At 40.3% G+C, this 57,671-nt stretch carries 58 protein-coding genes and 1 tRNA gene (1 of these 59 running past the window's edge); 45 read left to right on the top strand and 14 right to left on the bottom strand.

All coding sequences use genetic code 11. The features are described 5' to 3' along the window. From H0U71_02700 to H0U71_02680, 5 genes are all read left to right on the top strand, one after another. Positions 1 to 493, top strand: the 3' portion of a protein-coding gene (locus tag H0U71_02700; protein MBA2653960.1) for a D-alanine--D-alanine ligase. It extends 461 nt beyond the left edge of the window; 493 of the gene's 954 nt are visible here — the last part of the coding sequence; its start codon lies beyond the left edge, outside the window; it ends in the stop codon at positions 491 to 493. 23 nt (positions 494 to 516) lie between these two features. Next, a complete protein-coding gene (locus H0U71_02695) occupies positions 517 to 1,269 on the top strand; it encodes an FtsQ-type POTRA domain-containing protein (protein ID MBA2653959.1) in 753 nt (250 codons plus the stop codon). Between the two features lie 218 nt (positions 1,270 to 1,487). Further along, a complete protein-coding gene (ftsA, locus tag H0U71_02690; GenBank protein MBA2653958.1) occupies positions 1,488 to 2,723 on the top strand; it encodes a cell division protein FtsA in 1,236 nt (411 codons plus the stop codon). A gap of 52 nt (positions 2,724 to 2,775) precedes the next feature. Next, on the top strand, positions 2,776 to 3,939 hold the full coding sequence (gene ftsZ / locus H0U71_02685; protein MBA2653957.1) for a cell division protein FtsZ: 1,164 nt from the start codon (positions 2,776 to 2,778) through the stop codon (positions 3,937 to 3,939). Between the two features lie 105 nt (positions 3,940 to 4,044). Continuing rightward, complete coding sequence (locus tag H0U71_02680; protein ID MBA2653956.1) at positions 4,045 to 4,968, top strand: UDP-3-O-acyl-N-acetylglucosamine deacetylase; 924 nt, start codon at positions 4,045 to 4,047, stop codon at positions 4,966 to 4,968. A gap of 2 nt (positions 4,969 to 4,970) precedes the next feature. Here the strand turns inward: H0U71_02680 and H0U71_02675 are convergent, their stop codons facing one another. Further along, positions 4,971 to 5,276 (bottom strand): DUF721 domain-containing protein, encoded by a 306-nt coding sequence (locus tag H0U71_02675; protein MBA2653955.1) that lies wholly within the window; start codon positions 5,274 to 5,276, stop codon positions 4,971 to 4,973. Positions 5,277 to 5,470: 194 nt separating this feature from the next. On the opposite strand from H0U71_02675, the gene secA reads away from it, so the two are divergent. Both secA and H0U71_02665 read left to right on the top strand, forming a co-directional pair. Further along, complete coding sequence (gene secA / locus H0U71_02670) at positions 5,471 to 8,188, top strand: preprotein translocase subunit SecA (protein MBA2653954.1); 2,718 nt, start codon at positions 5,471 to 5,473, stop codon at positions 8,186 to 8,188. Beyond that, complete coding sequence (locus H0U71_02665; protein MBA2653953.1) at positions 8,172 to 9,089, top strand: NUDIX domain-containing protein; 918 nt, start codon at positions 8,172 to 8,174, stop codon at positions 9,087 to 9,089. Before secA ends, H0U71_02665 begins: the two co-directional genes overlap by 17 nt. On the opposite strand, the gene yacG is transcribed toward H0U71_02665, so the two are convergent. The 6 genes from yacG to H0U71_02635 all read right to left on the bottom strand — a co-directional run bounded on the left by yacG (position 9,090) and on the right by H0U71_02635 (position 12,952). Next, positions 9,090 to 9,287 (bottom strand): DNA gyrase inhibitor YacG, encoded by a 198-nt coding sequence (gene yacG / locus H0U71_02660; GenBank protein MBA2653952.1) that lies wholly within the window; start codon positions 9,285 to 9,287, stop codon positions 9,090 to 9,092. Between the two features lies 1 nt (position 9,288). Beyond that, positions 9,289 to 10,065, bottom strand: a complete 777-nt coding sequence (zapD, locus tag H0U71_02655; protein ID MBA2653951.1) for a cell division protein ZapD — start codon at positions 10,063 to 10,065, stop codon at positions 9,289 to 9,291. A gap of 212 nt (positions 10,066 to 10,277) precedes the next feature. Then, complete coding sequence (locus tag H0U71_02650; GenBank protein ID MBA2653950.1) at positions 10,278 to 11,174, bottom strand: DMT family transporter; 897 nt, start codon at positions 11,172 to 11,174, stop codon at positions 10,278 to 10,280. Between the two features lie 111 nt (positions 11,175 to 11,285). Then, positions 11,286 to 11,498 (bottom strand): osmotically inducible lipoprotein OsmB, encoded by a 213-nt coding sequence (locus H0U71_02645; GenBank protein ID MBA2653949.1) that lies wholly within the window; start codon positions 11,496 to 11,498, stop codon positions 11,286 to 11,288. A 91-nt stretch (positions 11,499 to 11,589) separates the two neighbouring features. Beyond that, positions 11,590 to 12,186, bottom strand: a complete 597-nt coding sequence (locus tag H0U71_02640; protein MBA2653948.1) for a dephospho-CoA kinase — start codon at positions 12,184 to 12,186, stop codon at positions 11,590 to 11,592. Positions 12,187 to 12,202: 16 nt separating this feature from the next. Next, the gene (locus H0U71_02635; GenBank protein ID MBA2653947.1) at positions 12,203 to 12,952 is read right to left on the bottom strand and encodes a prepilin peptidase; all 750 of its coding nucleotides are present in this window, start codon (positions 12,950 to 12,952) and stop codon (positions 12,203 to 12,205) included. 127 nt (positions 12,953 to 13,079) lie between these two features. Here H0U71_02635 and H0U71_02630 point away from each other — a divergent pair. Further along, positions 13,080 to 13,152: transfer RNA gene (locus H0U71_02630), tRNA-Thr, on the top strand. Positions 13,153 to 13,437: 285 nt separating this feature from the next. On the opposite strand, the gene H0U71_02625 is transcribed toward H0U71_02630, so the two are convergent. The 3 genes from H0U71_02625 to H0U71_02615 form a co-directional block, all read right to left on the bottom strand. Continuing rightward, the gene (locus H0U71_02625; GenBank protein ID MBA2653946.1) at positions 13,438 to 13,869 is read right to left on the bottom strand and encodes a type II toxin-antitoxin system HicB family antitoxin; all 432 of its coding nucleotides are present in this window, start codon (positions 13,867 to 13,869) and stop codon (positions 13,438 to 13,440) included. 5 nt (positions 13,870 to 13,874) lie between these two features. Continuing rightward, positions 13,875 to 14,090: a type II toxin-antitoxin system HicA family toxin gene (locus H0U71_02620; GenBank protein ID MBA2653945.1), complete on the bottom strand. Its 216-nt coding sequence runs from the start codon at positions 14,088 to 14,090 to the stop codon at positions 13,875 to 13,877. Positions 14,091 to 14,245: 155 nt separating this feature from the next. Further along, a complete protein-coding gene (locus H0U71_02615) occupies positions 14,246 to 14,965 on the bottom strand; it encodes a site-specific integrase (GenBank protein ID MBA2653944.1) in 720 nt (239 codons plus the stop codon). 467 nt (positions 14,966 to 15,432) lie between these two features. On the opposite strand from H0U71_02615, the gene H0U71_02610 reads away from it, so the two are divergent. From H0U71_02610 to H0U71_02565, 10 genes are all read left to right on the top strand, one after another. After that, positions 15,433 to 15,765 carry an STAS domain-containing protein gene (locus H0U71_02610; GenBank protein ID MBA2653943.1) on the top strand — a complete coding sequence of 111 codons (333 nt, stop codon included), beginning with the start codon at positions 15,433 to 15,435 and terminating at the stop codon, positions 15,763 to 15,765. Between the two features lie 12 nt (positions 15,766 to 15,777). Further along, positions 15,778 to 16,140, top strand: coding sequence for a response regulator (locus tag H0U71_02605; GenBank protein MBA2653942.1), 363 nt, complete (start codon positions 15,778 to 15,780; stop codon positions 16,138 to 16,140). Continuing rightward, positions 16,140 to 16,481, top strand: coding sequence for an Hpt domain-containing protein (locus H0U71_02600; GenBank protein ID MBA2653941.1), 342 nt, complete (start codon positions 16,140 to 16,142; stop codon positions 16,479 to 16,481). The genes H0U71_02605 and H0U71_02600 overlap by 1 nt, the downstream gene beginning before the upstream one ends. Positions 16,482 to 16,495: 14 nt before the next feature. Beyond that, positions 16,496 to 16,909 (top strand): hypothetical protein, encoded by a 414-nt coding sequence (locus H0U71_02595; GenBank protein ID MBA2653940.1) that lies wholly within the window; start codon positions 16,496 to 16,498, stop codon positions 16,907 to 16,909. A 25-nt stretch (positions 16,910 to 16,934) separates the two neighbouring features. Beyond that, on the top strand, positions 16,935 to 17,423 hold the full coding sequence (locus H0U71_02590) for an AraC family transcriptional regulator (GenBank protein ID MBA2653939.1): 489 nt from the start codon (positions 16,935 to 16,937) through the stop codon (positions 17,421 to 17,423). 161 nt (positions 17,424 to 17,584) lie between these two features. Further along, positions 17,585 to 18,541: a hypothetical protein gene (locus H0U71_02585; GenBank protein MBA2653938.1), complete on the top strand. Its 957-nt coding sequence runs from the start codon at positions 17,585 to 17,587 to the stop codon at positions 18,539 to 18,541. A gap of 428 nt (positions 18,542 to 18,969) precedes the next feature. Continuing rightward, a complete protein-coding gene (locus tag H0U71_02580; GenBank protein ID MBA2653937.1) occupies positions 18,970 to 20,010 on the top strand; it encodes a GNAT family N-acetyltransferase in 1,041 nt (346 codons plus the stop codon). Continuing rightward, positions 20,007 to 21,065, top strand: a complete 1,059-nt coding sequence (locus tag H0U71_02575) for a GNAT family N-acetyltransferase (protein MBA2653936.1) — start codon at positions 20,007 to 20,009, stop codon at positions 21,063 to 21,065. Before H0U71_02580 ends, H0U71_02575 begins: the two co-directional genes overlap by 4 nt. 23 nt (positions 21,066 to 21,088) lie before the next feature. Continuing rightward, complete coding sequence (locus tag H0U71_02570; GenBank protein MBA2653935.1) at positions 21,089 to 21,538, top strand: hypothetical protein; 450 nt, start codon at positions 21,089 to 21,091, stop codon at positions 21,536 to 21,538. A gap of 42 nt (positions 21,539 to 21,580) precedes the next feature. After that, entirely contained in the window at positions 21,581 to 22,375 is a 795-nt protein-coding gene (locus tag H0U71_02565; protein MBA2653934.1) for a class I SAM-dependent methyltransferase, read from the top strand. A 126-nt stretch (positions 22,376 to 22,501) separates the two neighbouring features. Here H0U71_02565 and H0U71_02560 read toward each other — a convergent pair whose 3' ends face one another. Continuing rightward, on the bottom strand, positions 22,502 to 28,984 hold the full coding sequence (locus tag H0U71_02560; GenBank protein MBA2653933.1) for a DEAD/DEAH box helicase family protein: 6,483 nt from the start codon (positions 28,982 to 28,984) through the stop codon (positions 22,502 to 22,504). Positions 28,985 to 29,376: 392 nt separating this feature from the next. On the opposite strand from H0U71_02560, the gene H0U71_02555 reads away from it, so the two are divergent. Then, the gene (locus tag H0U71_02555; protein ID MBA2653932.1) at positions 29,377 to 30,447 is read left to right on the top strand and encodes a hypothetical protein; all 1,071 of its coding nucleotides are present in this window, start codon (positions 29,377 to 29,379) and stop codon (positions 30,445 to 30,447) included. 187 nt (positions 30,448 to 30,634) lie between these two features. Next, the gene (locus H0U71_02550; protein ID MBA2653931.1) at positions 30,635 to 32,125 is read left to right on the top strand and encodes a GTP-binding protein; all 1,491 of its coding nucleotides are present in this window, start codon (positions 30,635 to 30,637) and stop codon (positions 32,123 to 32,125) included. A gap of 139 nt (positions 32,126 to 32,264) precedes the next feature. On the opposite strand, the gene H0U71_02545 is transcribed toward H0U71_02550, so the two are convergent. Further along, positions 32,265 to 34,427 carry an ankyrin repeat domain-containing protein gene (locus tag H0U71_02545; GenBank protein ID MBA2653930.1) on the bottom strand — a complete coding sequence of 721 codons (2,163 nt, stop codon included), beginning with the start codon at positions 34,425 to 34,427 and terminating at the stop codon, positions 32,265 to 32,267. A 324-nt stretch (positions 34,428 to 34,751) separates the two neighbouring features. Here H0U71_02545 and H0U71_02540 point away from each other — a divergent pair, with 324 nt between their 5' ends. Together H0U71_02540 and H0U71_02535 are read left to right on the top strand one after the other, a co-directional pair. Then, the gene (locus H0U71_02540) at positions 34,752 to 35,885 is read left to right on the top strand and encodes a hypothetical protein (protein MBA2653929.1); all 1,134 of its coding nucleotides are present in this window, start codon (positions 34,752 to 34,754) and stop codon (positions 35,883 to 35,885) included. Between the two features lie 42 nt (positions 35,886 to 35,927). Continuing rightward, a complete protein-coding gene (locus H0U71_02535) occupies positions 35,928 to 36,182 on the top strand; it encodes a hypothetical protein (GenBank protein ID MBA2653928.1) in 255 nt (84 codons plus the stop codon). Between the two features lie 199 nt (positions 36,183 to 36,381). Here the strand turns inward: H0U71_02535 and wrbA are convergent, their stop codons facing one another. Next, positions 36,382 to 36,972: an NAD(P)H:quinone oxidoreductase gene (wrbA, locus tag H0U71_02530; protein ID MBA2653927.1), complete on the bottom strand. Its 591-nt coding sequence runs from the start codon at positions 36,970 to 36,972 to the stop codon at positions 36,382 to 36,384. 156 nt (positions 36,973 to 37,128) lie between these two features. On the opposite strand from wrbA, the gene H0U71_02525 reads away from it, so the two are divergent. Both H0U71_02525 and H0U71_02520 read left to right on the top strand, forming a co-directional pair. After that, entirely contained in the window at positions 37,129 to 38,013 is an 885-nt protein-coding gene (locus H0U71_02525; protein MBA2653926.1) for a YihY family inner membrane protein, read from the top strand. 38 nt (positions 38,014 to 38,051) lie between these two features. After that, the gene (locus tag H0U71_02520; GenBank protein ID MBA2653925.1) at positions 38,052 to 38,990 is read left to right on the top strand and encodes a L,D-transpeptidase family protein; all 939 of its coding nucleotides are present in this window, start codon (positions 38,052 to 38,054) and stop codon (positions 38,988 to 38,990) included. Positions 38,991 to 38,993: 3 nt separating this feature from the next. On the opposite strand, the gene H0U71_02515 is transcribed toward H0U71_02520, so the two are convergent. Further along, positions 38,994 to 40,712, bottom strand: coding sequence for a proline--tRNA ligase (locus tag H0U71_02515; protein MBA2653924.1), 1,719 nt, complete (start codon positions 40,710 to 40,712; stop codon positions 38,994 to 38,996). Between the two features lie 128 nt (positions 40,713 to 40,840). On the opposite strand from H0U71_02515, the gene H0U71_02510 reads away from it, so the two are divergent. From H0U71_02510 to H0U71_02410, 21 genes are all read left to right on the top strand, one after another. Then, the gene (locus H0U71_02510; protein ID MBA2653923.1) at positions 40,841 to 41,122 is read left to right on the top strand and encodes a zinc ribbon domain-containing protein; all 282 of its coding nucleotides are present in this window, start codon (positions 40,841 to 40,843) and stop codon (positions 41,120 to 41,122) included. A gap of 8 nt (positions 41,123 to 41,130) precedes the next feature. Beyond that, entirely contained in the window at positions 41,131 to 41,763 is a 633-nt protein-coding gene (locus H0U71_02505) for a DUF502 domain-containing protein (GenBank protein ID MBA2653922.1), read from the top strand. 12 nt (positions 41,764 to 41,775) lie between these two features. Continuing rightward, on the top strand, positions 41,776 to 43,557 hold the full coding sequence (gene aspS, locus H0U71_02500) for an aspartate--tRNA ligase (GenBank protein MBA2653921.1): 1,782 nt from the start codon (positions 41,776 to 41,778) through the stop codon (positions 43,555 to 43,557). 20 nt (positions 43,558 to 43,577) lie between these two features. After that, on the top strand, positions 43,578 to 44,324 hold the full coding sequence (locus H0U71_02495; GenBank protein MBA2653920.1) for a YebC/PmpR family DNA-binding transcriptional regulator: 747 nt from the start codon (positions 43,578 to 43,580) through the stop codon (positions 44,322 to 44,324). A gap of 17 nt (positions 44,325 to 44,341) precedes the next feature. Next, entirely contained in the window at positions 44,342 to 44,821 is a 480-nt protein-coding gene (gene ruvC, locus H0U71_02490) for a crossover junction endodeoxyribonuclease RuvC (GenBank protein ID MBA2653919.1), read from the top strand. After that, complete coding sequence (gene ruvA / locus H0U71_02485; protein ID MBA2653918.1) at positions 44,814 to 45,464, top strand: Holliday junction branch migration protein RuvA; 651 nt, start codon at positions 44,814 to 44,816, stop codon at positions 45,462 to 45,464. The genes ruvC and ruvA overlap by 8 nt, the downstream gene beginning before the upstream one ends. Beyond that, positions 45,421 to 46,467 carry a Holliday junction branch migration DNA helicase RuvB gene (gene ruvB / locus H0U71_02480; protein MBA2653917.1) on the top strand — a complete coding sequence of 349 codons (1,047 nt, stop codon included), beginning with the start codon at positions 45,421 to 45,423 and terminating at the stop codon, positions 46,465 to 46,467. Before ruvA ends, ruvB begins: the two co-directional genes overlap by 44 nt. Then, positions 46,454 to 46,897, top strand: coding sequence for a YbgC/FadM family acyl-CoA thioesterase (locus tag H0U71_02475; protein ID MBA2653916.1), 444 nt, complete (start codon positions 46,454 to 46,456; stop codon positions 46,895 to 46,897). The genes ruvB and H0U71_02475 overlap by 14 nt, the downstream gene beginning before the upstream one ends. Then, positions 46,894 to 47,589 (top strand): protein TolQ, encoded by a 696-nt coding sequence (gene tolQ, locus H0U71_02470; GenBank protein MBA2653915.1) that lies wholly within the window; start codon positions 46,894 to 46,896, stop codon positions 47,587 to 47,589. Before H0U71_02475 ends, tolQ begins: the two co-directional genes overlap by 4 nt. Beyond that, positions 47,579 to 48,019 (top strand): protein TolR, encoded by a 441-nt coding sequence (gene tolR / locus H0U71_02465; GenBank protein ID MBA2653914.1) that lies wholly within the window; start codon positions 47,579 to 47,581, stop codon positions 48,017 to 48,019. The genes tolQ and tolR overlap by 11 nt, the downstream gene beginning before the upstream one ends. A gap of 70 nt (positions 48,020 to 48,089) precedes the next feature. Continuing rightward, positions 48,090 to 49,028, top strand: a complete 939-nt coding sequence (tolA, locus tag H0U71_02460; GenBank protein ID MBA2653913.1) for a cell envelope integrity protein TolA — start codon at positions 48,090 to 48,092, stop codon at positions 49,026 to 49,028. 46 nt (positions 49,029 to 49,074) lie between these two features. Continuing rightward, on the top strand, positions 49,075 to 50,364 hold the full coding sequence (tolB, locus tag H0U71_02455) for a Tol-Pal system beta propeller repeat protein TolB (GenBank protein ID MBA2653912.1): 1,290 nt from the start codon (positions 49,075 to 49,077) through the stop codon (positions 50,362 to 50,364). 34 nt (positions 50,365 to 50,398) lie between these two features. Then, positions 50,399 to 50,953 (top strand): OmpA family protein, encoded by a 555-nt coding sequence (locus tag H0U71_02450; protein MBA2653911.1) that lies wholly within the window; start codon positions 50,399 to 50,401, stop codon positions 50,951 to 50,953. A gap of 8 nt (positions 50,954 to 50,961) precedes the next feature. Further along, positions 50,962 to 51,828 (top strand): tol-pal system protein YbgF, encoded by an 867-nt coding sequence (gene ybgF / locus H0U71_02445; GenBank protein MBA2653910.1) that lies wholly within the window; start codon positions 50,962 to 50,964, stop codon positions 51,826 to 51,828. Between the two features lie 281 nt (positions 51,829 to 52,109). Further along, positions 52,110 to 52,754: a 7-carboxy-7-deazaguanine synthase QueE gene (gene queE / locus H0U71_02440; GenBank protein ID MBA2653909.1), complete on the top strand. Its 645-nt coding sequence runs from the start codon at positions 52,110 to 52,112 to the stop codon at positions 52,752 to 52,754. Between the two features lie 135 nt (positions 52,755 to 52,889). Next, complete coding sequence (locus tag H0U71_02435) at positions 52,890 to 53,864, top strand: MoxR family ATPase (protein ID MBA2653908.1); 975 nt, start codon at positions 52,890 to 52,892, stop codon at positions 53,862 to 53,864. Positions 53,865 to 53,874: 10 nt separating this feature from the next. Continuing rightward, a complete protein-coding gene (locus H0U71_02430) occupies positions 53,875 to 54,774 on the top strand; it encodes a DUF58 domain-containing protein (protein MBA2653907.1) in 900 nt (299 codons plus the stop codon). 1 nt (position 54,775) lies between these two features. After that, positions 54,776 to 55,237 (top strand): DUF4381 domain-containing protein, encoded by a 462-nt coding sequence (locus H0U71_02425; protein MBA2653906.1) that lies wholly within the window; start codon positions 54,776 to 54,778, stop codon positions 55,235 to 55,237. Next, entirely contained in the window at positions 55,234 to 56,220 is a 987-nt protein-coding gene (locus tag H0U71_02420; protein MBA2653905.1) for a VWA domain-containing protein, read from the top strand. Before H0U71_02425 ends, H0U71_02420 begins: the two co-directional genes overlap by 4 nt. A gap of 2 nt (positions 56,221 to 56,222) precedes the next feature. Next, entirely contained in the window at positions 56,223 to 57,137 is a 915-nt protein-coding gene (locus H0U71_02415; protein ID MBA2653904.1) for a VWA domain-containing protein, read from the top strand. A gap of 3 nt (positions 57,138 to 57,140) precedes the next feature. Then, positions 57,141 to 57,671: tetratricopeptide repeat protein (locus H0U71_02410; GenBank protein ID MBA2653903.1), on the top strand; the 531-nt coding region annotated here is incomplete at its 3' end.

Below are 57,671 nucleotides of genomic sequence, written 5' to 3'. Positions count from 1 at the left end.
CAGCAAGGTAACTACGCCTGAGCAATTACCTGAAGCGTTTAACAAAGCAGCTGTCTACGATGACAGGGTGATGATTGAACCCTGGGTTGAAGGCGCTGAATTTACTGTTGGCATACTGGGGGACAGTCCTCTTCCAGTCATTGAAATTCAAACCCCACGTTCGTTTTATGATTTTGATGCAAAGTACAATGAAGAGACTACCCGCTATATCGTTCCCTGTGGCATGGCACCCGAGAGAGAACAGGCGTTACAAGATCTTGCATTTCGTGCATTCCAAGTGACCGGTTGTAGGGGGTGGGGACGAGTCGATTTGATTCAGGATCACGTTGGAAATTTTTGGTTCTTAGAAATTAACACGGTTCCTGGTATGACTAAGCACAGTTTAGTGCCTAAAGCGGCAGAGGTACTTGGAATAAATTTTGATGAATTGGTGGTGGAGATTTTATCGTACACTGTCCAAATTAAAGATATTACCCAATCCGCTGCCGCATAATGAGCATAAAAAAAACTAAGACTATGAATTTTAAGAAACGTATTGCTATCGATAAGAAAGATAAATCCCATCGATTTAAAATAATTGCCTGGGGAGGCTGTCTTTTTTCTCTGGTCATTATCTATCTCTCTTTTTTTCATTTTGCTGAACCCAAACTTTTCCCTATGCGCCACATTAAGGTTCAGGCTACCTGTGAACATATTAATTTGAGTACCTTGAGATATAAAATTACACCTCATATAAAAGGGTTTTTTTCGACAAATATGACCGCACTGAAAAAAAACATCTTAACTGAACCTTTTGTAGATGAAGTTATTATAAGACGAGTTTGGCCCGATACTTTGTTAGTAACACTGTCAGAGTCACACCTTGTGGCAAGTTGGGGTGATGATGCGGCTGTAAATTCTCGAGGAGAAATCATGCCAATCAAAATAGACTCTTCTAAAAATTTGCCGGCTTTTGTGGGGCCTGAAAGCCAGGCCGCCAATATTCTTGAGCAATATACGGCCCTAACAAAATATTTATCTCCTTTAAATTTAGGTATAAATGAAATTACGCTGAGTCAAAGAAGGTCTTGGCAAATAACCTTGAATAATGGCATAAAAATTTTGTTAGGACGTAAAGATATCGAAGATCATTTATCTGCTTTTATTACAATCTACCCCAAGCTCAAGAAAATCCACGGTGATAATTTGCAATCTATTGATTTGCGGCACTCGAATGGATTTTCAGTGCATTTAATTCAACCTCCAATTTCACCGACATTAAGCCCTTAGACAGCCATTCCCTGCGAAATTGTCCACCCTCTTGTTGCGATTAGTTCTAATTGTGTATTTTTTGTATTTTTTAATAGAGCTTTTTGTTTGCCTAGCATATACTTTGCACCACTTGTCTAAGAACAATTTCGTATATAATTCAGAATTTTTAGTCGTAAATTGAAAGGTAATCGTCAGGCCATTAATCCATGTCCTGGCTGCCTGGAGCAAAGTCATATATGTCAAAGAAAATGGATAAAAATTTAATAGTAGGACTTGATATCGGAACTACAAAAGTGGCCGCCCTCGTTGGGGAGATTGCCGCAGATGGGAAATTAGAAATAATCGGAGTCGGAAGTCATCCTTCGCGTGGTTTAAAGCGTGGGGTAGTCGTCAATATTGAAGCTACAGTACAGTCAATTCAGCGTGCAATAGAAGAAGCCGAATTGATGGCAGATTGTGAAATTCTTTCAGCATACACAGGCATTGCGGGTAGTCATATTCGCAGTATGAATTCTCATGGAATTGTTGCGATTCGCGATAGCGAAGTTGGCGAGCCTGACATTGACCGAGTTATTGACGCAGCGAGAGCCGTTGCGATTCCTGCCGATCAAAAAATATTACACATACTTCCTCAAGAATTTATCATAGATAACCAAGAAGGCATTAGAGAGCCCGTTGGAATGTCTGGCGTTCGTTTAGAGGCGAAAGTACATATTGTTACCGGTGCTGTGAGTGCCGCTCAAAATATTGTGAAGTGTGTCCAACGCTGCGGACTTGAAGTGGGGGATATTATTCTCGAACAATTGGCCTCTAGCCATTCTGTTCTAACAGATGATGAAAAAGAGCTCGGTGTTTGTATGATCGATATTGGGGGGGGCACGACAGATGTTGCTATTTTCACTGAAGGTGCAATTAGGCATACGGCAGTAATTCCCATTGCAGGCGACCAAGTGACTAACGATATAGCCGTTGCACTTAGAACGCCGACAAATAATGCAGAAGAAATAAAGATCAAGCACGCGAGTGCATTGATGAGTCGCACTAGTCCCGATGATGCTATCGAAGTTCCTGGTGTTGCTAGAAAGCCGATGCGGTTGCTTTCTAAAAAAGCCTTATCCGCCGTTGTCGGTGCAAGGTACGAAGAATTATTTGCCTTAGTGCAATCCGAGTTAAAAAGAAGCGGTTTTGAAGACCTTATTGCTTCCGGTATTGTAATCACCGGAGGTGCCTCGTTAGTTGAGGGGGTATTAGAACTTGCAGAGTCAGTTTTCCAAATGCCCGTACGATTGGGTTTGCCGCAGCATGTGCGAGGCCTCAAGGATGTTCTCCTCAATCCAATTTATTCTACGGGGGTAGGCCTACTTCTTTATGGGTTACAACAACGTAATGAAGGAAAGCCAGAAATGGTGATCGGAGAGGGTGTCAAAGGAGCGTGGTCTCGTATGAAAAGCTGGTTTCAGGGAAATTTTTAATGGGATGTATTTTACGAGGATATAATTCGAATATATTTAGGAGTTTAGGGTGATGTTTGAACTAACTGATAGTTCTCCACATAATGCAGTAATAAAAGTAATTGGTGTTGGCGGTGGCGGTGGTAATGCAGTCGAACATATGATGCAGGAGAACATCGAAGGGGTTGAATTTATCTGTGCAAATACAGATGCGCAAGCCCTGCGAAAATCTAATGCACGTGTATTGCTTCAGTTAGGCGATGATTTGACTAAGGGGCTGGGCGCAGGTGCCGATCCTGAAGTTGGAAAAAAAGCCGCTGAAGAAAATCGTGAGCGCATCAAGGATGTAATTGAAGGCTCGGACATGATCTTCATTACTGCAGGTATGGGAGGCGGAACCGGCACAGGTGCTGCTCCAGTATTTGCTCAGATCGCCAGAGAGCTGGGGATATTGACCGTTGCAGTGGTTACCAAACCTTTTATCTTTGAAGGTAAGAAAAGAATGCAGGTCGCAGACCATGGTATTCGTGATTTAGCTAAAAATGTGGATTCTCTCATCACTATTCCCAATAACAAGCTACTCAGCGTGCTGGGAAAAAACATTACACTGCTCAATGCATTTCGTGCAGCGAACAACGTATTGCTGGGTGCGGTACAAGGCATAGCAGATCTAATCACTCGTCCAGGGTTAATTAACGTAGATTTTGCCGACGTTCGTACCGTCATGTCGGAAATGGGCATGGCTATGATGGGCACCGGAGTGAGCATTGGTGAAAATCGTGCTACCGAAGCCGCTCAAGCAGCAATTTCTAGCCCCTTGTTAGAAGATATTGATTTAACGGGCGCCAGAGGTGTGCTGGTCAATATAACTGCGGGTATGGGCATGTCAATTGGTGAATTTGAAGCGGTCGGAGAGGTCGTGAAATCGTTCACTTCAGAAAATGCCACAGTGGTAGTGGGTACCGTCATTGATCCTGATATGTCGGATGAATTGCGAGTTACCGTCGTTGCTACAGGTTTAGGCCGCAGAGAGGAAGAGACAAGTGCGGGCGTAGTTGGCGTTCATCACTTAAAAATTCTGGAATCCAAGCAAGATGGAGTGGTTGATTACCATCAGCTAGAAAGGCCCACTGTCATGCGCAATCACGGCGTATCAAGAGCGACAGCTGATATAGGCGATGTGAAAGAGTTGGATTATTTGGATATCCCCGCTTTCCTGCGAAGACAAGAAGACTAACACTGTTTGACGAGAAATTTGGAGATTTCTCGTCTTCCGGTTGTACCTACCAGCGAGTATGCTACAATGCCCCACAATTTTTTATAGAATAATCGGATATAGTGGATGGTTTGGCAGACAACAGTTAAAACTGAGATGAGCGCTACGGGTACAGGGTTGCACACAGGTGAAAAGGTCTATCTTAAAATATGCCCTGCACCGGTAAATACCGGAATTCGTTTTAGACGTATAGATCAAAATCCTATAGTAGAAATACCTGCGCTAGTCGGGCACGTGGGCGATACAACGCTTAATACCTGCTTGGTAAAAGACGGCGTGCGCGTTTCTACCATTGAACACTTACTGTCCGCTTTTGCGGGGTTGGGTATTGATAACGCCTATGTAGATCTTACCGCTCCGGAAGTGCCCATTATGGATGGCAGTGCTGGCCCCTTTGTTTTCCTGGTTCAATCCGCAGGAATACAAGAACAAAATGCTCCCAAAAAATTCATTCGTATCAAACGCAAAGTTGAAATACGCCACGGCGATAAAGTGGGCTCAATCTCTCCTTATAATGGTTTTAGAGTCACCCTAACGATTGATTTCGATCATCCTATTATCCGCAGCAGTAATCAAACTGCTACCTTAGATTTCTCAACAAGCTCGTATATTAAGGAAGTGAGTCGTGCCAGAACGTTCGGTTTCTTATCCGAATACGAATATCTACGCGCTAATAATCTTGCATTGGGCGGTAGTTTAGACAACGCCATAGTATTAGATGATTTCCGTATATTGAATGATGATGGTTTGCGTTTCGAAGATGAATTTGTGAAACATAAGCTATTAGATGTAGTGGGGGATTTGTATCAGTTAGGTCACAGCATGATCGGAGAGTTTCACGGTTATAAGTGTGGTCACCAGCTAAACAATCAGTTATTACAGGCATTATTAAAAGATCAAAGTGCTTGGGAAATAGTCACATTTACGGATAAAACGACACTCCCTATTATCTTCCCTGCAGTAGATGGATTGTGCTACGCGGGCGCCTAATCTTATTCATATTTAAATAAAGGACAATGGGGTGAAATCTTGCACTTTATTTTATTTAATAATTTAAACTCAGCATGCCCACCCAATTTTTTTATAATTTCAGGTACGGCATAACGTACCCGGGTAGCCCATGCTGCATTGCGAACCTGTAAGAGTAATTCCCCTTTTTCAAAATCAGCTACCACGCAATGTTCTGCCCATTCTTGCATGATAATACTCCAGACAGCGTTTAACCTTTGTAAGTTCGCGGTCTTATCCATTAAGGGTTTGAATACATCTGAAGCTAGCAGTTCGGTCAGCGTTTTCATGTGTCTCATTGAAAAATTATAAAAGAACATTATATCTAGGTTTGGGCCAGACAGACAGAGTGACGATTAGGTTTGTTCTTCTCTCTACAGCGGGAGAAGAGAGTTGGACTTTTTTTTTTATTAGAGGTATAAATAGCCCTAACATTAGGCTGGACCAATTTTTATCTACTAAAAATCAATCTTAAGAAGTGATTATGATCAATACGTTATTGAGCAAAATATTCGGTACTCGTAACCAACGAATTGTTAAGGGTATGAGTAAGATAGTTACGGTTATTAACCAACTTGAACCGCAGTTCACCGCACTGACGGATGAACAGTTACGTGCCAAGACTAACGAATTTAAAGACCGTTATCAAAAAGGTGAATCTCTCAATGATTTGCTGCCTGAAGCTTTTGCTGCAGTGCGAGAAGCCAGCAATAGAACGCTCAAGATGCGCCATTTTGACGTGCAGTTAATTGGGGGTATGGTTTTGCATGAAGGTAAAATTGCTGAAATGCGTACAGGGGAAGGTAAAACCTTGGTCGCTACTCTGCCGGCTTACCTCAATGCGATACCCGGTAAAGGGGTTCACATCGTTACCGTTAATGATTATCTTGCAAAGCGCGATGCAGAATGGATGGCCCCTATCTTTCGTTTTCTTGGTTTAGAGGTGGGAGTCAATCTCACTAATATGGGCTATGAAGAAAAGAAAAAAGCCTATAATGCAGACATAACCTATGGAACAAACAACGAGTTTGGCTTTGATTATCTGCGTGACAATATGGCATTTAGTCTTGAGACTCGGGTTCAACGTGACCTTGCTTATGCGATTGTCGATGAAGTGGACTCCATTCTTGTTGATGAAGCCAGAACTCCCTTGATCATTTCTGGTCCTGCGGAAGAAAGTTCAGAATTATATATGCGTATTAATTCTTTAATCCCCAGCCTAAAGCAACAAAGCAATAAGGATGCTCCAGGCGATTTTTCTTTAGATGAAAAAGTAAAGCAAGTGTACTTAAGTGAAGAAGGCCATTTGAATGTCGAAACAATATTCACTGAGGGCGGTCTCTTAAAGCCAGGTGAAAGTCTCTATAGTGCAAATAATGTCATGCTGCTTCATCATTTGAATGCGGCTTTACGTGCGAATTTTCTCTACCATCGTGATGTTGAATACATCGTAAAAGACGATAAGGTCATAATTGTTGACGAACATACCGGGCGCTTAATGTCTGGTAGACGCTGGTCGGATGGATTACATCAGGCAGTGGAAGCGAAGGAAGGGGTGAAGATTGAAAGCGAAAATCAAACATTAGCCACTATCACTTTCCAAAATTATTTTAGACTGTATAACAAGATTTCGGGTATGACGGGTACGGCGGACACCGAAGCATATGAGTTCCAACAAATATATGGTCTTGAAGTCGTTGTCATCCCTACCAATCAACCGGTGGTGCGCAAAGATCAAAGTGACCAAGTCTATTTGACAGGTGAGGGCAAGTTTAATGCCATTATCGAAGATATAAAGAAAAGACATCAAAACGGTCAGCCTATTCTAGTGGGTACCGCATCGATCGAAACTTCCGAATTTCTATCCAATGTGTTAAGCAAACAAAAAGTTCCCCATCAAGTTTTAAATGCAAAATATCACGAAAAAGAAGCCAAGATAATTGCTCAGGCAGGGCGCCCTGGTACCGTGACCATCGCGACCAATATGGCAGGACGGGGTACTGATATTGTACTAGGGGGCAATCTCGAAGCAGAACTTGCTGATTTAGAAAATCCTACCGACCAGCAAATTACTGACTTGCGGTTACATTGGCAAGAACGTCATAAACAAGTTGTGGCCGCTGGAGGTCTGCACGTTTTAGGTACGGAACGACATGAGTCGAGACGTATCGATAATCAATTACGTGGTCGATCCGGGCGACAAGGTGATCCAGGATCTTCACAATTCTTTCTCTCATTAGAAGATAATCTCATGCGTATCTTCGCGCCTGAACGATTCTCCAGCGTAATGCGGAAATTAGGAATGCAGGAAGATCAGCCTATCGAATCAGGCTTGGTATCAAGAGCAATTGAAAACGCGCAGCGCAAAGTGGAAGGACACAACTTTGATATGCGCAAACAGTTATTACAGTATGATGATGTAGCGAATGATCAACGTAAGGTAATTTATTATCAACGATTCGAATTAATGGCAGCAGAGGATATATCTCAAACCATCAATGGAATTGTCGAAGATGTAATATTAGTGACAGTTGAAAATCACATTCCTCCTCAAAGTTTAGAAGAACAATGGGATGTTGCGGGCTTAGAACAAGTATTAGCGAAAGATTTTGGATTTAAACTTTCAATTCAAGAATGGCTTGAAAAAGAAGAGAACTTATACGAAGAAACCCTTCGCGAACGCATTATTGCCGAGGTGCAAAGACTCTATAAGAAAAAAGAAGAACAACTGGGGCCAATGGTTCTACGTCAACTTGAAAAATCCGTCATGTTACAAAGCCTAGATATGCATTGGAAAGAACATCTTGCTGCGATGGATCATCTACGACAAGGTATTCATTTACGAGGATTTGCGCAAAAAAATCCAACGCAAGAATATAAGCGTGAGTGTTTTGAAATGTTTACTCAAATGTTGGATGGCATTAAATATTATGTGATTAGCACCTTGTGTATGATGAATATCAATACAGAACAAGATGTCCAAGCCGTTGAGAATATGAGAAGACAACTCTCTAATTTAGAAAATGCTGAATTTCAACATGCTCTCATGACGTCAGGGCAGCCAAATTTCGGTGAAAATGAAGGCGCAGAATTAGAAATGGTGGAGACTTATACTCGAGCAGAGCCTAAAGTGGGTCGAAATGATCCTTGCCCTTGTGGTTCTAGTCGAAAATATAAACATTGTCATGGACAGATTAATTAGTAATCCCACGCCCAAGGTTATCCATGTTGCCGTTGGAATAATTACCAATGCCGACGGGGAATTACTCGTTGCAAAACGCCCCGATCATTGGTTAGGGGGAGGCTTTTGGGAGTTTCCAGGAGGTAAGCTAGAGGCCAATGAAGATTCAGTGATGGCCCTGAAGAGAGAGTTGCTCGAAGAGGTAGGCATCACGGTTAATGAATGTACCCCCCTTATTCGTCTCACCTATGCCTATCCCGAAAGAACTGTGATACTTCATGCATGGGATGTGAAGTTGTTTAGTGGCAAAGCCGCAGGTCTAGAAGGCCAGGAAATAAGCTGGCGGCAACCCAATACCTTGAATCAATTAAACATGCTGCCTGCTAATCGCGCTATTGTAGTTGCCACACTGCTGCCTAAAGAATATCTCATTACGCCCTCCTGTGATGATCCTGAAATTTTCTTATCCGCCTTAGAAGAAAAATTAATCCAGAGTCCTACACGGATGCTTAAATTTCAGTCGGATAATCTCAATGATGCGGATTACTTATCTGTAGCAAAGAAGATTGCTGTGTTGTGTCGAAATAGGAAAGTAACGTTACTACTTAGCCCCATTAATCACGCTCTAATTAATCAAACCATCGCGGATGGAGTGGTGATGCATACGGATCAACTCCTCCACATGGATCAACGTCCTATTGCAAAAGAAACCTGGTTGGGGGCTGCCTGCGATACGATTACCGAACTCTCGCGGATTGAAGAAATAGGGATCGATTTCTTTGAGATTACCGGGGAATACGATAATGAAACACAACGCAATCAGCTAATTGCTGCAGCCAATATTCCTATTTATATAAGAGAAAAACAATCAAGTGGATTTACTATAGCGCGACGTGCCTTGTGGAGCGGCGTCAGTAATTAACTATTCTTCTTCAGATTCTTTGGCGATAGAGTTTTCAGGCATTCCCGGAATAACATGTTTTTCTGCAATCCAGTCTCCTAAATCTATGAGACGACATCGCTCACAGCAGAAAGGGCGAAAGACATTCTTCTCATTCCACACGATTTCAGTACTGCAAGTAGGGCATTTTACGTTGAGTGAAGGTAATTCTGGTTTCATCCTAGATGGCACAACACGTTAGTTTGAACTTTAGATTGTAGTCACATTGCTTTGAACGACCGAGTTCATGGCAATTGGGTTCTAAAAATCTTACGGATAAGCGATGCCGACCCACGCTAATTTCCGGATATAAATTGGAGGTGACGGGTAACATAACTCTCACCATTTCACAAGTGGCATTAGGATCAAGCGCCTGCTGGTAAAAACCGTTATCTGCATATTTTTCAATCGGTAGACTGCTTTGTCGGGTCAGTCGCAACAGAATATTGACCACATCTCTTAGTTGATCGAATTCTTTAACCCATATTTTAAGATCGTTGATACGGGTAACCGAAGGTTGTTGTAGCCATAGTTGAAAGCCAGGATTGCTAAAATTTACCGCTCCGCCTGGATTGTAAAGATGTTGGCGAATTGTATTTAAGAATTCATTGCCCCGCAGGTTGTGACCGATTTTTCCTTGGGTAGCATACAACTGGTCAATTAACCTATCTAACTCAGATAATACAGTACGTAGTTTGCTGCCATCTACTTGAGGCAATACTTCCAGCTGGGTTAATGTAGCCGCGTGTTGTGTGAGTGCTTTGGTGAGCTTAGTTTTTAGATCTGGCCTATCGATTACGTTAACCGTCTCCAGTAATGCCAAAATTGCAGTGCGACTTCCCCAGTCAGTGGGATTTTCCAGATTATTAACTATCTGCTCAAACAGATGTTCGAGTCGCAAACAAACCCTAATGTGTTCATTTAAGGGCTGCTCATAAGTGATTATTTCATCTTGCATAAGTGTTGTGACCTATTACAGGTTTAATTACATTTTCCCTAATCATAACTGATTTTTTTTATTCAATCCAAATATTACCTATTTGTGGCGAGTACTCTTCTACACGACTCCTAACACAAGGCCATTTGAAAATTAATGGACTATCTGGAATTTACGATTGTCCGAACCTTTCCATTGCTAGCTGTTGAGAATCGGCAACGTGAAAATTGTTATTACGCCTTAATGTCAGTACTTTTATCCATCGCAATGGCAATCAAGCCGCTTATTATTAATGCTAATGCTGCACTGGTCACCCACGTTAATTTCTCGCTAAGTAAAAGAGAGGAAAAGACCAGCCCTGCCACAGGAACGCCTAAGAGTAGGAGTGAGGTATTAATCACGGGGAGTTTTTGACTCACATAAATTATGGCGGCGTAGGCAAAGCCAGTTGCTAAGATTCCATTGTACAGGCCAGTCCATATCAAGCGAGAGTTCCAATTAATCTGTGGGTGAGGATTAAGAATCAAGCACGCCATAATGACAAAAAATCCGGCAATGAGTAGCTGCCAAGGAACTAACTGTATTGATGGACTATGCCAGATGCCATAGCGTGTATGCAACATAGCAACAGCCCAGCATACTGCCGCGAGTAATAACAGCACATTACCGATCAAGGTATGATGATCATGCCAATTAAAAGTCCAGGGATTAAACAGCAGTAAAATTCCCAGGCCGCCTAAAAGTAACCCGATTAGCTTGGCTTTCGTTAATCGTTCATCAAAAAATAGCACAGCGATAGGGGTAATCAAAAAAGGGGTTGAATAAACTAAAATAGCAGAGCGTCCCGCATCGACAAACAGAAGTCCGCCATTAATCAATATGAGAAAACAGGCCATCTGAAGTAGTCCAATGCTCATTATTAAGGGGATATCTTGCTTCTTTGGAATCTTAATCTTCTTTTGGAAAAGCAGAATAATAAAGATAGTGACAAAGCCAACGACTAGGCGAAAAGCGGAATACCACATAGGGGGCATGTCCATCAGGCCCAATTTGCTAATGGGCCAGGAAAGTGCCCAAATCAGAATTACTGATAATAATAAACCATAAGTCAGAACTTTTTTTGATTCCATCTATTGTCTTCTAATTAACTAAAAAGTGTATGTTAGGTTAATTTAAATAGAATTGAAATCATAAAAAGAAGACCCTCCGGAGAGGGTCTTTGGGTCAATAGATTAATAGCCTCAACGTGCTACATTTCGACCAATAACTGCGCCGCCCACAGCGCCTGCTACTGTCCCGACCGCGCTGCCTCCGGTTATGGCGCTACCAGCAGCTCCACCGATTACGCCGCCTGCAACCATTCCGGTATCACTTCGGGATGCACACGCAGATAAGTTCATGGCGAGAAAAGAAATGGCACCACTGGCCACTATAGACAAAACTTTCTTGTTCATTTGACTCTCCTTATTTGCTAGCAATCACAAAAATCTTCTTGATGATTGTATACTCAGTTTAAGTTTAGCAGATATGTATTTGAATTTTCGGCTAGGATTTAAGCATCTGGAGATAAATGAGGTGTTGTTGGTAGACGCCCTGTTTGAGTTGATCAAAATCACCATTGTTATAAATAACATCGGTAGCCACCGCCATACGTTCTTCGCGAGTCGCTTGATTTTTTATAATATCAATCACGAAATGTTCACTCGTTTTATCACGTTTAGTAGTGCGGGAGATTTGTTTCTCGATGGGGGAATCCACTACCAAAATGCGATCTGTTAAATCATAGACTCCCGTTTCTACGAGCAGCGGAATCACGACAATGCAGTATGGTGAGGTGCTGGCGGCAATACCTTCTAGGATTTTTTGCTTGATGAGGGGGTGTATCAAATCTTCTAGCCATCTTTTCTCATTGGTGTCGGAAAAAATAATGGCACGCAATTCGCGTCGGTTAATTTCACCTTCTTGTGTAAGAATTTTATTACCGTATTTTTGAACAATTGCAGTGTGGGCAGGCTCCGCAATATTGGTGAGATTACGGGCAATCACATCAGAATCAATAATCTGGATTCCGAGGTCTTCAAAATAGCTGGCAACTGTACTTTTACCGCTGCCTATACCCCCCGTTAAACCAATCTTTAGCATATAGCTTCATGTCCTGTTAATAGTGATAAAGTGTCCGCCCCCACAATAAAATCAGAAAGCCTGCAAAGGTAAGAAAGGGTCCAAAGGGAATTTGCAAGGTCACTTTTTCCTTTTTAAAGAAAATATAGAATGCTGCAAATAAGGCGCCCGTAAAAGACGCTATAAAAATAATTATAGGTAATATTTGCCAGCCAAACCATGCTCCCAGCAGGCTAATTAATTTCAAATCCCCGCCTCCTAATCCGTGGGTTTTTCGTATTTTTAGCATTAAATAGGCCATTAAATAGAAAAAGAGGTATCCAAAAATTGCCCCTAACACTGCATCCGTTATTGGAGTGAACACTGAAAATATATTAAAGAAAAGTCCCAGCCACAAAATGGGTAAGGTGATTTGATCAGGTAGCAGCATAGTATCATTATCGATAAAGAATAACGTAATTAAAGCAAAGGTTAACAGCCAAGCGCAAAGTAATTGCAAGCTGGGGCCGAAATGGATCGCTAATATAACAGATAGGGCGCAGGTAATAAGCTCAACCACGAGATAACGTGATAAGAGAATTCTTTTCGTAAATGGTCGAGGTTTCGCGGAGCGCGTGGGAGAAGTAGTGCCTAGTATTTCTAGCGCGATTTGATAATTTTCAGCTTCAATAACCAAGGGCAGTCGATAGATAATTATATTTAGGAGATAGCCTACAAAAAAACCGATTAATCCTGTTAACAAAATGAACAGGTAGGAGTGGTCGAGTAGATAATTCTCTATAGTCATCACTTATCCAAAGTTTTGTGGTTGGATAAAGATAGCCTCTTTAGCAGGAGAGTCAATTACAGGAAAAAGCGCGATAGGGGGAAACCGCATTGCAATACCCCTTAATGTTTTTTATACTCCACCCCTTGCCGGTGTAGCTCAGTTGGTAGAGCAACTGATTCGTAATCAGGAGGTCAGCGGTTCGATTCCGCTCTCCGGCATCGATAAATTATCACAGGGAAACGAAGGGTAAAAATAGATGAAAAACTAAAATTTTGGCGAAACAGTAAATTCAGTATTAGTCCTTTTGTTGCAACAGTTCCAACAAGTAGCCTTACCGTTTGAAAAGGATGAAATATGCGAGATCAGGGTGGGACCTAGATGTAATTATGAGCATGCAAGCATGAAATAAAAAAAATTTGTGATAAATTAGGATATAAAAATATCTCAATTCATCAATCTAGAATTCCTTATCGCATATAGTGATTTTAAAAAAAGCTCTCAGCTCAGCAAGAAACAACTTCTAGTTGAAGTTTCTTGCCTAACATATGGAGTGCTTGCTCAATTCTTGGTAATTTTGAATTGAAGTGCGGGTCAAGAAGGCGACGAACTTCTTTCTCATCGCAATTTAACTTTTTGGCTAAGAGCGTATTACTTAATTTCTGTTCACGCATTGCAAGATATAGAGCTGTCTTTGCCGCAAAGGTGGTATGTAGTGAGACAATGTAATCCGTTTTTTTATGACGACTTGGTGCTGGTATATCTAATTTCATTTCAATACGGTTTGCAATAGCTTCTTCAAGGCAGTCAATAGCCTCGGCTAAAGCCTCTTCTTTAGTCTCACCTTGAGTAATAGCTTCAGGAAAGTCAGTAAATTGTACTAAATAGCCGCCTTCCTCTTGTTTAATTAGGGTAGCAGGATAATTAAAATTGCTCATAGTGTTTACCTCAAATCGTCTTTATCAATGCCAAGCTGTTGAAGCATAGCGTTATAAGTGCCAGTCTTAAGTTCATCTTTTAAATTACGAATAATCGTAAAGCGTTCCCCATAGAGTAGGGTACTATGGCTTCCTTTACCGCGTCGTTGAACTAGCTCAACTTTGATACCTTTTTCCTTTCCTAGTTTTTTAATTTTTTTTAAGAACTCAGAGCCTTTCATGAGAAATCCTTAAGTTAAGTATCGGTCAAAAACGTCCGAAACACAAGTTAATCCTAGCCATTAAATTCTATACATTGGTGGATCTTCAGTGGGGAATGGGTTAGACCGGAGTGGAAAGCATTAGATATAATGGTCATAAGTTTTTCCTTATATTTTTACTTATCTTCTTCTAAATTAATTTTTGCCGCTTTCAACATAGCCTTAGTAGCTTTTTCCACGGACTCTCCAACAGGGTCTAAATCCAATCTCGCATAAATAGCTGTGGTCATAGGAGATTTGTGATTCAAAGATTTGCCAATAATGGCCAATGAGGCGCCTGTTTTAGCTTGCCAGCTTCCTAATGTGCGGCGTAAATCATGTATTCGTAAATCTTGAATCCCTGCATGAGCTAATATGCGCTGCCAACCCCTTTTAGGATCAATTAAATGTCCTTTATTTCCATTGCCTGGGAAAACATAGTAATGATTTTGTAATCTATTCCGGCGCTTTTTTAACATTTTTAAAGCTTCTTTAGGCAATGTAATAGTTTGCGGGGTGCCATTTTTAGTTTCTGGAATACGCCATTCTTTGCGAGGTAAATTAATTTGTTCCCATTTCATTGCTAATACATTTGATTTTCTAGCGCCTGTTAACAGTGAAAGAAGAATATAATCCCGGATGTCTTCATTGGGTTCTTCTGCCAGTGCTTGAAAAAAGCGAGGTAGTTCATCAGATTGTAAAAAACGATCACGTGATTGTTCTCTAAATTTTTTTATTCCTATTACAGGATTTGTTTTATCCCATAAGCCAAATTCAATTGCTTTGTTAAATAAAATACTCAGTAACGCAAGAAGTCTATTTGCTGCATAAGCACTATGTTCTCGGATTTTCGCCAGAGAATCAGTGCTAGACTGGTACTATGGTTAAGGTGAAATTTAGTTAAATTAAGTGTGGGTTGATTAAAGGCAGGTTATCAGTAAGTGTTTATTTTGTAAAAATTAATTAAGCACGGTAAAAACTAGTTAAGTATATGAATTCGAGATTCGTAATCAGGAGGTCGGCGGTTCGATTCCGCCTTTCGGCATCGCTCAATTAAGGGGTTTTTTCTTCGTGCCAATAACGTTGATGGTACCAACGCTCAATGGTGACTTTGCCTACTTTGAGATCCTGCGCTAAATATTTGTATTGGCATCCCACTCATCCCTCAAAACCTACAGCCCAGATGTAGTGAAACGCAATCTAGGAAACCTAAAATAATTTATTCCACATTAATAGGGTTCAGTAGCCTCCTTGAAGTATGCCAGATAGAAGCTAAACTAATCATAATAAACAGGATGTTATTTTGAGTTATTTAGGAGGGGGCATGAGGCTTTGCAGGGAAAGCGAAAAAAATCTTATCGTTTATGGAGAAATGCTGAATATCTGCGAAATTCATTCCCAACAAAGTATCTATCAGGAAGCGCTTAATTCAGGTAAGCCTCTTTGTTTGCAAGCATCCGCTATTCATTCTGTAGATACAACCTCTCTACAACTATTATTAAGTTTCATATTATCGGCAAAAGAACGAAAAATATCTTGGAGCTGGCAGGATTGCACTCCAGCGTTATGCAATGCTGTTCAACTATTGGGTATGGAGCATCTACTAGAGATTGGTGAGACAAGCCATGAGGATAAAAGAAGCGGGTTACAGTCCTGAGCGAGGTGAGTGATGAAAAAGATTCTTGCAGTAGACGATTCAGTAACAATTCGAAAAATGGTAATGGACATGCTCTCACAGATAGGATTCTCAGTAACGACCGCATGTGATGGGCAAGAAGCGTTAGAGCAAGCAGATCTGGTAAAATTTGATCTAATAATTTCCGATATCAATATGCCTAGGTTAGATGGTATCGAGCTTGTTAAAGCATTGCGCAATCTACCCAACTATAAGTTTACGCCCATATTAATTTTAACTACAGAACATTCAGCCGAGGTAAAAACAAAGTGTAAAGAGGCTGGTGCTACAGGATGGATAATTAAGCCTTTCAATCCTGAAAAATTAATACAAGTCATTAAACGAGTAATCGAATAATGGAAATAGATATATCACAATTTCATCAGAGCTTTTTTGAGGAAAGCCTTGAGATGTTGGCAGATATGGAAAAAGCATTGCTGAATATCGACGTTAATCAACCTACCGATAAGGAGGCTGTTAATCGTATCTTTCGAGCTATGCACTCCATGAAAGGGGGAAGCGCAACGTTTGGTTTTAATATCATTAGGGATTTCACTCATACTTTAGAAAGTTATCTTACGCAAATTCGTAACGGTAGCCAAAGCCTAACAAAGGAAAGTGTGGATCTTATGTTAAAGGCAGTGGATTGTCTGCGTGATTTGATTGCAGATTTGAGCCAAAACAGCCTATCACTATAGATAAAGTCCTTCCTTTGCAGTCTGAATTTGAGAAATTATCGACTTCTCCTGTCTCAGTGCCTGAAACTAATAAGATAGAAGACTCAAAAATAGAGTCATCATCGAATTCAATAGAGGGTTGGGAAATATTATTTTCTCCGCATCCCGACATCTTCTTTTCAGGAAATGATCCACTTCATTTTTTTCAAGCCTTAGAGGAGTGGGGTCCGTTACGTGTGACTCTTAACATCGATCATTTGCCTCCATTTAATGAGCTTAATCCAGAAAATTGTTTTTTAAGTTGGAAACTGATTTTAGAAACAAATATAAGTAAACAGATTATTGAAGAAATTTTTGAATGGGTCGCTGATATTAGTCAATTAGAGCTGAAACCCATTTCGCGGTTGCTGGTCAAAAAATTCAGCTCGCCCCCAGGGAAAATGGAATAAAAATGTTCAATTTAAGAGGTAGAAAGTGGAAACAGAATCGGTAAATAAATCAGAAATCAAATTAATTGGTTTAACCGTAAGAACAAATAACCAAAATGAGATGAACCCGCAATCCTCTAAAATTGGTGAATTAGCGGGACGTTTTTGGAGCCAAAATTTAGCGAGCAAAATAGTTAATCGAAAAAATCCTGGTGTCACTCTATCTGTCTATACTGAGTATGATAGTGATGAGCACGGGGAATACACATATTTCATTGGTGAAGAAGTTAACGCATTTGAGAATATCCCAGAGGGACTGCAGCAATTAATAATACCCGCAGCGAAATATCAAAAATTCACAACATCATCAGGCAAAATGCCAGACATAGTCAGTAATGCTTGGCAAAAAATTTGGAAAATGACCTCAGATGATTTTGGCGGTAAGAGAGCCTACATTGCTGATTTTGAAGTATATGACCAGCGTGCGATTGATCCCAATAATAACAGTGTGGATATTTATATGGGGATTGAATAACTATGCAATTACTGCGATCAAGTCGTGGGCGACGTAAGAGTGGGTCCAGTACAAAGTTTCGAAATATATTCATGTTTTGTTTAAGGTTTCCTTAATGTCGAACAGCTATCCTAACCCTATTGAAAATATATAACTTATTCAAAACTAAAAAGGTTGGTCGCATGCCAAAGTTTAGACCTTATGTTTCGCCATTCGAATTGCTTGCAAAAAAAATCGGGCCAGTTGGGGATTTGCGAAATTTATATTACAAATATAATAAGTTTGACGATCTTTTTTCGGAAGAGGGAGGTGATCCTCGAGATACAAATAAATTAAGTTTCTATATTCTAGGCGGTTTCAACCCGTTATTGGCTATGAGAAAAGATTTCGTAGACACTTTTAAACCTTATAAATCGCGTTTTTATATCGCCAGAGATTTTCTCCAGCCCTTTCGAGGTATCGGCAATATTCTTAAGGGGGTCTTCAACATATTAGTCAGCCCTGTTTTATTTTTAGCTAATACTTTTCGATATGCGTATAGGGCAATAGCCGAAAGAAGTCTTAATTTATTTGCAAATAATATGGCCATGAATTTTGCTAGGACCGGCGGAGGTATCTTAGATGGGATTACCAGTCTAATACGAGGAGTAGGGCAATTGGTAACCACGCCTTTAACGTGGTTAATACGAATGCCTTTGCGAGGAATAATTACAGGCGTGAAAGGAATGCCTACTGTAGTAGACTCTCTAAAGAAAAAAGCTGAAAAAACTGAAGTACTACTAAAAAAAGAAAATATAACTCTTAATGATGCCATTGCCATTGATCATGTCGTTTTAGGATTTTATGGAAAAATGCTCAAAGGTATGCAGAGAGGGCAAAAGCCCGGAGCTGACACGGTAACTTTACAAACTAAATCAGAAGCGTGTGACCTATTTGCAAATTCAACAGAGGCCTACGGCAACCTAAAAGAATTGGAGCGTCGTAAAATCCCCGATATAAATCGCTATTGGGAGGTGGAGGACGGCCCAATTAAAAGGGCGAAAGCACTAGCATTTTTGCGAGCGTTCACTAATGGAGGAGCCAATCTACTGGTAAATGAGAATGATGAGTCTCAAGCATTATTAAATGGCAATCCGTGAACATATGCTTCACACTGAACATTGTTAGAGATGCCCCATTGAAAATTGTATTTTTAATAGGGCTTAACAGTTGTGAGAAGTCTTAGCAAAAAGGGCCTGTTTTAGATTACGCAAACTTCCCTCTTTCGGGAAACTCAACAAAGTGAGCCCTCACCCCATCCCTCTCCCGCGAATAATCTTATGAGAATTAAAATAGTAATTTACGCGGTAGAGGGGGTAATACGGATAAGAGCGTGGCAGGGCAGAGTCCAATTTAAGGTCTGACGCTATCAAGTTATTAAAAATGGATTTTATACTTATCCAATCTAAAACATTACAGAATTGAGCGGGTGAAGGACATAAAATCCGCCCCTGAACATCAATAAAACCTTATTCATCACTGAAGCATTCGGTTTTCCAATGGAATGATAAAACAGGCGCAACATGATATGAGCATTTTTTTAGAAACAGAAAGATTAATAATCAATACCCCAGTGTTAGAAGATTTTGAGAATTTATTTGCGTTGCAATCTGATGCTGAGGTGATGCAATACATTGGTCAAGGCGTTCGTACGCGCATCGAAGTAATGACGGGTTTAGAGAAAGCTATTGCACATCAGGAAAAACATGGATTTAGCCTTGGTTGTGTATTTGAAAAAGTAAGTGGAAAATTTGTTGGTCGCGCAGGTTTAATTTTTCTTGCCTTTAATGAGGGTCAACCTGACATTGAAGTTGGTTATGCACTGACCAAAGCTGCTTGGAGGCAGGGCTATGCTACTGAGCTTGCAAAATCTCTTATTGACTGGGGATTTCATCATCTATCTGTTGAAAAACTTGTTGCTGTAATTAATCCTGAGAATGATCGATCACGAACGGTATTAGAAAAAGTTAACATGAAATACGTAGGGCGCGCTCATTATGGGAATAATGAAGTAGCACTCTACGATATTTTTAAGCCCGCAATTGTTTACAGTAAAATTAAACTTATTCCAGCCACTTTAGAAGATTATCCCGTTATTCAAAACCTTGGGCGTTTTTACGTCTATGACATGAGCGAATATATTGGAAATGAAAAAGGCTGGGAGATTCCAGAAGATGGTTTATATGAGTGCATTAATTTTAAAAAATATTGGGAGAGTGAAAATAACTTCCCATTTGTCGTGCGATATGAAAATGAAATAGTTGGCTTTGCCATTGTCGATAAAAAAGGCAGTAGTCCTGAAATTGATTTTAATATGGCACAATTTTTCATTTTGCGAAAATTTACCCATAAAGGCATTGGAAAATATGTGGCTCAGGAATGTTTTAAAAAATTTCCAGGTGTTTGGGAGGTAATGGTCATCCCCGGTAATGAAGGCGCATATCGTTTTTGGCGGGCAACCATCAAAAATTATACCCATAATAATTTTAGTGAATATACTTGTGATATTGCGCATTTTAATAATAGTCGTAAAAATATTTTCAAGTTTGATAGCCGGATAGCATTATGAGCAATATATTGATTCGGGAACCACGAATTGAAGATAAGGCCGCTTTTATTTCAGCCATGCAACTCAGCCAAGCGTTGCATCATCCTTGGGTAGAAGCACCCACTACGGCTGAAGAATTTGATCAATATTTGCAGCATTATCAGCAATCTAATCAAAAAAGTTTCCTTGTATTCAATGCTTCAGAAAGTATAGTGGGCGTTTTTAATGTCAACGAAATTATTCGGGCATTATTTCAAAATGCTTATTTAGGATTTTATGGGGTTGCTGATTTTTCGGGTGAGGGCTACATGAGTGCGGGGTTGAAATTAGTGGTGACAAAAGTATTTAATGAGTTAGGGCTGCACCGAATTGAAGCAAACATACAGCCTGCTAATAGTAAATCAATACAGTTGGTCAAAAATAATGGTTTTCGTTATGAAGGGTTTTCACCACGTTACCTGAAGATTGACAATGAATGGCGTGGCCATGAACATTGGGCAATGACTTACGAAGATTTTATAAGAAATGATGCTGATGTCTTGAGAAAAGATCATGTTGAAATTGTGGCCTATGATTCAAAATGGCCCATGGAAGCTGATCTTGAAATTAGTCAATTACGAGAAGTATTACCTCTCGCTAAAGTAATTGATATTCAGCATATAGGCAGCACAGCTATACCAGGGATGGCAGCAAAGCCGATACTCGATATTCAAATTGCTGTTGCTTCATTAGAGGAAATGAAAATAATTGCTATTCCTGCATTGCAAAAATTGGGTTATGAATATTGGTATGAGAATCCTGACCCAGAACGACTGTTTTTTGTAAAAGGCATGCCACCTTTTGGTGAAAAACGCACTCACCATGTACATATTGTTGAGCCTACCTCAAAGCACTGGCGCGGGAAAATTAATTTTAGAGATTATTTAATTGCTTGTCCTGAGATTGCAAAAGAATATCAAGCATTGAAAACACAGCTGGCTAAGCAATATACTTGTGATCGTGAAGAATATACCAATGCTAAAGGTGAGTTCGTTAATAGAATTTTAAAGTTGGCAGAAGAAAATAGTGATCGTTGATGATTACCTAGGAATAATGAATCATGATAATACCCGCCACACAAAAATTACAGAATCCTGAACTGTTAAGGACAGCATTACATCTACCCACAGAGGGTATGCTCGCTATCACACCTAATCAGTTAGTATATCTTGATGTTGACAATAACTATATCCATCAGTTATTTCCGCTACTAGAAAAAAAGCAAATAAACATGCCTAATTATTTTGGTGCGAAGTCTGCCGGTGCCCATATCACTGTTATTTACCCTGAAGAAAACACCAAAATTAATGATCAAGATTTGCATCAGAAACATAAATTTAGTGTGCAGAATCTCATTGTGGCTGACATTGGTGCAAAAAAATATTATGTGCTTTTGGTTGCTTCTCCTTCATTGCTACAACTACGAAGAAGGTATGGCCTGCCTGACAATTTGTGTTTTAGAGGATACTCAATTGGGTTTCATATCACGATCGGGGTAGCGCAAGTCTGAATGTTTTTTCTATCTTACCAACAAAACCACGTAAGGAATATTATGGCGAATAACCCTATCTACGATTCAATTGGAAAAAATTATGATTTAACGCGGAAAGCAGATCCGATTGTCGTTGATCGTATTATTAAGCAGTTGCAGGTAATACCTTCAGGGAAATATCTCGATATTGGCTGTGGCACGGGGAATTATACGATTGCTTTGCATCAAAAAGGTTTATGCATAGAGGGAGTAGATATCTCACAAGAAATGTTAGGTCAAGCAAAGTCTAAATGTCCCAAAATCAACTGGCATCAAAGTGATGCAAGTGCTTTGCCCTTTGTTGATGATTTTTGCAATGGCATAGTTTGTACATTTGCAACTCACCATATGCATGATATCAATCAAGTCTTCAGTGAAATGTTTCGTGTGATCAACCATGGAAGGGTAGTGTTATTTACTGCAACGCCTGAGCAAATGCAGCATTATTGGTTATGTGAATATTTTCCTGCAATGATAGACGAAAGTGCTAAAACGATGGCTGGCTTTGATGAACTTAATAAATCATTAACGCGGAGTGGTTTCAAAAATATTCAGCAAGACATTTTTTTTGTGCCAGAGAAAATGCAGGATTTATTTCTTATGGCAGGCAAACATTCCCCTGAGATTTATTTGGATCCAAATGTAAGAGAAGGAATTTCTGCCTTCAAATTATTTGCTGAGGATAATGAGTTACACGCAGGATTAAAAGCGCTTGAGCAGGACATACAATCCGGAAAAATAAAGGAAATAATGCAAAAATACCAAAGTGATCTGGGCGATTACATGTTGGTAGTAGGGGAAAAACCGCTGAATTGATCACGCTGATTGTCATCCCTGGAACGTAACTACTCGCCCCTAGAAGCGGACGTCCGCTCAAAATTGAACGTCCTAGCCAACTAATCACTTTAGGTGCGAGTAGATACCCTGGAACTACAATTACTTCTAAATCAGATCAAGCTCTCTCATGATTGCGTCATCATCCATAGGCGTATGGTTATTGTTATTGTTCGAAAAGTTGGCCGAGTGTGTTTGATTATTTTTTCCGTGAAAAAAATTTGTCTGCGTGGGCAGCTTCTTAAACCACTCTATAACCTTGGTTTTGTCTGTGTCATTATTGGTCTCGCTAACCAATGTAGGCGCGGCTAATGGTTGTCTCGACTCATCAGGTCGCTGCGGCATTAGCTCACGCAGCAATTGTACTACCACTGAAGGGAGATTCCTGGAATCACTCTGCATTAGTGATTTAAACGAAATAGTATTTTTTATATGGTCCATAATATCTATAATGGGTGGAATTGGGGATATCAAAAAGTTCTGTTTTTTGAAAATAAAATAATTCAGAGATGTACGACTGTCTTTCTTCCTTGTATCAATTAACTCCGGGCTGGAATTGTTGCCATAAAAAACACCATTTTTAATCCATAGCTGAATATTCTTAGCTCCCTCTTTATCATTGAAGCACAAAATATAATAATCACCATATTCATAAGTCTCCTTTAAACCCATACAGGTAGATGCAGCAATTTGGACTTTTGAGAGACAAAAATCCGTTAATGCCTGCATATGATGCATAAGCATTGGGTTTCTCTTGTGAGGAGGATAGTCAATGATCTGGCGAATATCTTTGCTGATTTTTTTAGCCTCCATATACGGCTTGACGGTTTCATCAAAAAAGGTCCGCGTAATTATGCCATACTTACCATCACATAAAATTAGTGGGAAGGTATCTGCGGAGAAATTGAGGAATGTTGCGCCTTTTCGTATATATTTTGTAAGCGTTTGACGTAACAAGAAATATACATTTTTGTCCCCTAAATAAATCTTATCTATTTCTTCAATCAAAAAATTGAGGACTCTTTCTTCAAGATTAGAACCTTGATAAAACACTTTTCCTGTTGAAATGTGGTGTTTAGCTTTTAGTGCTTTTTTATATATTTGTTGTGATACATTGTTATTATTATTGTTGGAGTTATCAACTAAATTAGCAGACTGCATAGGAGCAGATCCCGAATTAGAAGTCTGCGGTTGAACGTATGTAGATTGATTTATTATACTATCAACTTGATTCGAATTAAGTATGGCTGTAATTTGCAACTGTATATATTTTTTTAGCTGGTTATTAACGCCTGCTGCTGTTAATTTTTGATCAATCGTAAATAATTCTTCTAGGTGAAGTGCGCTATTTTTTGTGCAAAGAGCATTGTTAGCAGCGTATTTTGCAAAGATTCGAAAGTCATCCGTGGGCTCCCCTATCCAATAATTTTGAAAAAATGTCCCGTTTGACAAAATTGGAAAGGTAAGCCAGTTTTGAAGAATTAGGTTTGGTGTAAACTTTAGAATGTAATGCTGATTATGCTCAAAACATGATTCAAGACCCGGAAAACTAGAAAATAATGTTGCTATATCTAGGCGCATGCCGATTTCTGTAGCAACTGTAATAGCCCAAAAAGCGAATTTTTGGGGGCGCGTTAAACCTTCAAAAAAATTCAGTTCTTTATTGTCATTCTGAGCCGCGTGCAGATTATGCATAATAGAGGAGGATAGTCTGTAATTAGTCGTATTTCTAAACGCTAAAAATTGGGTGCGCACGGTTGATGTCGATCTGTCATTTTTTTCAAATTGACATATTAAATCAAATATTATGCTTGGATTGGTTTCAGGAAATTGCCCACGGTTTATTGCAGCTTTAAGTGCCGGCATATCCATATTTAGTTCACTGTTTAAATTAATCAATGGGATAATATAATATTTGTTACATGTAACGCCCTTATTACCGAAAAATGTGATGGTTTCGTTATTCACGAACTGATTAGCTTCTAACATCAGATACTTTTGATTGGGTGCGAGGATGGCGACACTCACAGTTTCATATTTCACCCCAGGAGGGAAAATGTAATCATTCGATGCTGAGGGGCTAATCTTCGCATCTGACGTGCTCAATTTAATTAACAGCGCTTTTAATGACTGGGAGACTGATAGACTATTAATATCTTGTGCGCTGATATTAGCTGGCACAAGTGTAAAAAACGGAGTTGGTTTAAGAGAGCTAATAAGTGTCTTTAGTTGTTCACTGTGTTCAGGCTGAGACTTTTTAAAGATAGTAAAATGGGGGCTCTCATCTTGTGTCGGAACGGACGTTAGGCCAGGTGTAGCGATTTTCGTTTTGCTTGGTAGAATTCCAGCTTCTACCCATTTAGCTATGTTAGTGTTTGCGTTCTCGGTTTCAAAAGTTAGTATAAAATATTTGCCAAACTCAGTGATGCTTGAAAATCCTTGATACTTATCAGCCGGCACACCACGTTCATGTAAACAAAAATTAACTATCGCTTGCAAATAGGCCTTAGGAAGATGAGCCTTATGCTTGTATTCGGAGAATGGTTGAATTCTCTGTATTACTTTCTCTTTAAATGTGTCGTTTGCTATCCCCTTCGTAAATAATTCTTTGCTGATGAATACATAGTTCCCTGCCCACATGAAATTAGTGCCTGGAACCTTTGTTGCTGGCATCCGCACTGCAATATTGTCAGTAAAAAACAGCGTTATAATCTTTTCTTGAGAATAAATATTTGTGGCCTGAGCACATAATGCGCTAAACAAAGTGGGATTAGAAGTACTATTGGCTTGAGCTATAGGCGGTTGAGTATGGGTTCTATTATTATTGTTTTCATTAGTGCGCATTTCCCTGATATCTAAGTCGCTATTTTGTGCATTCGTTACTGAAGGGCTAATGTCCGAGTCCAGCATTCTCAATTTAATTAACAACGTTTTTAATGTTGGGTCGACCTTTAAATTATTAATTTCTTCTACGCTGATACTCTCTGACAAAAGTAAAAAAAGAGCAGTAGGTTCCATATATTTAATAAGTTTCTTTAGCTGACTACTATTTTTGGGATTTTCCTTAACAATAAAATGGGGGCTGTCACTTAGTATCTTATAAGTCGTTGTGTAAGGTAGGGCGGTTTTTAATTTTCCTGGTAGAATTTCACCTTCTACCCATTCAGCAATATTAGTGTTTGCGGTCTCGGGTTCAAAAGTAAATATATAGGATTTCCCAAACTTGGTGATGCTTGAAAATCCTTGATAGATATCGGGGAGGGTATTATGTTTATATAAACACACATTAACACACGCTTGCCGAAAAATCTGAAGAAAATTAGTCTTATGCGTGTATGCGTAGTTCGACAATGGTTGAATTCTTATTGTCACTTCCTCTTCAATTCCCAGGCTTTGTAACCATCCAGTAAAAAATGATTTTTCAAAGAATATGTGGTTCCTCGCCCACATAAAATTAGTGTTTGGAACCGTAACCTTTATTGCTTCGATCTTTGCAACATCGTCACGAAAAACTAACGTTATTGCAGTTTCTCCATAATAAATATTTGTGGCCACTGCACATAATTTGGCAATTAGAGGTCCAATATTATTCGGGATGTGGAATGTAGATGGAGACTGCATAGACACAGCTTCCGGAGGTATTTGAAGGGTATTGCTGTTATTATTATTGTTTAGATCTGTGTTTGTATCTTTAGGATTTGAGTTATTATTGTTTTCATCTGTACTTGTTTCTCTGAGGTTTGAAGTGTTGTTTTGGTTGCGCATCCGGCGCAAATTAATAGCGACAGCTAGTTGTTCATCCTTAAAGAGCATCTGCATGTCCCCACAGAGCTCAAGTGCCTTTTCATAACGCTCACTAATGAATTCAAAATTTGCATTCACACTAATATCGTCGTTATTATTGTCATCACTGTGGGATGTTTGAGGAGCATTGTGTGAGTCTCCCGCGAGTTCTTTAAGATTTTTTTTCAGTCTGCGAATATTTCCAATGATGCGTTTTAAACTTGCATTCTGAGCACTTAATCGTGGCACAGCACGTTTTTCAGGCCGGTTGCGTCGTGTGTCATTGGCCGCTTCATCTTCTGCTCGGTTCTCCTCTTCTCCTTCTATACCTGCTATATCCTCTTCATAATCTTCATCAGAATCACTATTTTCCATCAGCAATTCATCAAAAATCTCGTCAAAATATGCCATTAATTTATTCGAATGCCGAACTAAGCGCTGAAGCACACTCAACTGCTCTTGGTCCATCCAATTCTCATCTTGATCTCGAGAAGAGGAAATATGAGACTCTGGTTGAGTCACTGTTGGGCGAACAGTCTTTCGCCGTGTATTTTGTTTTTGAGTAGTAGAAATTGTCTTTTCACTAAATGTTACATTATTATTCAAAATGAATGACATGGTTGCCTTCATTTTGTTATCTAGGCCCAACATAGAGTTTTCTAACTGCTTTGATAAAGTGTCAATATGTTTGTTTCGTGCGTGACGTAACGTTTGTGGGTTTATGTTCGATGAAGAATAGGTGGGGACGATGGTTGTCGTTAGAGTATTATTGGATGGTGGCTCCCAAGATACTGGTCCATAATTTACTGTGGAAAATGCATCTATTTGACTCAGTCTCTCTACACTTGCTCGCAGTTCTAGGGAATGATCTAACTCTCGGCTAAAAATGTTATCCAGCTCTTCAAATGATCCATAAGAATAGTTGCCATTCAAACACTGTGGCGCTAAGACTTGCCCGCGAATATTGCTGAGCTTTGCATCGATGTTGTACCCAATTTTAGGCATCACAACATCATTTTCGATAGAAAGACGCACAAAACGTCCTAGCTGTTGTTGAGCGTTTACTAATGAACCCGTGTACGACCAGTTTAATCTGGCGACTACCTTAGCATCTAGTCCTTCTGTTAACATCTTAGTGCCTACTGCGACTAATATTCCGCCAGCTTTAAATTTTTTAATCGCAAGTTTCGCAGAGGGGGATTTGGAATTGATTGAGCAAGCTACTTCATAACGATACTGATTATATAGGTTCTCATATTTCGCATCATAGTCGCGCGTTTCAAGAAGGTCCAACATTTCATCAAATTCTATGTTATAGAATTCACGTTTAAGATTAATTTTAGTTTTTTTACTCTTATGCGTGTCATATTTAACTTGGCGCAGGGCATGTGCTTTGCGCATGTTCTTTAAAAAGGTGGCCCTCACCGCCCGTAAAGTTGGGTGCTCTTTGAGCTTGATATACTGATTAAATAAATCCGCTAACTTATTGCTATGTTTAATCCCAGCAGAAAATACCATTATATTCTTACCAAAAAGAGGCATACGATTTTTTGGATCTACTTCCGTGCAATACGTCTTAACCGCTGCTAAATTAAATACAGTTTTATTTACAAAACGCTCCTGAACATCTCCACCACTCACTGTGGTATTTTCGCGGGAATTCGTATCGATATACAAGATTCCCGTTCGCACCGGTACAACGGCTTTACAATCAATCGCCTCTAATATAGTCATCTTTGGAATTGGATTGGGGCGCTCCTCAGAAAAGTGCAGCAAATCATAGACGCTGCTTTTGCCACTTTTTTGGTCATTATCGTAGTCAGCTGTTGCTGTAAACCCAACAATTGGAGCCCGCAAAAGTATATAGTCTATTTTTGCTACCCATTTTTCTGATAATGCATTGTGTAGTTCATCACCGAACATGATATCAAAACGACGCTGCTTTTTATCTTCAGGAAAAAACATTTGAACCCGTTTAAATAAAGACTGGTAAGTAATTATAACCACATTCGCTGTTTTCCAACTTTCATTGGTGGGGGAAAAGGCTGTTACTTCCTTCTCTTTGAGGTGAGGCGCCTTTTCTTTGAGTTGATCTTTAGTCTGTTTCACTAATGCTTTGCGCGAAACAACAATTAATATCCGCACAGATTTTTTGGGAGCTACGGGAGGCAGCATGCCCCTTACTAGCGTTGCAATCACAACTGTTTTTCCTGTGCCAGTGGGCATATCAAATAATTTGGGGTTTTCTGGGTTTGATTCGCAGAATTTTTTTAAGCGCGATAATTGATAGTCTCTAATCTCTACTTTCTTTCCCGGCTTTGGCTCAAAAGTATTTTGATTACGCTCAATCTCAGCTAGAAAGCGGGATAAAGATAGGTGTGCATTCTTTAAGACATCTATTTCAGATAGGTTAATTTCGGTCTGTATTGAAGCAGGAATAGAGTTCGGTGGGTTGAAAATTATGGAGTTATTGTTGTTGTTGTTGTTTAATCCCTGCGCGGTTTTTTGTTCAATCATCTGTTGACGTTTTTGCGCTAAAAATTTATTCGTGGTTGCTTGAAAAGAAGTGTTTAAAGGCATTAAGGTCTTCTTAACAGGAGTTGTTTTGCGTAAGAAGGGGGCTTCGATTTTTTCCCGCGGGATAGAATTTGGACCTAAGCGTGGCGTTTTATTACTTTCTTGCTCATCAGACTCATCGTTTTTGTGTTTGGTGCCCGCCACCGGCTTAGGGCTTTCTTGATGAGGGGGCGAAGAAGCTTTATCATTTACTGAAGAGGACGGGTTTAACTCACCGGTGTTATCTTGCATATCTACAACCTACAGTTGGACTGATTATATTTGATTAGCACATAATATATGAGCCTCCTTAACATAACCTTAGGAGCGTGGGCAACGCGCGTCTCGCAATTCTGTAATTTCATTTAAATAGCGCCTAACATAACCAAATTCTCGTAGCCTGGATGTAGCGAAGCGAAATCCGGGTCGTTATCTTGTGCTCTTATAAAACCCCGGATTTCGCTTCGCTACATCCAGGCTACATATATCAGGCGCGTTGGTGCAATCACTTAAAATACATAAAATACATCGATGCAAAATACATCGATGCATAAGTCTCCCTTAATATTGCTACGTTATAATAGTGTTTAAGATGAGTGAATGATTAAAGACTATCAACTATTTAGCTATATAAGATTAAAACTATGCCAGCATTTCAGTTTTTCAAGAGCTTAACCGAACAACAGATCGCTAAAGTAAGTGGTGAAACCAGGGCAAATATGTGTTTCGTCATGCTGAATGCTCTTTTAAAAGACGAGAGTGCTTCTCCCGAAGCCATTATTAGATGTTGTTCTGAAGGATTTGCATTAACCCAGCCCTCACTAAATCTGCCGCCCAAAGCACTACATAACCTTTATTCTGAAATTATTGATGGTTATAAGAAGGGTGCTGCCTCACCACGCTTTATAGAATTTTTGCGTCAACAGCATAAAATGATAGAAAAAATATTCACCACAAAAGACATCGAAGCTATTACCAATTTGATTCGTAGTGGCAATCCATTTGTAATAGATTATTGTGCCAATGAGATGGTTAATCTAGATCAATCTGAAAAAGCCAAATTTAATGCGCCCAAAAATTATCTGGCATTGCGTTTATGCGATATTGATAGCATGTCAATAGAGACCATGAGAGATTTCCTCGAGGTGCTCGAAGCAAAAAAAAGTAAGGATATCTATGAGTCTTTTGCATGTTATATTGCAAAAATTTATTTGATCAAGTTGGATGCGACACTCGATCCTATTCAAAAAAAGGAGATTTTTCTGCAAGTATTTGAGAGTGGTGATAAGAGTAATTACCTTATTACTTCTTACATGGCTAATAATTATCTTGCGGGATATACGATGGATCAAGATGACTTAGAGTTAATTGAAAGAAATTTCGTTAAAGCGAGTGAGTACATCACTTTAAGTATTTTGAATGGCGGAATTTTTAATCATAGCTCTCCTATCCATAGCTTGATGGAGCAGTTGGGAAGTCTAGATGTAGAACAAGAATTAATTGAAACAGACACGCGCCTTTCTGAGATCAATACAGCGATAGTCAGGGAAGATGTGACTGAAGAGTTAAGGCATAATTTAAACAAAACCAAGGCAGAGGGTATGGTTAGGATGGTGCTGATCAACGAAACCAAAATACTGCAAACCATTCTTCATGGCGTTGATCCTTACGTCATTGCAAACAATCCTAATACTGAAACCACTTTCGCACCTTAAAGATTTGTTGCCGAATCTTACCTGCTATCTACATCACATTTCAACCTTCCGTTGAATAATAATCATTTGAGAGTTTGCCAAAAAAATATAGAATACCGCGTGATTATACCCGTTACACTTCATGTATCGAATCTAGGTAATGGGTGTCTACTGCACTTCTAATAAACCAATTATAAGGACTGAGATTATGCAGATTTTGTGGGAAAAACGAAATAACAAGCCTGCCACCCCAAAAAAAAGTGCCACTTTACAAACAATCAGAATATCTAGACAAGAGCAAAAGAAGCGAGAAACTTTTGATGGACTGAGACGGGTGCGTGAGAAAGAACTGATCAGTCGAGGGAAAAAAAATTCTACTTTCAAGTTAACTTTAGACTTGATAAGCATGCTAGATGAGGTCGATTTAAGTGATCACATACAACATAAGGAGCTTATGGAAAAAACTCCTATCTCGGTCATTGATAGCCTTCATAGTAATACAAATCTGCTCCAACTCACACTGAGTATGATAAATGTTGATAGCATGGCAAGCATTGCACAGGGTATCAGTGGAAGAAAGGATGTGAAGTTACATATAGACCTAGCTTTCGATAAATTATTACCTCAATCGCTTAGCAGACTGTTAGAGCCAGCGTACAATATTGTTTCACTTAATATGATGGGTACATTACCTGACGAGGATGTGTGGCAGCAATTGTTAGTGTTTTTAAAAAATAATACCACCCTGGAATCCCTAGACCTATCGAATAATGAATTAAATGATTCTCATATATTTTCTTTGAATGAAGTATTAAGTGCGCATCCTTCTTTACGTCGGTTAAGCATCCTTGAGAATGATTTAAAAGCCAGCGGTGTAGCTGCTCTAGAAAATTTGTTACAAGAGAATAAATCAATCATTTCGCTGCCAGGTATAAACACCTATAAGATTAGTATATTGGGAAATGGGTTAGTAGGTAAAACCAAAATTATTGATAGGTTTTTCAACTCTGCCCCTAGCGAGTCGGTGCCGACCACCTCTGGCACATATCAGATGAACGTTGAGGTTGATAACAATACCTATTTCTTAGACGTATACGACACGTCTGGAAGTGACAATTGGAACAAATTAACTGCAGATTTAATTAAAAATTCCCACAGTTATTTGCTTTGCTTTTCGGCAAAAGCCCCTGATTCGTTGGCTGATATTGCAACCGTGTGGAATCCACTGGTCGAGGCATCTGCTGCATCGCCTAAGAAAAAATTATTGGTACAAATTGAAGGAATGTCAGCTACCGAGCAAATTTCACAAGCTGAGATTGATGCTATAGTTAAACAAACTTCGGTGATTGAGTATGTTAAGTGTGATAGCGAACACCAGTCTTCTATTCAGCAACTATTTCAACATGCGATAGAACCTTATGCGCGGATTGTTCATGACAATACTGAGGGAGAGAAGGAAATTACCAGGGCGTTGTCAGGAATACGTCATAGCTTGACCCGAAATTATTTGGCGAGCAGCGTTAATGGTAAGCTGGTTTCAGAATCTATCCCTGAAATTCAAAATAACAATAACAACAACTATAATTCGAAGAATATTTATCCGGGAACGTTTCTGAACCCAAAAAATTCAGATAATGGTGCCAAGAGAATGGAGATTGAGAAGGATAATTCAACATCGCTTTCACCTACTACCTTATAGTTATCTCAAGCTCAAGCTCAAGCTCAAGCTCAAGCTTACGCATGAAATGGAAGGCATAACCTGGTTTCGGTTTATGTCTTCGTTTTATGCCCAGACGACTCCCCAGATATCTCTCGAATGACGTCATACCTATTGTTAACTATTTTTTGGGCGCTATCTGATCAAACCAATGCAATGGGTCGGGGCATTTATTTTGCGCTTCAGTGATAATGAGGTTAAGATTTTTTCGTCCTCTAGAATGACGAAGGGGGGCTGAATACACTGCGCCTTGTTCAGTTCTTTTAGAAGTCACGTGTTGATTTGGTTTGTCTGTTAAAGACACATTCATATTGTTGGCTATTTTTAAGTAGCTCGAAGCAGAATTAAGAGGCTTTCCATTCTCTATAAAATATTTTTCTTCTTGGTTTTTTAACAGTCTTCTTTGTGTCACCTGCCTTAAGGCGAATACTATCTCTAAGGGAACAATATAGTTATCTGACAATTTTTTAGGCATCACATTAATGAAAAGCCTCGCCTCATTTAGGTGTGTATATAAATCAGCGTCACATTTTTTATTAACAGCCTCTAATAGATGTTTCTGTAATGTGTGTAGAAATGTCAGATGTACAGTTGCTCTATTATTTGTGCCCGATATTTTGTCGATACACCTTACGAGTAAATTAGGATTGAGCTTGCGCAGGTTTCGAAAATGCGTGCATAAAGCGATGTTAATCATTTGTTGAAAGCCGCTTCCAAATGTCAGTTTTATACTGGCATTGTAAAATGCATCAAGAATACGAGTAGCTATCGTCTCGGGAAGCTCTAAAATTGTGTCATAAGCTGTGCGTTGTAAACTATTTTTCCAAAGTAATACTGAAAACCGAGGATAGGCGGTGACTAAATTTATTACAATCTGCTCTTCTGCGTCACTGTTTTTGAACTTTAACTTCTCTAAAAAAAAATGAATAAGTGTTTTGCCCTCAAAGATAATATCTAAAATGTTCAAGTTCATATTATTTAACAGTTTAGGATTTGCTTTTCCTTGAAGGAATTTCCAGGCCAAGTCGAACTCCCCTTTTTGCGTGAGATGATGCAGCAAGGTATTACCCGTTCTAGAAGAGACATCAATAGCCGGAATATTTCGTCGATTTTTAGCGGAGTAATCTACTCCTCGGTTTATTAAAAAAAGAACGGTTTCAAACTTGCCCTCTTTTGCTGCAATATGAATTAAATTATCTCCAGTGATTCTGTCACGATAGGTGGTTCTGATATTTTTATCGCTAAGTTTATTGCTAACCAACGTCATTTTTTCAAAGTCGAAAGCGGAAAAACTAGCATCAAATATTTTTTGAAGAAGAAGTGATTTTTTTTGCAACTGATTGGCTAGAAGACGTTGTTTATTGCTGGTGATTTTCTCGAAAGAAGCGATCATTGTTTTCTGTAATTTTATTAACTCGCCCAGCGCCTTTGTGGCTGCTAATTTGTCAGAAGCAAGATTGTCAAGGGTGCTGAGTCCTTCTGTAAAGTTTAGGCTATTCATGGGGAGGCTTAGGCCTCTAAATTCAGTTGATAATTCAAGAGAAAATTCTTTATGTAGCCTAGCCCGTAAAGGATTGGTGAGGTCAATCATCTTGCCGCTAAGAAAAACTTCGCTTTGTTGCACTAATATTTGTTGATGTTCTTCACGGAAGTAAATCAATAAGTCATCTAATATAGAGGTCAATTTGTTTGTTAATATTATATTGCTGTTAACCCGATTAAAAATTCCATAATGTTTGCAGAATGGCACTAGGTGATCTAATAAAAAAACCAGATCATTAATGTTAATGTCGCTTAAATCGTTTTTATTATTGTTTTCAGCATTATCTTCGTTATTATCATTGCTTATATCTGAGCTATCATCCTTACGCAAAAGGCGAGTTTGAATCTCCAGAAAGAAATCGTAATGTTCCCCGAGATAATCACTGATGGAGGGAGGGTAATCTTGTAATAGAACCATTTCTCCGAGCTCGTTAAAATGTTGCAGAATTACAATGATCTGTGCCTCTCTCACGATAATACTTCGTTGAAGGGCATCATATTGTTTTTTGTAATTGTTATAATTTGTCCTTACTACTATTTCTTCTTTACTCATTGGTGAAGGCTCAAGTAAAAAATCCAATACTAACTGGTCACCCTTTTGGGCTGCGGTGACAACAATTTCGTAGGGATCTTCAAGATGTGTAAGGAGGTATTCTCTAGAAAACTTATTAGTTGAGAGTTTATTGAAATTCTTGGGCAGAATCCTAGATTTTTTAGGATTTTGAGGGTGTTTTGACAGCATAACTTCTCCTGTTATGTTTTAAATGAGATCTTACAGCCGTAACAGTTGGAATAATGTGGTGGATTGGGGGTTTGGGAACGCTAAATGTTTACATTTTTTATTACTGTTTGCAAATTTTTTAACTTAACCTTAAGCTATTGCTGTTTGCAACAGCTCTTTAGCAAACAGATAATATCTGACTGCGTCATTCGGCGCATCAAGTCTTGAATCTGCTGAATTCTGCGGACAAATCGCGAGAAGACGAGTGCAGCCACATTTTTTATTTTGCTATAAATTGTTGAATTAAAACCTACTCATTAAGGATTGTAGATGCAAAATCACGTCATAAATTTAGAGCGTGGCTTTTTACCTGTCGATGACCCCATTCCAGACTTGCCTCGTGACTATCAGGGGTGGGATGAACTGGGAAAAGAGTTGCCAAAGTTACTTTTGTCCGACCATCTAAAAACGACTTTTGAAAATATGCCTATCTTGTCAGTTGCGAGACTACAATCTGCACCGGAACTTTCGCGGGCAATGATGCTGCTTTCCTTTTTTGGACATGCTTATATATGGGGCGAAAAAAAATGTCCCGATAAAATCCCGGCTTCAATTGCCATTCCCTGGTTTGAGGTTTCTCAAAAATTAGGACGACCGCCCGTTCTCTCTTATGACTCGTATGCTTTGAATAACTGGCGACGCCTTGATGTTAATCGTCCTATTGAACTGGGAAATATTGTTCTTAGTCAAAATTTTTTAGGAGGAATAGATGAGGAGTGGTTTGTATTAGTGCATATAGATATTGAAATGAAAGCATCACAAGCATTACAACTTTTTTTGCCACTGCAAGAAGCTATCAACCAGCAAAATGAAACATTGGTAGCGCAATATCTGGGAGAAATCATTCAACACTTGGAAAAAATGTGTGACACCTTAGATCGCATGACAGAGCATTGTGACCCCTATATTTATTACAATCGGGTGCGACCATACATTCATGGTTGGAAAGATAATCCTGCCTTACCACTCGGGGTGATTTATGAGGGAGTTGAAGTTTTTGATAATCAACCTCAACAATTTAGAGGTGAAACAGGAGCTCAAAGTTCAATCATTCCTTCGTTCGATGCACTCTTTGGAATTGAGCATCGTCCTGATCCACTTCGTTTATATTTGGCGGAAATGCGCGAGTATATGCCCGTAGCGCATCGTGATTTTATTGGCACAATAGAACAAAACGTTTCCATACGTGAATACATCTTGACGAGCCATAAGGATGATATAAATTTACGCGAAAATTATAATGCGGGTATTAACTTGCTCGCACGTTTTCGCCAAACACATTTAAATTTTGCAGCGCACTATATACAGAAGCAGAGTCAAACCTCCCTTGCTAATCCGACTGGCATCGGTACAGGCGGTACACCTTTCATGGAATATCTGAAAAAACACAAAGACGAAACTTCACAGTTTCTCATTTAGAATGGGCTAAACTAATAAGGTGGATTTTAAAAGGAGATCAGAATGCGTTTAACGAAAGGAATCTTGTTAGCTACAGCAGCGAGCTTATTACTTACCTCTCACTCTTTTGCAGCTGAAAAAGTGTCAGGCGCAGCTAAGCCAGTAAAATGTTATGGCGTTAATAGCTGTCGAGGAAAAGCGCAATGCGGGGAAAAGAATAAAAATTCCTGCGCCGGCCAAAACTCCTGTAAAGGAAAGGGCTGGATTTATATGAGTTCAGAACAATGCATGAAGAAAGGCGGACAACCCATTAACTAGCCAACATCTTCTCCCCTCCCGGGGAGAAAATCCCGTAACGATCTAAACTATTTATACCTGGCACGAACGTCCAGATTTGCGCTGAATTTCAACGAAAAAATAAAAGAAAAAGCGCAGCATACTCAAGTATGTGAGCAATTTTCTTTTATTTTTTCGTTGAAATTCAGCCAAAGATGAGACGTTCGCCTCTACAGGCTCATTAGCTCAACTTGGTGGCGGTGAGGGCTAGGCGTTTCCCGAGTGCTATACATAACTTTTTTTCTTGTTCTGATAGTGGGTTTTTACTGTCGAGGCCTGCGATATGGCTCGGCCCATACGGAGTTCCTCCGCTGGTAGTGCTCATCAGCTCTTGCTCAGTATAGGGTAAGCCCATCAATAACATGCCGTGATGGAATAAAGGTAGCATCATGCTCATAAGAGTGGTTTCTTGGCCGCCGTGTAATGAGGAGGTAGAAGTAAATACGGCAGCAGGTTTGCCCGCTAGAGCGCCTGATAACCATAAACTACTGGTGCCGTCTATATAATATTTTAATGCGCCGGCCATGTTACCAAAGCGGGTTGGGCTTCCTAAGGCAAGGCCTGCACAGTTTTTTAAATCTTCGAGAGTAGCATAGAGTGGTCCGGCTTCGGGAATAGGATCCTCTATAGCCTCCACTGTGGTTGAAATCGGAGGAACCGTGCGAATCCTAGCCTCTAGTCGGCCTGTTTCTTCTATGCCTCTGGCTATAAATTCTGCCATTTTAGCAGTGGCCCCATAACGGCTATAGTACAAAACTAATATGTATCCCATCTCAACTCCAGGTCTTATGATTCATGATTTCTAACCGCTAATTATCCCCAGCAAACAAACTATTTTATCTCCCCCTTTTAATCTGAATGAGGGTCGGATAAACTTCGCGCTCTTAAGAAACTAAAGTCGTAGAAACGATACACATAATCAAATACTATGAAAAGACAATTTAAAACTTATTTTACCCGGCCATTGGCGATTGTTTTTCATGGTACGGTGAGTTTTGTGCGACAGGTGATCAAACAATTTATGTTTGATAATTGTTCTTTGCGCGCTGCGGCGCTTGCTTTTACAAGCTTACTTTCAATTGTGCCGCTGATGACAGTGAGCTTTACTGTTTTGGCCGCTTTTCCGTTTTTTAAACATTTAGGAGCAGAGGTACAAAATTTCATTTTTCAAAATTTTGTTGCCACTTCGGCGGAAATTGTACAGGCTCACTTACAAAAGTTCGCAAGCCAGGCAATGAATCTTTCCGCTACTGGAATTATTTTTCTAGTTGTAACGGCAGTAGTCATGGTGCTTAACATGGAACAAGCATTTAATGCTATCTGGCACGTAAAAAGTTCCCGCAATGGTCTAACCGCTTTTATGATGTATTGGGGGCTGATTACATTCTTGCCTATATTGATTGGTATCGGATTCGCCATTAGCAGTTATCTGTTTTCTTTACCACTGATTGGAGGAACGGCCGAATCGTTGGGAATACGAAAACTTCTCTTAGCTTACTTTCCGTGGTTGTTGACTTTTATCGCCTTTACCGTTTTATATGTCACCTTGCCCAATTGTAAAGTACTGGTGCGCCATGCTGCGATTGGAGGTTTAATTGCAACTATTTTGTTTGAGTTTGCTAAGTATGGTTTTGGTTTATATGTATTAAATTTTCCTACTTATGAATTGTTGTATGGCACCTTGGCGGCAATTCCTATTTTTTTGGTCTGGATATATCTCTCTTGGTTAATTATTTTATTTGGGGCAGTTGTGGCTCATGTAGCCGGAGAGGATAAGGAAGCGATTTTTATCAAGAGAAAAGAATCGCTGTAATTTTAGTAAGTAATCACGCAGGATTTTAAAGCTGAATCATGACAAGAATAAGAAAAGTATTTATTAGAGCCCTAGTCATTATTTTATTTTTTAATGCGCCTAGTATTTTTGCGCTTAATTTTGCACTGCCAAGTAGCAGTAATGATGTTGTCGGCACCATAACCACCGGCATCGTTCAACCGGGAGATAATTTTGCTTCAATCGCGAGACGATATGATGTGGGTTATTGTGAAGTGGAAGAAGCCAACCCAGGGGTTAACCCTGATGAGCCTCCAGTTGGAAGTGTGTTAATTATACCCAGTCAGTATGTGCTGCCCGATGTTCCGAAGGCAGGCCTTGTGATCAACCTGGTGGAGATGAGGCTATATTTTTTTCCTACCAACAAACGTGAAGTGCATGTTTTCCCTGTAGGGATTGGACGCGAAGGATGGGAATCACCACTGGGCGTATGGACTATTATTGAACGCACGCCTCTTCCCACCTGGCATGCCCCTGAATCTATTCGAGAAGCGCGCGCAAAAGAAGGTGTTTTTATCCCTAAAGAAGTGCCTCCGGGTCCTGAAAATCCACTGGGGGATTATGCGATGCGTTTATCAAATCATACTTATTTGATTCATGGGACTAATGATCCTAGCGGAGTGGGCCGCAGAAGTAGCGCAGGTTGCATTCGAATGTATCCGGAAGATATCAAAAAATTATTTGAGATGACTCACAATGGCTCCCCTGTCCGAATCATTAACTACCCATATAAGGCAGGCTGGAAAGACAGCAAACTCTATTTGGAAACGCATCTACCCCTAAATGGCGTATTGGCAGCACTTGACCCTGATCATAAAGATGCAGAACAGGTAATCAAAAAAGCAATAACACGCAGGGGCGCGGCTTATGTCAACTGGTCTAAGGCCCAAGCCGTTGCAAAAGAACAGCAAGCTATCCCTCAAGAAGTGGGCCGCAGCACCGATAAAAGGGATGAGTAAGGGTTAATCGATTATCGGGCTAACCATCTCCGGATTTAATTCCGAAAGATAATTACTGATAGGTAGAAAAGAAGGTTTTTCATCAGTACGCCCTTTGTATTCAATGAGGCCTTCTTTCAGACTTTTCTCGCTAATAACGAGACGATGTGGAATTCCAATTAAATCCATATCAGCAAACATCACGCCGGGACGTTCATCGCGATCATCAAATAAAACTTCCCACCCTGCAGTTGAGAGTTCTTCATAAATTTTTTCAGCCGCCTGTTTTACGTCGGGTGAACGGTACATGTTGACCGGAACTAATGCTATCTGGAAAGGCGCCATGCCGAGTGGCCAAATTATGCCCCGCTCATCATGGCTTTGTTCGATAGCCGCTGCAACAATACGCGACACACCAATGCCATAACATCCCATCATAAGCGCCACTGCCTTGCCATCTTCCCCTAGGACGGTGGCTGACATGGCTTGGCTATATTTATTTCCGAGTTGAAAAATATGACCGATCTCAATTCCTCTTGCAAATTGTAAGTTCCCTAGCCCATCGGGACTTTGGTCACCGGCGACAACAAAGCGCAGATCAGCGATTTGTGGTAAATCGAGATCACGTTTCCAATTCACATTCTTAAAATGTTTGTCATCTTCATTAGCGCCACAAACAAAATCTGCAACGAGGGCTGCATCACGATCAATTATTACTTTAAAAGGGAGATTGATCGGTCCAATCGATCCTGGTTTACAGCCCAACTGCTTAACTATGACTTCAGGACTCACCAGTTGCAGAGGTTGTGCTACTTCGGTAATTTTTGAAACTTTCACCGGATTTAATTCATGATCTCCACGCAATACTAAGGCAATAATGTCATCGTTGCTGCCGGTTACCAATAATGTTTTAAGTATTTTTGTGGGCGGAATTTGTAAGAAATTACTTACTTCTTCAACAGTGTAACTACCGGGCGTAGCGACAATTTCTTTTTCGCCGGTGGGTTCTTGAGGCGTGTTTTCAATAAATGCTTCCGCGCGTTCGATATTTGCTGCGTAGGGGCCGCTATCACTGAAGGCTAAAAGGTCTTCGCCTGATTCAGCTAAAGCATGGAATTCATGTGAATAGCTGCCGCCAATACTCCCAGTGTCAGCTAATACGGCTCTAAACTTAAGTCCTAATCGTGTAAATATGGCGGCATAAGCCCCATACATATCATTGTAGGTTTTTTCAAGTGATGGGCTATCGATATGGAAGGAGTAAGCGTCTTTCATCATAAACTCTCTCGCTCGCATTACACCAAATCGTGGGCGAATTTCATCTCTAAACTTGGATTGAATTTGATATAGCGTCAGCGGTAATTGTTTGTAACTTCGGAGCTCTCTTCGGACGAGATCTGTAATAACTTCTTCATGGGTGGGACCAAAACAAAACTGGCGATGATGGCGGTCCTCTATTTTTAGTAGTTCAGTGCCAAATTGATCCCAGCGACCTGTTTCATGCCATAATTCTGATGGTTGAATGGCTGGCATCAATAGTTCGAGTGACCCAATGCGATTCATTTCTTGACGGACAATATTCTCTACTTTTCTAAGTACTTTCAGCCCAAGAGGTAACCAGGTATAAATACCCGACGTTAATTTACGAATCATGCAGGCGCGCAACATAAGCTGATGGCTGATTATTTCTGCATCTGCAGGAGTTTCTTTTTGAGTCACTAAAAGATATTGGCTGGTCCGCATTTTTTTCTCGACTTAGTTTAGGGTTAATTATGTTACTCTAGCATGCAATTAAACCATTGAAAAATTTTCTAAACACCTTATTAATACCCGGTATCTCTGAGGTTAAAAAAATAGAGGAGTCCTAAGCTATGCCTATTTATGAATACAAATGCCAATCTTGTGGCGATCACTTAGAAATTTTACAAAAAATGTCTGATACTCCTTTAACGGATTGTCCAAAATGTGGTAAAAATAGCCTCGAGAAAGTCATTTCTTCTACACAGTTCCAATTAAAAGGGACGGGATGGTACGCGACTGATTTTAAAAATAGTGGCAATCCCTCAAAAGCCAAAGAGGCTGCCCCTTCTTCAACTGAAGGGGGTAGTGAGAAAAAACCCGAAGTCAAATCGACGCCTTCTGACTCAGAATAAGGGCTAAAATGATTCGTCGTTATTTTATTGCTGGCCTTTTAGTTTTATTACCCATTTGGGCAACCCTGCTCATTATCAAATTCATGGTTAACTTGGTTGACCAAAGTTTGTCGTTATTGCCAAAGGGTTTGCATCCCGATGTGTTGCTAGGCGTTCATATTCCTGGGCTGGGTCTTATCTTTACCTTAGCCATTGTGTTGTTGACTGGCATGTTAGTAACCAATTTTATTGGGCATTGGTTTTTGGGTTTGTGGGAAGGATTATTAGCGCGCATTCCCTTGGTTAGATCCATTTATACTGCGGTGAAACAAGTATTAAATACGTTATTTACTCCGGGGGGAGAATCTTTCAGAAAGGTACTATTAATTGAGTATCCTCGTAAAGATGTCTGGACGATTGGCTTTCAAACTGGAGCAGGTATTACCTTGCCGGGGAGCCAAGCGCAGGGGGAGTTAGTAACGGTATTTGTGCCTACCACACCGAATCCCACGGCGGGGTTTTTACTGCTCGTTCCTAAGCAGCAAGTCGTAGAATTGAAAATGAGCATTGATCAGGCGCTTAAATATGTGATTTCTCTCGGTGTAGTGCTTCCGCCATTCATGGCAGAACAAATGCTGCGGACAAATAAAGAATCTATTTAACAGGATAATATTATGCGAAGCCATTATTGCGGTCAGGTAAATGAATCATTAATTGATGAAAAAGTTGAATTATGTGGGTGGGTGCATCGACGTCGTGATCATGGCGGAGTTATTTTTATAGACCTGCGCGATATCAAGGGACTGGTTCAAATTGTTGCGCATCCTAACCGCCCCGACGTTTTTAAGATTGCTGAAACACTGCGTAGCGAATATGTCATCAAGGTGATAGGTAAAGTTAAGCATCGTCCCGAAGGCACTGTCAATAATGAGCTGAAGACGGGCAAAATAGAAGTCATTGCAGACGTGATAGAGATTTTAAATGCAGCAGAACCGCCACCTTTTAGAATAGATGAATTTCAAGATATTGGAGAAGACATCCGATTGCGCTATCGCTATATCGATTTACGCCGACCCGAAATGGCCAGTCGCATTGTGTTTCGAGCAAAAACGATTCAAATTATGCGTCGCTTCTTAGATGAGCTAGATTTTATTGATATTGAGACCCCCTTCTTAACAAAATCAACCCCTGAGGGAGCGCGTGATTACTTGGTCCCTAGTCGAGTTAATCCGGGTTGTTTTTATGCGCTACCTCAGTCACCACAAATTTTTAAACAGCTATTGATGGTTTCTGGGATGGATCGATATTATCAGGTGGTGAAATGTTTTAGAGATGAAGATTTACGTGCTGATCGTCAGCCAGAATTTACTCAGCTTGATATTGAGATGTCCTTTATCGATGAACACACCATACAAGTATTGATGGAAAAAATGATCCGCAAGCTGTTTTTGGAGATGTTAGGTATCGCATTGCCGGATCCTTTCCCCAAAATGACCTATGCGGAATCCGTAGAACGTTTTGGAATTGATCGGCCAGATCTACGTATTCCTCTTGAACTCGTTGAAGTCAAAGACTTGTTCCAAGACGTAGAGTTTAAAGTGTTCGCAGAACCTGCTAATGATCCCAAATGTCGCGTGACGGCACTTCGTCTACCTAAAGGTGCTGATTTAAGTCGTAAAGAAATTGAAGATTATACCCAATTTGTAGCGACTTATGGCGCAAAGGGCCTGGCTTATATCAAGGTGAACGATATAAACAACGGCTTAGAAGGCTTGCAATCTCCTATTTTAAAATTCATACCTGAGCCCATCATCCAAAGGCTGCTAGAACGATTACAGGCTGAGTCAGGCGATATCCTCTTCTTTGCTGCAGATAAAGCGCAAGTGGTAAATGATTCCTTAGCCGCTCTACGCGTGAAGTTGGGTCATGATAGAAACATGGTGGAAGGTGGCTGGCGTCCTATTTGGATTGTCGATTTCCCCATGTTTTCTCTAAATGAAACGGCGAAAAGGTGGGAGTCATTACATCATCCTTTCACCGCGCCTACAGTGAATGATCCTAAAGCATTACTTGATAATCCCGGCGAATGCCTCTCTCGGGCATACGACATGGTGCTAAATGGTATCGAGGTTGGGGGAGGTTCCATCCGAATTGATAATATCAAATTACAAAGTGCGGTGTTTAAATTACTCGGATTATCCGAGGAACAGGCGCATGCTCAATTTGATCATTTACTTTCAGGATTAAAATTTGGGTGTCCTCCTCACGGAGGAATTGCCTTCGGTATTGATCGTTTAGTGATGTTAATGACCGGAAGTAAATCCATTAGAGATGTCATCGCCTTTCCGAAAACCCAATCAGCCCAGTGTCCATTAACCCGAGCACCTGCTGAGGTTACCAATGAGCAATTACTGGAATTGGGTTTGAAACTCAGAAAAGTAATGGCAGAGGCATAATGCGGGTGGAGGTTTCTTAAATGGCGGGGCATAGCAAGTGGGCAAATATCCAACACAGGAAAAAAGCTCAAGACTCTAAACGCGGCAAACTCTTTACAAAATTAATTCGCAATATCACCGTTGCCGCTCGAAGAGGGGGCGAGGATCCTGAGTCTAATCCGTGGCTAAGAACGGCGATCCTTAAAGCATTGGGTCAAAACATGACCAAGGACACCATCGAACGCGCTATTAAGCGCGGAGTTGGCACTGATCAAGACGATATGGAAGAAATACGCTATGAAGGTTATGGTCCGGGGGGAGTCGCAGTTTTAGTCGATTGTCTTACCGATAATCGCAATAGAACCGTAGCAGATGTTCGCCATGCTTTTTCTAAATGCGGTGGTAATTTAGGTGCGGAGGGTTCCGTAAGCTATTTATTCAATAAAAAAGGGTTAATTACGTTTGCTCCTAAAATTGATGAAAACAAACTGATTGAAATAGTGCTTGAAGCAGGTGCTGATGATATTTGCACGCACACTGATGGTAGTATTGACGTGTTTAGCAGTCCGGAAAATTATGAAATTGTGCATCATGCCATTACTGCCGCTGGGCTCGAACCAGAAGAAAGTGATATCACCATGTTGCCTTCTATTGAAGTTCAGCTAAACAAAGATAATGCTGAAAAGATGATGAAGCTCATCGAAATGCTGGAAGATTTAGATGATGTGCAAAATGTTTATTCCAATGCTGATATTAATGAAGCAACACTCGCCCAGCTGGAAAAATAGAACTTCAAAGGAATAAAATGATTATTCTCGGAATTGATCCCGGCTCCCGCATAACTGGTTTTGGTGTCATTGAAGTAATCGGAAATCATCATCGTTATGTTACCAGTGGCTGTATTAAAACAAAGGGTGACGCCTTAAGTGATAGGCTCTACCAGATCTACAATGGCCTCACTACCATTATCCAACAATTTAATCCTGGCCAAGTTGCCATTGAGAAAATTTTTTTTAAAGCTAATGCAGACTCTGCTCTTAAACTAGGACAAGCACGTGGTGCGGCCTTTGTTGCCGTGGCAAACTTTAAATTGCAGCTCGCTGAATATGCCCCTCGCCTAATTAAAAAAACGGTGGTGGGATATGGCGATGCAAAAAAAGATCAAATTCAACATATGATCAAGATGTTGCTCTGTCTTTCTGATATACCTCAAAGCGATGCCGCGGATGCATTAGCAATTGCAATTTGTCATGCAAGCCACCAAGGAGTTTTATACCGTGATTAGTTTTCTTCGTGGATCACTGCAATTCAAAAAACCTCCCATGTTGGTGATTGAGGTGCATGGCATCGGATACGAATGCCAAGCACCGATGTCTACCTTCTATCAATTGCCCGAGGTAGGGCAGGAAGTTTTTTTGTATACCCATTTTGCAGTGCGTGAAGATGCCCAGGTTTTATATGGTTTTTATCAAGAACAAGAACGTGCACTATTTCGTTCATTGATTAAAGTGAGTGGCGTTGGCCCCAAGTTAGCGCTTGCCATTTTATCCGGTATTGATCCTAATCAATTCGTCCGGTGTATACTGGATCATGATGTTAATGCGCTCACGCATATCCCTGGTGTAGGAAAGAAAACTGCAGAACGACTAATGATAGAAATGCGTGACCGCTTACAAGATTGGGGTTTTCAGCCCATAGAGATGGATCTTTTAACATCGAAAGAAAAAGGCGATCGCCTCACGCAAGACGCCTTGAGTGCGTTGGTTGCATTGGGCTTTAAACCTCAAGAGGGCAGCAGATTAATTTCGTTAGTTGATGCAGAATATCAAACAGCAGAAGAGTTAATTCGCTTTGCTTTACAAAGCACTCTAAAAGGAGGCAAGAATGATAACAACGGATCGTCTAATAAGCGCCAGCTTACAGAATGACGAAGCAGCCATCGATAGAGCAATTCGACCGAAGAAACTTGCAGAATATATCGGTCAGCAAAGTGTTAAAACCCAGATGGAGATTTTTATTACAGCGGCCCGCAATCGCAGGGAAGCGTTAGATCATGTATTAATTTTTGGTCCTCCCGGCCTGGGTAAAACGACATTGGCTACCATCATTGCCAACGAAATGGGCGTTTCGCTTAAACAAACTTCAGGGCCAGTGTTGGAAAAAGCAGGAGATATAGCCGCCTTACTTACCAATTTAGAACCTAACGATGTTTTATTTATAGATGAGATTCATCGTTTGAGTCCTTATGTAGAGGAGATACTCTATCCTGCTATGGAGGATTATCAATTAGATATTATGATTGGAGAAGGGCCCGCTGCCCGATCAATTAAATTAGATATTCCCCCTTTTACGCTAGTCGGAGCGACGACGCGTGCAGGTCTGTTAACATCGCCACTTAGAGACCGCTTCGGAATTGTGCAGCGTCTGGAATTCTATCAAATAGATGATTTAACAAAGATTGTTACACGGTCGGCTCAAATTTTAAAATTGCATCTAGATGAAGACGGAGGCAACGAGATTGCTCGGCGGGCGAGAGGAACCCCGCGTATTGCTAATCGATTGTTGCGACGTGTCCGGGATTATGCCGAGGTAAAGGCGGATGGTAAGATATCGGGACGCGTGGCCGAAGAAGCATTAAATCTGCTCGATGTAGATATGCATGGGTTTGATATGATGGACCGAAAGTTGTTGTTGGCTGTCATTGATCGATTCGAAGGAGGTCCTGTAGGAATCGATAGCATTGCTGCGGCGATTGGTGAAGAGCGTGGCACGATTGAAGATGTTTTAGAACCCTTTCTTATTCAGCAAGGTTTTTTGCAGCGCACTGCACGAGGAAGGATGGCCACAAAACATGCCTACTTGCATTTTGGGTTAGAAATGCCCAAAGATAGATTAATAGAACAGGCTCAATTATTTAATGATGGAGTCTAAAACGGTGACAGGTGCAGCTGAGTTAGGTCAAATGAAAACATTCACATTTAACCTGCAGGTTTATTCTGAAGATACTGACACATTTGGTATTGTCCATCATGCTAATTACATTAAATTCATGGAACGCGCCAGATTAGCCTGGTTATGGAATTTAGGACTACGAATTGACCATTTATTTTCAGAAGGCATTTTTTTTGTCATTAAAAAAATAGAGATAAAGTATTTATCTGCCGCTCGTTTATATGACGAACTTGAAATTATTAGCACGGTCATTAGTATGAGACGAGTTTCCAAAGTTTATCTTCAAATTATTAGAAGTAAGGTAGATCCATCTACCGAATATTGCAGAGCCACTATCGAAGTTGTGTGCGTTAATAATAAATTGCGGCCACAAGCAATGCCGCCTGAATTGTTGGAGAATAGGCAATGAATACCGATCCTAGTTTATGGTCTTTTATTGCAAATGCAGGCCCTGTCGTTAAAGTGGTTATGCTCTTGTTAGCCTCTGCTTCAATCGTCTCATGGGGCATTATCTTTCAGCGATCGATGCTACTCAAAAAAGCACGTTCTGGTTTGAATGAATTTGAAAATCAATTTTGGTCAGGTGCAGATTTAAGCCAATTATTTAACGGTTTAGAGGGCCGCAAACAAGAATTAACGGGCTTGGAAAGTATATTTTTTTCAGGGTTTAATGAGTTTTTGCGCCTACGTCAACGCGGTTTACATTTCGATGCAGTAATGGAGGGCGCCCAAAGAGCGATGCGTGTTGCCCATGCGCGAGAACATGATAAGCTTGAAAATCAATTATCCTTTTTAGCCACCGTCGGCTCAACAAGCCCTTATGTCGGTTTATTCGGGACCGTTTGGGGAATCATGACGTCATTCCAAGCGTTAGGGCAAGTCTCGCAAGCGACTATTTCAATGGTAGCTCCGGGAATTTCCGAAGCCCTCATCGCAACAGCAATGGGACTATTTGCGGCTATCCCTGCCGTAATTGCGTATAACCGCTATGCGAGTGTCGTGGATCGTCTTTCCAATCAATATCATACATTTTTAGAAGAACTAACGAGTATCCTTCATCGCCAAGGTGTGCCTGAAAATAAACGTATGAATGAGGCTTAAGATGAGATCTAATCGTAAACCGATGGCTGAAATTAATGTCGTTCCCTACATCGATGTAATGCTGGTCTTATTAGTTATTTTTATGATAACAGCGCCACTTTTGTCTCAGGGAGTCAATGTGGAATTGCCCAATGCAGCCGCAAAACCTCTAACGCAACAAAAAGAACCCATCATCGTCAGCGTTAATAGCACGGGTCAGTATTTTTTAAATATTTCCGCGCAACCTGAGCAGGAGGTGGCCGCGCCTACCCTAAAAGATAGTGTCTCGGCGGCGCTACTGCTGAGCAAGCAGCAAGGCGAATCTAGAAGCGTTTTTGTGAAAGGTGATAAGCATGTTGCGTATGATAAAGTCATACAAGCCATGGTATTACTGCAACAAGCGGGTGCTGAAAGTGTGGGTTTGATTACTCAAGATGAACCCTCACCGTAAAGGTGTAAGTGTCGGTCGCAATTTGGTTGAATAGTAGCGTCCTCTCCGTCTTTGTTTATTAGAGGTTGGTATGCAACAGTCGTATAAAATTCCAATAATTATCTCGGTGTTACTCCACTTCGCACTATTTTTATTGCTATTTTTACATTTCGGTCCGACCCAAACCGTGGCTGTTAAAAACGTCAATATCGTCAAGGCGGTAGCGATTAATGAGAAGGAGCTTCAACAAGCCACCGCTGCCCCACCCCCGCCGCCTGCCCCTAAGGTTACGGCTCCTTCACAAAATGAAATCCGTCATATAGAGCAAGTGGCGCTTAAAGAGCAAGAATCTCCCCCGGTTAATAGTGCTCAACAGGAAGAGTCTAAACCGCCTGTGAATAGCGTAAAACCAAAAGAGGCACCTTTACCTCAGCAACCAACTTTGGCGTTACAAGAACCCAAGTTGGAGGAAAAACTTGCTTTAAAAAAACAAAAAGAAAAACAAGCCACCGATTTAAAAAAGAAAGAAGAACAGCTAGCCAAAAAACAAAGAGAAGAAGAGGCGCGGCAATTGCAAAATGAATTGGCTTCCGAGTCTAAAAGTGTTACTCCTAATCCAATTTCCAAAAATCTAAAAGCCAATGAATCAAGTGATGAGACATCAGAAAATTTAGAAGAGCAACTTAGCGCAGAAAAAAAACAAATGGGAGAGGCGCAAGCCATTCAAGCCCAAGAAGGCGAAATAGATAAATATAAGCAGATGATAATTCAGACTATCAGTCGTAAATGGATGATACCGGATGTTGAGGATAAAACCCTGGCTTGCCAACTCTTAGTGCACGTAGGACCAGGCGGCATAGTGCTCAATGTCGAGGTACTAAAAGAAAGCGGGGATGCTACTTTAGATCGGTCGGCTAGAAATGCCATTATGAAGGCATCGCCGCTGCCGGTCCCAGAAAATTCAGAATTATTTGACAATTTTAGGGCGCTGAGGTTAACTTTTCGGCCGCAGGGTATAATTTCAAGTTAGCTCTAGCCACATACTGGAGGTCATCACATTGCATCAATTATTAAAAATTACGGGTTACTTACTCTTAGCCGTCTGGTCACCTTCACATGCAGCGGTAGATTTGGAGTTAACTCAAGGGGTAAAGAGTACCATCCCTATAGCTATTGTTCCGTTTGATGGCAATGCATCATCGACAGAACTACTGGATATGTCCGCAATAATTAATGCAGATCTACAAAATAGTGGGCGTTTTAACGTTCTTGATCGGGCAAAGATTTCAGAAAAACCGCAAAATGCTGAGCAGGTAAATGCAGCCACCTGGCAAAAATTAGGCATGGATAACGTCGTGGTGGGAACAGTGAGGCCAACACCTGATGGAAAGTATCAAGTTAATTTCCAGTTAGTAGACACCAACAGTGCTCGTAAGGACAGCGCAGAGGCTAAATTACTCACTAAAGAATTTATGGTCCCAAATAAAGGCATGCGTAAACTCGCTCACCATATTAGTGATTTAGTGTATGAGAAATTGACGGGTGATAAAGGCATTTTTTCAACACATATTGCCTATGTGGTAGTTGAAAAAAATCGCAATATTCCTGTTCGATACCGTTTAGAGGTTTCTGATATCGATGGGTATGATCCTAGAAGTTTAATCGTATCCAAGGAACCCATAATGTCGCCTTCGTGGTCGCCTGATGGCAATCGAATTGCCTATGTTTCATTTGAGAAGAATCATGCTGGCATTTACATCCAGGAAATTGCAAGTGGTAACCGACGCTTAGTGACCGACTATCCGGGCATTAATGGAGCACCTTCATGGTCACCTGATGGTTCTAAATTAGCATTCACCCTTTCTAAAGAGGGGTCTCCGAGCATTTATACCTTAGACTTAGTCAGTAATGGTTTGGTGCAACGCACCAGTGGCGGGTCAATTGATACAGAGCCAAGTTGGGCTCCGGATGGAAAATCCCTTATTTTTACGTCTAACCGTAGTGGTGGTCCGCAGCTTTACAGGGTTGATTTAGCCTCCGGCGGTGTTCAGCGTGTCACTTATGAAGGGAATTATAACGTTAGCGGTACTTTTTCTCCGGATGGTAAAAATATTGTAATGTTACATCAAGAGGCGGGAGCGTATAGTATTGCTATCCAAAATTTACAGAATGGCAAAATTGATATTTTAACAGAAACTGGTAGGGACCAATCACCTCGGATTGCTCCAAACGGGAGTATGGTTGTATTTTCTACAAAATCAGGTTCTAAACAAATATTGGGTATGGTTTCAACAGATGCCCATGTGCAATTACGATTGCCTCCCAGAGAGGGGGATGTAAGAGAGCCTGCGTGGTCGCCCTTGTAACATTTTAATTAGAATAAAAACTTAGGAGAATACTATGCGTATAAAACACTGGATTTCGGTTGCATTAGCTTGTTTTTTGGCTTTAACTTTAACTGCTTGTACGACGCATAAGAAAATACCTAACAATGTGGGTGTAGTAGATGCAACAAGAATGCACGGCGGGCCAGGAGGTGAATCTTATACCGAAGGAATGGGCGGAGACTCATCCAGTTATGCTGAGAGTAGTAAATGTCGCCCGGGACGACTAGCGCCTAAAGCGGAACAACATTATTTCTTTGATTTTGATTGTAACGATGTTCGACAAGATGGAATGGCTTCACTACAGATGCAAGCTAATTATTTAATTAAACATCCTAGTACGAAAATTCGACTTGAAGGAAATACTGACGATCGCGGCAGTCGAGAGTATAATGTCGCACTAGGTGAGAGACGCGCCCGTGCCGTCTTAGATGTATTGAAACAATATGGTGTATCTTCAGGGCAGGTTACAATAGTGAGCTTTGGCGCCGAAAAACCAGCAGCAGGTGGCGAAGATGAAAGTTCTTATCAATGTAACCGTCGCGTGGACTTAATTTATTGCACTGAGTAAAGAGATTTATGAAGCATAAAAGAACTCTTCTATGGCTTGTGTTATTAATGGGTATTCCCTGTGCAGCTCTGGCTGCACAGGCTCCCGTGGTTGATTTAAGTCGCGCTTCGCAACAAGACATGCAAATTAATCAAGGATTGGAGGTCGATCAAGGTGAACCCAATGTACCTCCAGCACGTCAAAATGAAACAATGGAACAAAGAGTTGTGCGCCTAGAGCGTCAGCTTTCAAACCTCACTGAAATGAATTACCCCAGTAAACTTGAGAAAATGCAGCAAGACGTACAACAACTGCACGGTCAGATTGAAGTGCAAAATCATGATCTTACTCAGTTGAAAGAACAGGTGCGTAATTTCTATCAAGATTTGGATCAGAGGATTACCAAGCCAAAACAAGAGGTGAGTACGCCTTCTGACAAAAAAAGTATTAGTGCCCAAGACAACACAAAGATTGATTCTGATGAAGCCGCTTCGCCTATCTCAGAAAATAATAAAACCAAAGAATTACAGACATATGAAACAGCATTTAGCTTGCTCAACAAAAAAGACTATGAAAAAGCCACCCTTAATTTTCAAAATTTTATAAAAGATTATCCCAACAGCAGTTACACTGTAAATGCGCATTATTGGTTAGGTGAAATTTTTTATCTTAAGAATAAACCTGAACTAGCAAATAAAGAGTTTCAAACAATTATCGCTAATTATCCTGATAATCCTAAAGTGGGTGATGCAATGTTGAAAACTGCATTAATCGCAATGGATGCAGGAAACTATTCAAAGGCGAGACAAAATTTAATTAAGGTGCAAAAACAATTCCCTGGAACTACTGCTGCTAAGATCGCAGCATTACGTCTCAAAGAAATCAAACTTAAATAGTAACTGCTCGCCCCTAGAAGCAGACGTCCACTTTTGGCGGAATTTAAATGGTTTTTCACAAGAAAACTGCTCACATACTCATGTATGCTCCGCCTTTTCTTGTGAAAAATCATTTAAATTCCGCTCAAAATTGAACGTCCTAGCCAACTAATCACTGGTAGATGTGGGTAGTTACCTTAAATAGTAACTGCTCGCCCCCATGGACATAGGATAGGCCGTCTTGGGTAGATTTTGCTTTAAAGTCTGCGCATAGCGGACCGAGTAGATACCTTAATTCAGAGATAATAGTGGATTTGCGAATTACAGAAATTTTTTATTCCTTGCAAGGGGAGACGCGGACGGTAGGATTACCGACTGTTTTTATTCGTCTTACGGGGTGTCCTTTGCGCTGTGGATATTGCGATACCGCTTATGCCTTTCATGGTGGTAAAAGCAGGTCAATCGATTACATTCTTCTTGAGACAGAAAGATATAAGCCTAAATATGTTACCGTAACAGGCGGCGAGCCTCTGGCACAGCCCGCTTGTCATGACTTGCTGGAAAAGTTATGCGATAGACAATATGAAGTTTCGCTGGAAACGAGTGGCGCTATGGATATTGCTGCAGTTGATCCTAGGACCGTGATAGTCATGGATATTAAAACACCGGGTTCTAAGGAAGTGGCTAAAAATAGATACTCGAATATTGATCACTTGAAACAGACTGATCAAATTAAATTTGTAATCTGCGATCGAGCAGATTATGAATGGGCAAAAGAATTACTTATTACCAAATCTCTTAGCCATCGCTGCGAAATATTGTTTTCCCCTGCCTATGAACAGCTAGATTACCACCATTTAGCGGATTGGATTATCGAAGATAATTTACCGGTTCGTTTTCAAATACAACTACATAAAATAGTATGGGGTAATACACCTGGTAAGTGACCTTAACTTGGCTATAATGCTTAATTGCGTTTTGAATAATTAAACGTTATTTTGTAACTATTCGGCCAAAAGAGACGTTCGCATTACAGGCTGAACTGGTATGTTATTTTTTCGTTTTGAAGAAGGGAGAGCGAAATGTTAGAGATTGCTGGCAGCTCGAATCAAGCGCATTTCAAGAATTTGAAAATGCATCTGCAATCACGAATTCTGGGTCAAGAAAATCTAGTGACTAGATTACTTATTGCGTTAATCGCAGATGGCCACTTATTAGTTGAGGGCGCTCCCGGGCTTGCCAAAACAACTGCTATCAAAGAATTAGCTGCTTGTATTGAAGGGGATTTCCATCGTATTCAATTTACGCCTGACTTGTTGCCTTCAGATGTCACGGGTACTGAAATTTATCGTCCTCAAGAAGGAACATTTCATTTTCAACATGGCCCCATCTTTCATAATCTAATACTCGCCGATGAAATCAATAGAGCTCCAGCCAAAGTGCAATCTGCATTATTAGAAGCAATGGGAGAACGGCAGGTAAGTATTGGACGTTTAACGTATCCTTTGCCCGAACTGTTTTTAGTGATGGCCACCCAAAATCCAATCGAGCAAGAAGGCACCTATCCTTTGCCAGAAGCCCAGCTCGATCGATTCTTAATGTTCGTGCGTGTTTCTTATCCCTCTGCGGACACCGAAAAACAAATTTTGCAGTTAGCTAGAAATAACCTGCAAACGGTTCCATCCACGCCTAAATTTATTTCCCAAGAAACTATTTTTAATGCTAGAAAAGAAATTATGGCATTACATTTTAGTGCTGCACTAGAAGAATATTTGGTGCAGCTTGTCATTGCGACACGAAATCCTAAACCTTATGGAGCTGAGCTGGTTAAATGGTTACGTTTTGGTGCCAGTCCTCGTGCCACCATTTATTTAGATCGATGCGCGCGCGCGCATGCGTGGCTTAATGACAGAGACTATGTGGCGCCTGAAGATATTCATGCCGTGGCGCACGAAGTACTCAGACATCGCGTTTTATTGACGTTCGAAGCGGAGGCAGAAGGAATCAGTCCAGATCGATTCGTTACTGAGTTACTTAACAGAATTGCAATACCATAGTGTACATTTTATGCAAGGCGTGACGATCACTCTCGATGAGTTGTTAGCACTTCGATATTTAGCAAATAAAGTGAGCTTGCCTCAGCAACGTGTTTCAACAAATTCACAACAGGGCAATTTCCAGTCTGCATTTAGAGGGCGTGGAATGGATTTTGTGGAAACGCGTATTTACCAACCGGGTGATGATATTCGAACCATTAATTGGGCAGTCACTGCGAGAACAGGCAAACCTCATACCAAAATCTATCAGCAAGAACGAGAACGTCCTGTTTATCTTATTTTAGATTTCAACCCAAGTATGTTTTTTGGAACACGCGTAGCATTTAAATCTATTATCGCTACCCAAGTTGCTACTTTAATTGCGTGGGCTTCCTTAAAAAATGGTGACAGAGTAGGTTCGCTTTTGATTAAAGATACTTTTCAAGTGACGCTGCCGTGTCATCGCAAACATTCTCTTATCGAACTTCTCAAGTATCTCGTCGATTTTTCCAAGCCGCACTTTAAAGAAAAATGCGATCATGTGCTTGCATTTAAAAGGTTAAAAAAAGTCATCAAATCGGGGAGCCTAATTTATTTTCTGAGTGATTTTTATTCGTTTGATGACGCACTGAAAACAGAACTTCAACAACTTGCTCAGAAAAATGAAGTTAATAATATTTTCATTTACGATCCACTCGAAAAAGCTGCGCCGAATAAGGGTCGTTATTTGTTTCACAATAATGTACAACCCGAAAGTCTTTTATTAAATACCCACGATCTCGCTTCTTGTGATCAGTATGCGGAATTCTTTACTGAGCGTTTGAGTGCATTAAAGAAATTTTGTTTTGCAAACCGCATGCAACTCACAGAACTTTGCACCAGTGATGATTTTGTCAAAGTGACTCGGCAACTACTTAATCGGAAGTTGTAATATGGCGGCAGATCTTATTCATCAATTACGCGATATACACTACCCACCACCGGTTCCAATCTGGCCCTTAGCCGTGGGTTGGTATTATGTATTTGGATTTTTGTTAATCATCATGGCGGTTATTTGCTATTGGTGGTTAAAGACAATGCAGAAACGGCGTCTTAAGAAAATTGTGCTGCATCGCCTAGAACAATTACAGGTACAACAAGATTCTCAACAGAATATTGCGGAAGAATTATCTATGTTGTTGAAACGCGTTGCGTTAGCTATTTATCCTCGACGTGAGGTGGCAGGGTTGTATGGAGAAGAGTGGCTACGTTTCTTGGATAAAACCTCGTTAACAACTGAATTTTCTCAAGGTGCAGGAAGGTTGCTGGTCATTTATCCCTACCAGGGAAAGGCTGAGCCACTGCCGGAGCAACTTTTTCATTTAATAAAAAATTGGGTGAAAAAGAATTTATGATGAGTTTTGATAATCTTTGGTGGCTGGTTTTATTGCCACTTCCGTGGATAATTCGTCAAGTTATTAAACCTGTATTGACACAATATGATGCGGGTTTGAAGGTGCCTTTCTTTTCCTATTTACAAACTCTCAAGAAAAATGAAACTAAAAAATTAGAATTTAAGCAGCTTAATTTGGCTTATTTTGTATGGTTGTTATTGTTGATTGCGGCAGCAGGACCAGAATGGGAGGGCAAAGCAATACATTTGCCCCGCGCAGGAAGAGATATATTGCTAGCAATTGATATTTCAGGAAGTATGCAAATTCCTGATATGCAGGTAAATAATCAACCCACCGATCGTTTAACTGTGGTTAAAAATGTCGCTGAGCACTTTATTAATGATCGCTCCGGGGATCGTATGGGGCTTGTTTTATTTGGTACGAAGGCCTATTTACAAACACCGTTAACCTTTGATCTGGAAACAGTAAGACATATGTTGCTGGACGCAACGGTGGGCTTAGCAGGGACCCAAACAGCGATTGGTGATGCCATTGGAATGTCTATAAAACATTTAAAAAATTACCCCAATGACAATAAAGTACTCATTCTACTGACAGACGGTGTCAACAATGAAGGCAGCGTCACTCCATTAGAAGCAGCAAAAATTGCAGCCAAATATGGCATTCGAATATACACCGTCGGTTTGGGTTCAAACCAAATTGTAGTGCCATCATTATTAGGTCCGCAGATATTGAGCGGAGAATATGAATTGGATGAAGACACTTTAAAAGAAATCGCTAGTGTAACTAAGGGAATGTATTTTCGAGCTAAAGATCCCGAAGAGCTAATGACGGTTTATGAGCAGCTTAATAAAATCGAAGCGCGCATGGGGGAAAAAGAAGTATTTCGTCCCAAGACACCTTTGTATTATTGGCCATTGGGTTTAGCATTTTTATTAGTAATGTATGTGATATATAAGTCATTACCAAGAGGTGGCAATTAATCATGGAATTGCATTTTTTAAGACCCTATTGGTTCTTAGCCATCATTCCTATGCTTATTTTATGCTGGCAATTATCAAAAGTCTCATTGGTTGATAATTGGCGGTCTATCTGTGATGAACATTTGCTTGCCCATTTGCTTGTCAAGCCGAAGCATAATCTAAAACTGCCTATAGTATTATTAATCGCTGCAAGTATGCTCACTATTATCGCGCTTGCTGGACCGAGTTGGCAAAAGCAAACCCAGCCTATTTACCAGGCCATGGTGGGAAGAATATTAGTGTTAAATCTTTCTCCTTCTATGGCTGATACAACCGGCTCTATTAAAAAAATTGATCGAGCTCGTTTTAAAATGCTTGATTTTTTAAACAAACAAAAAGAAGGTCTGACAGGGTTAGTGGTGTATACAGATGAAGCCCATACAATTTCACCTTTAACAGATGATGCGCATACCGTTGCCAATTTTGTACCTTCTCTTGATCCAAGTATCATGCCTACCTTCAATGATGATACGACAGTAGGGTTGAAGCAAGCAGGAAAATTATTCAAGCAAGCTGGCCTAAATAACGGCTCAATTGTTTTAATTACGGATAAAATTACCCATTACGGTGCGGCTAAAAATATTGCAAGCACTCTTTATGCAGAAGGCTATCGTTTATATATTTTAGATCTTTCGCAAAAATCGGTCGTTGATCCGCAGATGCAAAAACTTGCTGCAGCCGGTGGCGGGAAAGTTATCTATCTAACCCCAAATAATCGTGATGTTGAAAATATATTAGCTAAAACGAGTGTAAATAGTCTTATTACTCCCACAAAAAAAACCAAAGAAAAAGGTTATTTTTGGCAAGATAATGGCCGGTTAATTGTTTTTTTTATCTTACCCTTTGCGTTGTTAGCTTTTCGAAAAGGATATTTATAAAAAATGAGTGCTTATCTTCGCATTATTTTGTGTATGTTATTTTTTAGTAGCACTAGCTATGGAATGAGTTGGCAGGATGTGTGGTGGCGTAAAGATCAACAAGGGATGAAATTGTTGAAGCAAGGTCAAAACGCCCAAGCTGCGCAAACATTTGAAGCTCTCCCTTGGAAAGGAGTGGCAAACTACCGTGCTAAAAATTATGACAAGGCCGAGGAAGAGTTTAAACAACAAACGGGTTTCGAGGGTGATTATAACCTTGGAAATTCTTTGGCCCTTCAAGAAAAATATCCCGAAGCAATTGAGGCTTATGAGCGCGCGATAAAACAAAATCCCAAGTTTGAAGATGCCATTTATAATCGGGATTTAGTTAAGAAAATAGTGGAACAACAAAAAGCTAACAAGCAAAATCCTAAAGATAATAAAGATAATAAAGATAATAAAGATAATAAAGATAATAAAGATAATAAAGATAATAAAGATAATAAAGATAATAAAGATAATAAAGATAATAAAGATAATAAAGATAATAAAGAT

It is taken from the genome of Gammaproteobacteria bacterium (assembly GCA_013697705.1).
GTDB lineage: Bacteria > Pseudomonadota > Gammaproteobacteria > UBA6002 > UBA6002 > UBA6002.
This window is presented reverse-complemented; position numbering and strand designations above follow the sequence as displayed.

What these genes read in the sequence shown, in the direction of transcription:
- H0U71_02695 (MBA2653959.1), top strand. Translation starts at nt 517, where the DNA reads ATGAATTTTAAGAAACGTATTGCTATCGATAAGAAAGATAAATCCCAT.
- ftsA (MBA2653958.1), top strand. Translation starts at nt 1,488, where the DNA reads ATGTCAAAGAAAATGGATAAAAATTTAATAGTAGGACTTGATATCGGA.
- ftsZ (MBA2653957.1), top strand. Translation starts at nt 2,776, where the DNA reads ATGTTTGAACTAACTGATAGTTCTCCACATAATGCAGTAATAAAAGTA.
- H0U71_02680 (MBA2653956.1), top strand. Translation starts at nt 4,045, where the DNA reads ATGGTTTGGCAGACAACAGTTAAAACTGAGATGAGCGCTACGGGTACA.
- H0U71_02675 (MBA2653955.1), bottom strand. Translation starts at nt 5,276, where the DNA reads ATGAAAACGCTGACCGAACTGCTAGCTTCAGATGTATTCAAACCCTTA.
- secA (MBA2653954.1), top strand. Translation starts at nt 5,471, where the DNA reads ATGATCAATACGTTATTGAGCAAAATATTCGGTACTCGTAACCAACGA.
- H0U71_02665 (MBA2653953.1), top strand. Translation starts at nt 8,172, where the DNA reads ATGGACAGATTAATTAGTAATCCCACGCCCAAGGTTATCCATGTTGCC.
- yacG (MBA2653952.1), bottom strand. Translation starts at nt 9,287, where the DNA reads ATGAAACCAGAATTACCTTCACTCAACGTAAAATGCCCTACTTGCAGT.
- zapD (MBA2653951.1), bottom strand. Translation starts at nt 10,065, where the DNA reads ATGCAAGATGAAATAATCACTTATGAGCAGCCCTTAAATGAACACATT.
- H0U71_02650 (MBA2653950.1), bottom strand. Translation starts at nt 11,174, where the DNA reads ATGGAATCAAAAAAAGTTCTGACTTATGGTTTATTATTATCAGTAATT.
- H0U71_02645 (MBA2653949.1), bottom strand. Translation starts at nt 11,498, where the DNA reads ATGAACAAGAAAGTTTTGTCTATAGTGGCCAGTGGTGCCATTTCTTTT.
- H0U71_02640 (MBA2653948.1), bottom strand. Translation starts at nt 12,186, where the DNA reads ATGCTAAAGATTGGTTTAACGGGGGGTATAGGCAGCGGTAAAAGTACA.
- H0U71_02635 (MBA2653947.1), bottom strand. Translation starts at nt 12,952, where the DNA reads ATGACTATAGAGAATTATCTACTCGACCACTCCTACCTGTTCATTTTG.
- H0U71_02625 (MBA2653946.1), bottom strand. Translation starts at nt 13,869, where the DNA reads ATGAGCAATTTTAATTATCCTGCTACCCTAATTAAACAAGAGGAAGGC.
- H0U71_02620 (MBA2653945.1), bottom strand. Translation starts at nt 14,090, where the DNA reads ATGAAAGGCTCTGAGTTCTTAAAAAAAATTAAAAAACTAGGAAAGGAA.
- H0U71_02610 (MBA2653943.1), top strand. Translation starts at nt 15,433, where the DNA reads ATGAGGCTTTGCAGGGAAAGCGAAAAAAATCTTATCGTTTATGGAGAA.
- H0U71_02605 (MBA2653942.1), top strand. Translation starts at nt 15,778, where the DNA reads ATGAAAAAGATTCTTGCAGTAGACGATTCAGTAACAATTCGAAAAATG.
- H0U71_02600 (MBA2653941.1), top strand. Translation starts at nt 16,140, where the DNA reads ATGGAAATAGATATATCACAATTTCATCAGAGCTTTTTTGAGGAAAGC.
- H0U71_02585 (MBA2653938.1), top strand. Translation starts at nt 17,585, where the DNA reads ATGCCAAAGTTTAGACCTTATGTTTCGCCATTCGAATTGCTTGCAAAA.
- H0U71_02580 (MBA2653937.1), top strand. Translation starts at nt 18,970, where the DNA reads ATGAGCATTTTTTTAGAAACAGAAAGATTAATAATCAATACCCCAGTG.
- H0U71_02575 (MBA2653936.1), top strand. Translation starts at nt 20,007, where the DNA reads ATGAGCAATATATTGATTCGGGAACCACGAATTGAAGATAAGGCCGCT.
- H0U71_02570 (MBA2653935.1), top strand. Translation starts at nt 21,089, where the DNA reads ATGATAATACCCGCCACACAAAAATTACAGAATCCTGAACTGTTAAGG.
- H0U71_02565 (MBA2653934.1), top strand. Translation starts at nt 21,581, where the DNA reads ATGGCGAATAACCCTATCTACGATTCAATTGGAAAAAATTATGATTTA.
- H0U71_02560 (MBA2653933.1), bottom strand. Translation starts at nt 28,984, where the DNA reads ATGCAAGATAACACCGGTGAGTTAAACCCGTCCTCTTCAGTAAATGAT.
- H0U71_02555 (MBA2653932.1), top strand. Translation starts at nt 29,377, where the DNA reads ATGCCAGCATTTCAGTTTTTCAAGAGCTTAACCGAACAACAGATCGCT.
- H0U71_02550 (MBA2653931.1), top strand. Translation starts at nt 30,635, where the DNA reads ATGCAGATTTTGTGGGAAAAACGAAATAACAAGCCTGCCACCCCAAAA.
- H0U71_02545 (MBA2653930.1), bottom strand. Translation starts at nt 34,427, where the DNA reads ATGCTGTCAAAACACCCTCAAAATCCTAAAAAATCTAGGATTCTGCCC.
- H0U71_02535 (MBA2653928.1), top strand. Translation starts at nt 35,928, where the DNA reads ATGCGTTTAACGAAAGGAATCTTGTTAGCTACAGCAGCGAGCTTATTA.
- wrbA (MBA2653927.1), bottom strand. Translation starts at nt 36,972, where the DNA reads ATGGGATACATATTAGTTTTGTACTATAGCCGTTATGGGGCCACTGCT.
- H0U71_02525 (MBA2653926.1), top strand. Translation starts at nt 37,129, where the DNA reads ATGAAAAGACAATTTAAAACTTATTTTACCCGGCCATTGGCGATTGTT.
- H0U71_02520 (MBA2653925.1), top strand. Translation starts at nt 38,052, where the DNA reads ATGACAAGAATAAGAAAAGTATTTATTAGAGCCCTAGTCATTATTTTA.
- H0U71_02515 (MBA2653924.1), bottom strand. Translation starts at nt 40,712, where the DNA reads ATGCGGACCAGCCAATATCTTTTAGTGACTCAAAAAGAAACTCCTGCA.
- H0U71_02510 (MBA2653923.1), top strand. Translation starts at nt 40,841, where the DNA reads ATGCCTATTTATGAATACAAATGCCAATCTTGTGGCGATCACTTAGAA.
- H0U71_02505 (MBA2653922.1), top strand. Translation starts at nt 41,131, where the DNA reads ATGATTCGTCGTTATTTTATTGCTGGCCTTTTAGTTTTATTACCCATT.
- aspS (MBA2653921.1), top strand. Translation starts at nt 41,776, where the DNA reads ATGCGAAGCCATTATTGCGGTCAGGTAAATGAATCATTAATTGATGAA.
- H0U71_02495 (MBA2653920.1), top strand. Translation starts at nt 43,578, where the DNA reads ATGGCGGGGCATAGCAAGTGGGCAAATATCCAACACAGGAAAAAAGCT.
- ruvC (MBA2653919.1), top strand. Translation starts at nt 44,342, where the DNA reads ATGATTATTCTCGGAATTGATCCCGGCTCCCGCATAACTGGTTTTGGT.
- ruvB (MBA2653917.1), top strand. Translation starts at nt 45,421, where the DNA reads ATGATAACAACGGATCGTCTAATAAGCGCCAGCTTACAGAATGACGAA.
- H0U71_02475 (MBA2653916.1), top strand. Translation starts at nt 46,454, where the DNA reads ATGATGGAGTCTAAAACGGTGACAGGTGCAGCTGAGTTAGGTCAAATG.
- tolQ (MBA2653915.1), top strand. Translation starts at nt 46,894, where the DNA reads ATGAATACCGATCCTAGTTTATGGTCTTTTATTGCAAATGCAGGCCCT.
- tolR (MBA2653914.1), top strand. Translation starts at nt 47,579, where the DNA reads ATGAGGCTTAAGATGAGATCTAATCGTAAACCGATGGCTGAAATTAAT.
- tolA (MBA2653913.1), top strand. Translation starts at nt 48,090, where the DNA reads ATGCAACAGTCGTATAAAATTCCAATAATTATCTCGGTGTTACTCCAC.
- H0U71_02450 (MBA2653911.1), top strand. Translation starts at nt 50,399, where the DNA reads ATGCGTATAAAACACTGGATTTCGGTTGCATTAGCTTGTTTTTTGGCT.
- ybgF (MBA2653910.1), top strand. Translation starts at nt 50,962, where the DNA reads ATGAAGCATAAAAGAACTCTTCTATGGCTTGTGTTATTAATGGGTATT.
- H0U71_02435 (MBA2653908.1), top strand. Translation starts at nt 52,890, where the DNA reads ATGTTAGAGATTGCTGGCAGCTCGAATCAAGCGCATTTCAAGAATTTG.
- H0U71_02430 (MBA2653907.1), top strand. Translation starts at nt 53,875, where the DNA reads ATGCAAGGCGTGACGATCACTCTCGATGAGTTGTTAGCACTTCGATAT.
- H0U71_02425 (MBA2653906.1), top strand. Translation starts at nt 54,776, where the DNA reads ATGGCGGCAGATCTTATTCATCAATTACGCGATATACACTACCCACCA.
- H0U71_02420 (MBA2653905.1), top strand. Translation starts at nt 55,234, where the DNA reads ATGATGAGTTTTGATAATCTTTGGTGGCTGGTTTTATTGCCACTTCCG.
- H0U71_02415 (MBA2653904.1), top strand. Translation starts at nt 56,223, where the DNA reads ATGGAATTGCATTTTTTAAGACCCTATTGGTTCTTAGCCATCATTCCT.